Origin of the sequence: Gordonia alkanivorans NBRC 16433 (genome assembly GCF_000225505.1) — a bacterium.
GTDB lineage: Bacteria > Actinomycetota > Actinomycetes > Mycobacteriales > Mycobacteriaceae > Gordonia > Gordonia alkanivorans.
On the sequence record NZ_BACI01000033.1, the window covers coordinates 1 to 55820 of the forward strand.

Genomic DNA, 55820 nt, shown 5'->3' on the forward strand with positions numbered 1-55820 from the left:
CGGTGTGTCGCTCGCGGTGGCCAAGGGTGCAGCCGAGTCGGCCGGTCTGCCCCTGTTCCGCTACATCGGCGGCCCCAACGCCCACATCCTGCCGGTCCCGATGATGAACATCATCAACGGCGGTGAGCACGCGGACAACGGGATCGACTTCCAGGAGTTCATGATCGCTCCGGTCGGCGCTCCCACCTTCAAGGAAGCCCTCCGCTGCGGCGCCGAGGTCTACCACGCGCTCAAGTCGGTGCTGCACAAGCAGGGCCTGAACACCGCGCTCGGCGACGAGGGCGGCTTCGCCCCCGACCTGCCGAACACCGAGGCCGCCATCGCCGTGATCGGTGAGGCCGTCGGAAAGGCCGGCTACAACTTCGGCCGTGACGTCGTCATCGCGCTCGACGCCGCATCGACCGAGTTCTACTCCAACGGCGTCTACAAGCTCGAGGGCAAGGAGTTCGACGCCGACGCCATGGTGTCGTTCTACGAGAAGCTCATCAGCGACTACCCGATCGTGTCGATCGAGGACGGCCTGTCCGAGGACGATTGGACCGGTTGGGCCAAGCTGACCGAGTCGATCGGCGACCGGGTGCAGCTGGTCGGCGACGACCTGTTCGTCACCAACCCCGAGCGCCTCGAAGAGGGCATCTCGAAGGGCATCGCCAACGCGCTGCTGGTCAAGGTCAACCAGATCGGCACGCTGACCGAGACCCTCGACGCCGTCGCTCTCGCGCACAACAACGGCTACAAGTCGATGATGAGCCACCGGTCCGGTGAGACCGAGGACACCACCATCGCCGACCTCGCCGTCGCCTGCAGCTGCGGCCAGATCAAGACCGGCGCGCCCGCTCGTTCCGAGCGTGTCGCCAAGTACAACCAGCTGCTGCGCATCGAAGAGGGTCTCGGCGATGCGGCACGCTACGCGGGGGACCTCGCCTTCCCGCGTTTCTCGTTTGGTTCGTGATTAGCTGTCTTCATGGGTTCGGAACGACGTCACCGCGGTGACGGGCGTCAGCGTGCGCGTGATCGGAAGGCCGATCCGCGCGTACGCGACGCCCGTCGCACGCGACGGCATGATCGCTCCGGACGTCCGGCTCGGCCTGTCGCATCGGTCTCGGTCGCCGAGACCGGTGAGCAGGAGCTGATCGACGACGCGACTGCGGACACCGCAGCCGAAGTCCAGGATGACGCGGCCGACACCGCCGAACCGTCCGCTGAGCGGATTCGTCGCCCCCGGCCGAGCGCGCCCCGGAACCGGATGCGGTCCGGTCTGAGTGCTCGTCTGCGCCGCTTCGAGATGACCCCGGCCACCGTGGCGACGCTCGTCATCACGGTCGTCGTGGTCTGCGTGGTCGCCCTGACGCTGGCGATGCCGCTGCGCACCTACTTCAGTCAGCGGTCGGAGTTCCGTCAGCTGACCGCGTCGAACGAACAGCTGCGGCGCGAGGTCGCCGACTACCAGCAGAAGGTCAACGAGCAGAACGATCCCGCCTACATCGAGGCCCAGGCGCGGACGCGTCTGCAGTTCGTCAAACCAGGAGAGATCCCGCTCGTGATGTTGTTCCCCGCCGACCAGGCCCGCCGCGAGGCTGCCGAACGTGCCGAGGAGCGTGCCCGCGCACCCTGGTACGGCAACCTCTGGGACACCCTGTCGACTCCGCCCGCCGCGCAGTGAGGTTCCAGACCGTGAGCGTGTCAGAAGAAGACCTCGCCACCGTCGCAGCCCAGCTGGGACGCGAGCCGCGGGGCGTCATCGAGATCAGTTATCGCACTCCGGACGGTCAGCCGGCCGTCGTCAAGACCGCGCCGCGGCTGCCCGACGGCACGCCGTTCCCGACCCTGTACTACCTGACCGATCCGCGGCTCACCGCCGAGGCCAGCCGTCAGGAATCGGCGGGCGTGATGCGGGGGATGACCGCGCGGTTGTCGACCGACACGGAGCTCGCGGCTGCCTATCGTCGTGCACACGAGGAGTACCTCGCCGAGCGCGACGCCATCGAATCGTTGGGCACCGACTTCACCGGGGGCGGCATGCCCGACCGGGTGAAGTGCCTGCATGTGCTGATCGCGCACTCGCTCGCCAAGGGGCCGGGCCTCAACCCGTTCGGCGACGAGGCGGTGGCACTCGCCGCCGCGAACGGCTTGCGGGGCACCGCGATCCCGGCCGATTGGCCGGACACTCTTCCGCCGACGGAGACCGCCGGGGACGACGCGTGACGATCGTCGGCGCCGTCGACTGCGGAACCAACTCGATACGTCTCCTCGTGGCCCGGGCCGGTGAGGGCGGCCGCCTCGTCGACCTGCATCGCGAGATGCGCGTCGTACGACTGGGTTACGGTGTCGACGCGACGGGGCAGTTCGCCCCGGAATCGATCGAACGCACCCGGGTCGCGCTCGCCGACTACGTCACGACGATGGAATCGCTGGGCGTCGAGAAGGTCCGCATGGTCGCGACTTCGGCGACACGGGATGCGTCGAACCGCGACGAGTTCTTCGCGATGACCGCCGACCTGCTGAGCTGTGTCTCCGACGGCGCCATCGCCGAGGTCATCTCGGGCGATGAGGAAGCCCGTCTGTCCTTCCGTGGGGCCGTCGGCGAATTGGACCCCGGCAGTGGACCTTTCGTGGTCACCGACCTCGGGGGCGGCTCGACCGAGGTGGTGCTCGGCGACACCGACGGTGTCCACGCCGCGTACTCGGCGGACATCGGATGTGTTCGCCTGACCGAACGCACCCTGCCGTCGGATCCGCCGACCGCCGAGGAGATCGCCGCCGCCCAGGCGTTTGCCGCCGACCGACTGGCCGAGGCCTTCGCGCGGGTGCCCGTCGAGCCTGCACGGACGTGGGTCGGCGTCGCCGGGACGATGACGACGCTCGCCGCGCTCGGCGCCGGGCTGACCGAGTACGACTCGGAGAAGATCCACCTGTCCCGTATCTCGCTGGCCGACCTGGACCGTGTGTGCTGGAGCCTCGTCCACATGACCCGCGCCGACCGCGCCGCCCTGGGGCCGATGCACCCCGGTCGCGTCGACGTCATCGGCGGGGGATCGCTGGTCACTCTGGAACTCGCAAAGGTGCTGGCCGAACGCGCTGGTATCACCGAACTCGTCGTCAGCGAGCACGACATCCTCGACGGGATCGCACTCGGCATCCTGGACTGACGGACCGGTCCCGATAGGATGTGACACATGGCATACAACCTGCGTTGCCCCTGTGGCGAGTCCATCACCGCCCTCGAAGACGACTTCGTTCCCAAGGTCCAGGCCCACCTCGCGTCCGAACACCCCGGCCGGGACTACAGCGAGACCGAGATCATGATGATGGCGATGACCGTGCCCGACCGCGCGGTGAAGGACTGACTCGCTGCAAACCCACCCTTTATCCGTAAAGCCACCACCCGCGCGGGTGGTGGCTTTACGGATAAAGGGTGGGTTTGCGGAGCTAGACGGCTGCGGGGTTGCGCAGCGAGATGTTGTTGCAGGCCTCGCACACGGACTCGGGGATGATGCCCGCGCGCTGAAGGAAGCCGAAGATGGTGCAGCCGAGGCAGAATCCGAAGACCGACTCGAGCGTCGCGGCGAAGATCAGGACGCCGGTGGTGATCTGCGCGGCCAGGCCGAAACCGAAGAGGCTGAGCACGAACGCCGTACCGCTGACCACCAGGCCGATGGTCTGGGCGAAGCGCTTCGGCGGACCCGGGACCAGCTTCTCCTTGCGAACGATCTTCGGGACGATGAACTTCACCGAGAGCTGCCCGAACGGGGAGAGGGTCGGGCCCGACGCCACGCGCAACGCGAACCCGAGCGCCAGCAGGCCGTACAAGATCGGACTGTTGACCGCGACCGCGATGATCGCGAGGGCGACAACCAGTCCCGCGGTCGTACGGGCCGCGTAGTCGTTCACGGGGTTGGGAAAGGTGAGGACCTCACGCACCGACATCGACAGAACCTCCATGAACTAGGAAAACCAGGACCAAGCTACGGGCGAGTCCGCCGTTTGGCAAAGGTTGTATCCACCCAGATCTCAAGAGGGTGAGCGCCGTCTCACAAGTGATCGGTGTCAGGTGCGATGCGGGGCTCCTCGGCGGCGATCTCCCGCGGGTCGTCCACGTCGGGCTCGTCCTGATCGGTCACACCGCCGTCGTTGGGGAGTTCGGCCTCCCGGGAGATCTCTCCTTCTTGGTCGATGCCGGCCTGCTCACCGACGTCGATGCGATCGGGGATCTCGTCCATGTCCACTCCTGTCACTTCTCGTGCCTGCTCGGACTCGGAAAACGGCTCCGACAGATCGGCATCGTGGATGGCTTCGGCGTAGGCGAACTCGGCATCGACGATGCCCCACTCGCCATCACGAGCGAGCTCGTCGGCCTTCGCCTTGCGCGCGGCCTCCCGCATCTCGAACCCGTCGGTGACGATCTCCCCGATCTCGCGGGTCACCCCGGCGACAGCGCCGGTGATGATTGTGGCGATGCGGCCCACGTGCGTGGCCGTGGACTCGATCAGCTCTTGCATCAGATCCTTGTTCCGTTCGATGCTGTCGACCATGTGTGACCCCCTGGGTTCTTAAAGGGTGATGTCCCCCGCGTGCAAGTGTGCGAGTGCGCCGGTAGAGCGCGACTGGTCCCGAGGTTACCCCCGGGACCAGTCGGTGAAACGATTCCCAAATGTGCTGTTCAAGCCGCCGAAGCGGGCTTCTCGCGTTCGACGATGACGGTGAGGTCGTCGTCGTCGCGGGTCATCCAGTTCGGCAGCGACAGCTTCGCGATCTTCTTCCAGGTCGACGTCAGCTGGTGACTGAGCGAGCCGGTGTTGTAAGGCAGGCCGTAGCGCTCGCAGATCTCCTGCACCTCAGCGGAGATCGTCGGGTAGCGGCTCGCCGGGATGTCCGGGAACAGATGGTGCTCGATCTGGTGGGACAGGTTGCCGCTCATGATGTGGAACAGCGGGCTGCCGGTGATGTTGGCCGAGCCGAGCATCTGGCGCAGGTACCACTGGCCGCGCGTCTCGTTCTGGCACTCCTCCGGGGTGAAGGTCTGTGCACCGGTGGGGAAGTGGCCGCAGAAGATGATCGAGTACGTCCACACGTTGCGCACCAGGTTGGCGGTGGCGTTGCCGATGAGGGTCGGGACGAACAGCGGGCCGGTCAGCGCGGGGAAGACGACGTAGTCCTTGAGGACCTGTCGACCGGCTTTGCGCCACATGCCCTTCACCAGGCCCTTGATGTCGCTCCACTTGCGCTTGCCCTGGATCACGTTCTCCGCCTCCAGGTCGTGGAGCATGACACCCCACTCGAACAGAAGCATGAGGGCGGTTGCATAGCCGAGATTGCCCAGGTAGTAGGGATTCCACTTCTGGTCACGCGCCATCCGCAGGATGCCGTAACCGATGTCGCGGTCCTCGCCGAGGATGTTGGTGAACGTGTGGTGCAGGTAGTTGTGGCTGTGCTTCCACTGGTCGGCCGGGCACACGGTGTCCCACTCGAATTCCCGTGAGTTGTAGGTGTCCTCGCGCATCCAGTCGTACTGGCCGTGCATCACGTTGTGGCCGATCTCCATGTTGTCGAGGATCTTCGACACGGAGAGTGCGCCCACGGCGGCGATCCAGGCCGGCGGGAAGAACCCGAGGTACATGAGTGCGCGGCCGGCGATCTCGAACCCGCGCTGGGCACGGATGACCGAGTACAGGTAGTCGCGGTCCTTCTGACCGAGATCGTCGACGATCCGGGAGCGCAGCTCGTCCAGGTCACGTCCCAGCGCCTCGACCTGTTCATAGGACAGGACGACGGTGTTGGGGTCGCTGTTCTCGGCGGTGATGTTCTCGGCCTCGACGACGGCGGGCAGGTTCTCGGTGGGTGCGGGACGGGTGTCCTTGGCGATGTCGATGGTCATGGTGTGCCTCCTGCTGGGTAGGAGTGGAATAGGTGGAGGTCGGCGCGCGGTGGCCGACCGTCAGATCTCGATGTCGACGGAACCGACCGGGGCGTTGATGCACAGCTGGATCTGCGTGTCGGACTCGGTGTCGGTCTCGCCGGTGAGCACGTTGCGGGTGCAGCCCGACTTCTTCACGGCGGTGCAGGAGAAGCAGATTCCCATGCGGCAACCGGATTCCGGGGTGAGCCCGGCGGCCTCGGCCTGGTCGAGGATCGGACGACCGTCGTTGGTCGCCGTTGCCCCGGACCGTGAGAACGTCAGTTCACCCTCGACCGAATCGGGGTCGACGACCGTCGGTGCGGCCAGGGTGAACGCCTCGCTGTGCAACGGCTGCGAGATGCCGAGCTCGGCGTGCGCCTCGGCGACGGCATCCATCAGGGCCAGGGGTCCGCAGACGAAGACATCGGCGTCGGCGAGACCGGGGATGTCGTCGAGATGCGCGGGGGTGAAGTGGCCGTCGTCGGCCTCGCGGGTGTGGTGCATCCGAAGGTCGAGGTTGGGATGCTCGGCCGCCAGTGCGGCGAGCTCGGTGCGGTACGCGACCTCGGACGCCGTGCGCGCGTAGTGCACGAAGGTGATCGGTCCGGCGTACCCTCGGGACACGAGTGTCCGCAACATTGAGAGCACAGGTGTAACGCCGCTGCCCCCGCTGATGAAGACAGCTGACGTCGGGTCGGTCTCCGGCAACGCGAAGTCGCCGTCGGCCTGGGACAGTCCGACGACATCGCCGGTCCGGGCCTCGGCGGCGAGGTACTTGGAGACGAGGCCGTCGTCGTTGGCGGTGATGGTCAGCTCGATGTCGCCGTCCGGGCTGGCGGCAGCATTGGCCGGCGAGAAGCACCGGGCGTGCCGGACGCCGTCGATAACGACGCTGAGCTGCACGAACTGGCCTGCTTGGTGGCCACGCCACTGTCGCGTGGGACGGATGGTGAGACGCACTGTGCGAGGCGTCGGATGCTCGACCCGGACGATCTCACCGCGCAGGTCGCGCCAGGTGAGCATCGGGTCGAGCAGTTCGAGATAACGGTCGACCGGATGCGGGGACAATGCCGCCTCGACGATCGAACCGACCAGGCGGTTCCAGCGGCCGGGGCTGCCGGCGGCGGTACGCGGAGTCGGGTTATGGGAGGTGCGGATGCTCATGGATGGGCTCCGTTCACATGATTTGGGTGTACAGGTGTACACAAACGAGTGTGACATGTTGACGCCCGTACTCGTCAAGCGGAGAGTCATGTGACGGCCATCACGATCGTCGGGAGGTCGGGGCCGGGGTCGGAGGTCGGGGCGAATACACTCGGCTCTGTGACACGCACGCGGAGTTCGGACCAGCGCGATGCGCAGACGCGTGCGGACAAGAAGAACCAGACGCGCCAGGCGCTCCTCGACAGCACGAGATCCCTCGTCGGCGAACGGAGTTTCGGCAGCATCAGCCTGCGCGAGGTGGCCCGCGGTGCAGGCATCGTGCCCACGGCCTTCTACCGGCACTTCGCCTCGATGGAGGATCTCGGGGTCACCGTGGTCGAGGACTCGATGCGAGTCCTGCGTCGAGCTCTGCGCGAAGGTCGGCGTGATCTCGCCGCGCGTCAGGCGATGCCGACCGCGAAGAACTCTCTCGACATCCTCTTGCGCCACGTCCGCGAGAACGAATCGCAGTTCCGCTTCCTGATCCGCGAGCAGCACGGCGGTATCGCCGAGATCCGCCGTGCCATCGACACCGAACTCCGACTCTTCGCCAAGGAACTGACGATCGACCTCGCCCGGATTCCGGACCTCGCCTCGTGGCAGCCCGAAGACCTCGAGATCGCCGCCGAGCTCATCGTCACGATCATGCTGACCGCGGTGGCCGATCTGCTCGACGGCGAGTACCGCGGACGCGGCGCCGAGAAGGAGATCGTCGAGCGCACCGAACGGCAGCTGGTGATGGTCTTTCTCGGAATGGGGCAGTGGCGACCATCGGAGTGAGGCCCTGCTGAGCTGGTCCTGACCGGACCCCTCCGAAGAGTGCGCGGTGTTCCCCGTATTCGGGACCTGGTTGTCGACTTCGTCGGCGACTGGTGTTGTCGGCCGCCGTGCCCTTGTCTCTCACGTGTCGCTGACCTGCGGAAATGCGGCTTCTACCGAACCGTGCGGGCCGTTGTCCACTTGGCGTCACGGCGATTTCAATGGTGGCCTCGCGTCTCACCGGTGCCCGACACTTGGGGTCGACATGTGTGGCGCAGTGCCGATCCCGGTCAGTGCTGCCGGTCACGCCTGCCGCTCCACCCCCGACGCTCTACGACGAAAGGTGCCCTCGCGGTGTCTCTGCATTTCCACTGGTTCCTGCCCACCTACGGTGACTCCCGCAATCTGATCGCGGGCGGGCACGGCAGCCAGATGAACGGGGACCGGCCGGCCGACCTTCGTTACCTCAAGCAGCTCGCGGGTGCGGCCGAGGTCAACGGCTTCGAAGCCGTCCTGACCCCGGCCGGACTCTGGTGTGAGGACGCGTGGCTGACCACCGCGGCGCTCATCGACTCGACCGAGACCCTCAAGTTCCTGATCGCCTTCCGCCCCGGCCTCATCTCGCCGCTGCTCGCAGCGCAGATGTCGGCGACCTTCCAGTGGCATTCCGAGGGCCGCCTGCTGATCAACGTCGTCACCGGCGGCGAGTCGAGCGAACAGCGCGCCTTCGGTGACTTCCTGGCCAAGAACGCCCGCTACGAGCGCTGCAGCGAATACCTGGAGATCATCCGCCGTCTGTGGACCCAGGACGAGCCCGTCGACTTCGTCGGCAAGCACCTGCGCGTGGAGAACGCCCTTCTCGGCCGTCGCCCCACTCCGACCCCGCCGGTCTTCTTCGGTGGATCGTCGCCTGCCGCCGGTGACGTGGCCGCGAAGTACGCCGACACCTACCTCACCTGGGGTGAGCGTCCCGAGGCGGTCGCCCAGAAGATCGCCTGGATCAACGGCCTCGCCGCCCCACAGGGCCGCACCCTCGACCACGGCATCCGGTTCCACGTCATCGCCCGCGAGACCTCCGGGCAGGCCTGGGCCGAGGCCGAGCGCCTCCTCGACAACCTCGATCCCGAGCAGGTCGCCGCCGCCCAACGGAACCTCGCCCAGTCGGAGTCCGAGGGGCAGCGTCGTATGTCCGAATTGCACGGCCGCGGAGCCGCTTTCGAGGGTTCGCCCGACCCGCGTTCGCTGGAGATCCACCCGGGCGTCTGGTCCGGCGTCGGTCTGGTGCGCGGCGGTGCCGGTACCGCGCTCGTCGGTTCCTACGACGAGGTCGCGGAGCTCATCGGTGAGTACGCCGCCCTCGGTCTCGATCACTTCATCCTGTCCGGCTACCCGCACCTCGAGGAGGCCTACCACTTCGGTGAGGGAGTCCGACCGGCGCTCGCTCGACGCGGCCTGCTCGACGCGGCAGATGCGCGTCCGAGCGAAGAGGTCCGCACCGCGTTCCTGCCGCGACTCCAAGCCGCCTCGTCGTGATCGCACCGTCCTGATCGATCCACTCTCCACCTGAGAGCCCACCTCCGGAGGTAACACCATGTCCACCGACTCCATCGCGGACCAGATCAAGTTCGCCTACTGGGTGCCCAACGTCAGCGGCGGCCTGGTCACCAGCACCATCGAGCAGCGCACCGACTGGGGCTACGACTACAACATCAAGCTCGCCCAGACCGCCGAGAACAACGGCTTCGAATACGCGCTCTCGCAGGTGCGTTACGAGGCCAGCTACGGCGCCGAATACCAGCACGAGTCGACGAGTTTCAGCCTGGCGCTGCTCCTCGCGACGCAGCGGCTGAAGGTCATCGCCGCGGTGCACCCCGGCCTGTGGCACCCGGCCGTCCTGGCCAAGCTCGGTGCCACCGCCGACCACCTGTCCAAGGGTCGTTTCGCCATCAACGTGGTCAGCGGCTGGTTCAAGGACGAGTTCACCCACCTCGGTGAGCCGTGGCTCGAGCACGACGAGCGCTACCGCCGCAGCGGCGAGTTCCTCGAGGTCATCCGCAAGATCTGGACCGAAGACAATGTCGACTACCGCGGCGACTTCTACCGCATCCACGACTTCACCCTGAAGCCGAAGCCGCTCAACACTCCCGAGCGTCCGAACCCGGAGCTCTTCCAGGGCGGCAACTCGACCGCGGCGCGCAACAACGCCGGCCGCTTTGCCGACTGGTACTTCTCCAACGGCAAGGACTTCGACGGTGTCACCGAGCAGATCGACGACCTGCGTGCCGTCGCCCAGGCGCACAACCGTTCGGTGAAGTTCGGCCTGAACGGCTTCATCATCGCCCGCGACACCGAGAAGGAAGCCCGCGACACCCTGCGCGAGATCGTCGAGAAGGCGAATCGTCCTGCGGTGGAAGGATTCCGTGATGCTGTGCAGCAGGCCGGCAACTCGACGGGTGACAAGAAGGGCATGTGGGCGGACTCGACGTTCGAGGATCTCGTCCAGTACAACGACGGCTTCAAGACGCAGCTGATCGGAACCCCGGAGCAGATCGCCGAGCGCATCGTGGCCTACAAGCGCCTCGGTGTCGACCTCATCCTCGGTGGCTTCCTGCATTTCCAGGAGGAGATCGAGTACTTCGGCGAGAAGGTGCTCCCGCTCGTGCGCGAACTCGAGGCATCGCAGACTCCCGCAGCAGTGCTGTGACAGCTGTCAGTCAGGTCCGACCCGATTCGGCGAGCCGGATCGGGTCGACCGCCGAAGCACTGTCCGTGGCACGGGAACTGGCCGCGACATTCGCGACCGACGCCGCCGAGCGTGACCGCGACCGTCGGCTGCCGTACGCCGAGATCGACCGCCTGTCGGAGTCGGGTCTCCTCGCTCTGACGGTGCCTGCACGGTTCGGTGGACTCGACGTCGCGCCGAGCGTTCTGTCCGAAGTCGTCTCGATCATCGCCGCCGCCGATCCGAGCATCGCGCAGATCCCGCACAGCCACTTCGTCTACCTCAACCTGGTACGCCTCTCCGCGGGAGAAGCGTTGCAGGAGAGAATCTTCACCGACGTCCTGGCCGGTGGCCGAGTGGCCAACGCCCAGTCGGAGCGCGGTGGCAAGACCATCGCCGACATCTCGACCCGGCTGACCCCGGCCGACGGCGACGCCGGCCGGTTCGTCCTCGACGGTGAGAAGTTCTACTGCACGGGTTCGCTGTTCGCGCACACTCTTGCCGTCCTGGCGAAGCTGGATGCGCCTGCCGGCGACCTCGCACCGGGCGAGTACGTGGCGTTCCTCCCGGCGGACTCGCCGGGTGTCGAGATCGTCGACGACTGGGATGCCGTGGGGCAGCGGACCACCGGCTCGGGAACCGTCCGCTTTTCGGGTGTCGAGGTGACCGCGGTCGACCTCGTGCTCCGCGCGTCGGCGACGTCGGCACCCACCGCCTACGGTGCGTACGCACAGCTGCTGCACGTCGCGATCGACGTCGGTATCGCTCGCGGTGCGCTGACCGAGGCAGTCGAGTTCGTGCGCACCAAGGCCCGTCCGTGGTTCGAGGCGGGCGTCGACCGTGCCGTCGACGATCCGCTGGTGGTCCAGCGTTTCGGTGAACTCGAGGTCGACGTCGCGACTGCCGAGGCGATGCTCGCCGCGGCCGGTCGGAAGGTCGACGAGGCGGTGGCCGGTTCGGCCGGTGCGCCGCGTCGGGAACTCGTCGCCGAGGCGTCGATCGCGGTGGCGCGGGCGAAGGCCGTCGCCGACCGGGTCGCGACGCCGGTGGCGTCCGCGCTGTTCGAGGTCAGCGGAACCCGCAGTGCCGCGGCCGGAACCAGGCTCGATCGGTTCTGGCGTGACGCGCGGACGCACACGCTGCACGACCCGGTCCGATGGAAGTACCAGCACATCGGTCGCTGGCTTCTCCGCGGAGAGGACCCGCCGCTGCACGGCGTGATCTGAATCCTTCTGAAAGGCAATCGCGTTGCGTTCGCTCCCGTCTTCGGGGCCGAACGCAACGCGATGCGCGTTCTACAGGTACCTGCCCACGTGGGGTAGCGCCTTCTTGGGGGTCTTGGCGTTGAAGCCGTCACCGATGGCGCGCAGCTTCCATTCGCCGCCCTCGCGGCTGATGACGGCCATCGCGACGGCAGTGAACGGCATGCCGCCCTTGAGGGTGTAGCGCGCCAACTCGGCCGAGGTCGTGTTGTCGACGAGCCGGCAGAAGGCGTTGTCGATCTCCTCGAAGGTCTGCCCGCGGTACGACGTCACAATGAACATCAGCGCGTCGACGGAGGGCGAAACCGATTGCAGCGCAACGTTGATGACCTCATCGTCGCCCTCGCCCGCGCCCGTGAGGTTGTCGCCGGAGTGCATGATCGACCGGTCGTCGCTCGTGAGGTGCCCGTAGTAGACCGTGTCGACGCACCGGCCTCCGGAGAACATCAGCACCGACGCGTCGAGGTCGATGGCGCTCGACCGGCCGAACCGGCGGGTCACCGGGTCCCAGCCGAGGCCCATCCGGATGTTGGTGAGCTTGACGCCGCCCTCCTTGCGGAGCGTGACCTTCTGACCCTTCGTCAGGCTGACCGGACGGTCCTTGCTCAGGCTGATCTCCGGTGCTCGTGGCGGGGGAGTCGGTGCAGGTCGGGGAGTCGGCGCAGGTGGGGGAGTGACCGGCGGCGAGTAGGCCGGCGCGGCCTGGACGGGGACCGGAGTGGGCTCCTCATCGACGCTCACTCCGTGGTCGCGGACGAGGTCGGCGAAGCCGCCGGCATAACCCTGCCCGACGGCGCGCACCTTCCAGTCCAGATTGCGGCGGTAGATCTCGAGGGCGATGACAACCGACTCGGAGGTGAGGCCGGTGACGGTGTAGTCGTAGAGTTCGCGGCCCCCTGCATCGGTGAGCCGCGCGACCGGCGGTGCGAACCGGCCGAAGGTCGAGTTCGTGTCGTCGAGCGTGATGACGGCCCGGACGGCGTCGATCTCTGCCGGGATCTGATTGGTCGAGATGTGCAGGCGCGCCGGGCCGCTGGGCGACTGTTGCAGCGAGACGCCAGGGCCGGTGGGCTGGTTGTAGAAGACGAAGTCGTTGTCACTGCGCACGACGCCGCGGTCGGTCACCAGTAGAGCCGATACGTCCGCGGCGGTCGCGAGGTCGACGGTGACGACGATCTGGGAGGTCGGCAGCGGGCCGTTTTGGCCTTTGGTCAGCGAGGGCATGGTGCTCAGCGTAGTCACCGGCTCCGACGGCCTCCGAACGCGATCGTCCGGGTGACAGATGCGATCGACCAGGCGACAGAGAAGTGTCAGTCGGGCTGCTTATGCTGCTGGTCATGACAGGAAGCAGGGTCGGTACGCAGTTCGGGCCATATCGTCTCGACGCGTTGCTCGGCCGGGGCGGCATGGGTGAGGTCTATCGCGCCTACGACACCACCAAGGAACGCGTCGTCGCGGTAAAGCTGCTCAATCCGGGTCTCGCCGACGACGCCATGTACCAGGAGCGATTCCGCCGGGAGTCGCATGCCGCCGCACGTCTCGGCGAACCGCATGTCATCCCCATCCACGACTGGGGCGAGATCGACGGCGTGCTCTTCATCGACATGCGCCTGGTCAACGGTGAAGACCTCCGTGCACTGCTCACCCGTGAGACGAGACTCGAACCGGCGCGCGCGGTCTCGATCGTCGAGCAGGTGGCGGCAGCGCTCGACGCCGCGCACGCCGACGGGCTGACACACCGGGACGTCAAGCCGGAGAACGTCCTCGTCGACGCGAACGACTTCGCCTATCTCGTCGACTTCGGCATCGCCTACGGCGCCGACGACACCCACCTGACGCAGACCGGTACCGCCGTCGGCTCGATCGCGTACATGGCGCCCGAGCTGTTCGACGCGGCATCACCGGGGCCCGGGACCGACATCTACGGCCTCACCTGTGTGCTGTTCGAGTGCCTCACCGGCCAGGTGCCCCACCCGGCGAAGACCGTGAGTGCCGCGATCAAGGCCGCGGTGCTGTCGCCCCCGCCCGCGCCGAGTTCGGTCAACGCCGACGTCCCCGCGGCGATGGACGCGGTGATCCGCAAAGGTCTCTCCGCCGAACCGTCCGAGCGTTTCCGGTCGGCGCGGGAACTGGCCGCGGCCGCCCGCGCGGCGCTGGCCGGTGTCTCGCTCGAGAAGACGCCGGCAGACCCGGCGACCAGCATCATCAAGGCACCCCACACCGTCATCGCACCCGTCGAATCGGCCCACGAACCGACGCAGGTCCGCCAGACGACCGGCCCCGAGAACGCCCCCGGAACCCGGCAGATGTCCGGTCCGCAGACCTTCTGCGAGTCGCAGCAGATCGCGGCTCCGCCGTATTATTCAGGGCCCCAGCCGTATTCAGGGCCCCAGCAGTATTCGGGACCCCAGCAGTATCCGTCCGCCTACGGGCCACCGCCCGGTTATCCGCCTTATCCGCAACCGGGGCGCCGGCGTTCGGCCGCCATACCGATCCTCCTCGGGCTGATCGCGATCGTCCTCGTGGGCATCGCCGTCGTCGTGGGAATCCTGCTCGCGGGCTCGGGTGGCGACAGTTCGGAGCAAGCCGTCGACCCGACCACCCCGACGGTCACCGAGACGGTCGCCCCGCCGACCGTCGAGAACGCACCCCAGGGGCCCCGTGCCCCGGCGGCGCCACCGCCTGGGTCCGCGCCGTGCGACGGGACGGTCGGAGTGGGGACGTCGGTGACCAGCTGCCCGTTCGCCTTCGCGGTCCGGGACGCGTACTTCCTCGCGGGACAGGACCGGTCCCCGCGGGTGGTGACCGCGGCGAGTCCGGTCACCGGTCAGTCGTATTCGATGAGCTGCGTCCCCGAGGGTGCGATCGTCACGTGCCGCGGCGGGAACGACGCGGTGGTGCACATCTACTGATGACGACTTCACAGCGGATGAAGTTCGTGGCGATGGCCCTCGGTTGTGTCGTGGCCGTGGCCGCCGGGTGCACGACCCCCGCCGATCCGGCTCCGATCAGTCCGGTCACCGTGACCGTGACCTCTACACCGTCGGTGCCGCAGACACCGTCGACCTCCGTCGGGGCGCCGTCGGGTTCTGCGTCGTACGGCGCGCTCGCCGCGAGCTTCCGGAAGGTCGCGTCGTCGACCGGGCTGACCGTCGGCATCGCGGTCGCGCCGGTAGGTGGCGATGCGGTCCCCGCGCTGACCCTGGGGGACACCACCCCTCGGGTTGCGTGGTCGACCATCAAGGTGCCGCTTGCGGTCGCCGCCGAACGTCAGAACGGGCCGATCCCCGCCGCCTCTGCAGCGATCATCAACTCCGACAACGGCTCCGCCGAGGCGCTGTGGTCCTCGCTGGGCGGCGGCCAGGCGGCAGCCGACGCGGTCACCGCTGTTCTGCGGGACGGTGGTGACACCACCACGGTCGTCCCCGCGACGCCACGCCGGCCGGGATACACGATCTTCGGGCAGACGATCTGGGCACTGCCCGACGCCGCGACCTTCACCGCACACCTCCCATGCCTCGGCGGTGCGCGGTCGGTGGTCACCCTCATGGGGGAGGTCGCCGGAAACCAGCAATGGGGTGTCGAGGTCATGCAGGCGCCTCGGGCCACCGCCGTGAAGGGCGGCTGGGGCCCGGGGATGTCGGAGGGTTACCTCGTGCGACAGATCGGCCTGTTCACCTACCGCGACGGTCAGCGGACCGCGGTGGCGATGAGCGCGGTCGGCGGATCGATGACCGCGGGGATCGCGGCACTGGATGCGGTGGCCGGCTGGCTCGACGCCAACATGACCCGGTTGCCGCGCGGCCGCTGCAGCGCCTGACGGAGGTTCCCGGTCGCGACAAGGTCCCGATTGGGTATACGAGCTGGTCACCCGTCCAACGGTCGCAGTAGTCTTCTGTTTCTAAAGTGACTCAGGAGAATATTGTGAACGTTGTGACTCGGTGCGCGTTGGTCATCGGAGCCTTGATGATGTCCGTCGTCGTCGGAACCGGGAGCGTGAACGCGGTCCCGCTCCCAGCGCTCCCGCCGCTGCCCGAACCGTTTGCATCCTGGTTCACCCCGCCGGAGCCGGTCGAGAAGAAGCTGGCCAAGAGCTACGCCGCACTCCAGAAGTCGATGAAGAAGTCGCTCCCCGGACAGCTCGGCGTCGCGATCGCGCCGATCGGCGGCGACCAGGTCATCTCGCTGGGATCGCTCAAGGCGGGGCGGGCGTGGTCGACGATGAAGGTGCCGGTCTCGCTGGCGGCCCAACGCAAGCGGGGGCCGGCCGTCGCGGTGATGGAGAGCAAGGCGATCACCTTCTCCGACAACGACGCCGCGGGTGAGCTGTGGGGTGCGCTCGGCGGTGGTCACGCCTCCGTCGACGCCGTGACCGCGGTGCTCCGCGAAGGGCATGACACCCGGACGCACGTCTCGTCGGAGGTCGACACCCCGGCGTCGTTCCCGGGTTACACCTCGTGGGCGCTGCGTGATCAAGCGCTGTTCGGTGCGCACCTGCCGTGTCTTTCCGATAGCGAGAACATCATCCGCCTCATGAGTGACGTCGCCCCGAATCAGCAGTGGGGCATCGCCAAGGTCGGCCGGAACAAGGGAGCGGTGACCGCAGTCAAGGGTGGCTGGGGACCGGCCACGTCGAAGTCCGGCGCCCACCTCGTGCGCCAACTCGGCGTCATCAGCACGGTCGATGGTCAGGTCGCGGTGTCGATGGCGGCGATCGCGCGCAGCGGATCGTTCACCGACGGCACCAAGATGCTCACTCGATTGGGCAACTGGCTCGGCAAGAACCTGACCGAGCTGCCCAAGGGACGGTGCTGAGCGGTCGGAGTTTCAGCTCGCGTGCGCGGGTGCGGCTGACGGTGTGCCCGCCGGCCGGCACAGGGCTGCGGCGATCGCGGTTGTCAGCGGCACCGACAGGGCGATGGCGATGCCGCCGACGAAGGATCGGGCCAGCTCGACGGCCACCACGTCGGTGGTGAGCAGACCGCCGAGCGGCTGCTGGGCCACCGAGAAGAGCAGCATCAGTGGCAGGGCGCTGCCGGCGTAGGCGAAGACCAGTGTGTAGACGGTGCTCGCGATGTGGTCGCGGCCGACGCGCATCGCGGCCTTGAACGTCGCGAGTCGGGTGGGTTCACCGGCGGCGGCCAGCTCGAATGCCGCCGACGCCTGCGTGATGGTGACGTCGTTGAGGACACCGAGGGTTCCGATGATGAACCCGGCCAGCAGGAGGCCGCTGACCGAGATGTTGCCTGAATAGACCTGCAGGTTGGTGGTCTGGTCGCCGGACAGTCCGGTCAGGTTCATCGTCTCGATGGCGAGCCAGCTCAGCAGGCCTGCCATCAGCAGCGAGGTCAGCGTGCCCAGCAGGGCCGAACTCGTGCGGAGGCTGACGCCGTGAGCGAGGTAGAGCACGACGAACAGGATCACCGCCGACGACACCACGGCGACCGCGACCGGGGAGGAACCGTCGAGGATGGCGGGCAGGGTGAACCCGCCGAGGACGATGAAGGCGAAGGCGAGACCGATGATCGACCGGAACCCACGCCACGCGGCGACCAGGACGATCGCCGCGATGAACAGGATCGCCCAGATGATCGTGGCGGTGCCGCGCTGGAAGTCGAAGAACGTGTACCGGTTGCCCTCCGGGCCGGGGACCGTGGACAGTCGGATCGCGTCGCCGACGTGCAGCGTGGGCTGACCGGCCTGGGGTTCGTCGAGAGAACCCGGTACGGGCGCGCCCTCGGGACCCGGTTCGGCGCCGGACTGCGCGCGCTTCGTCGGGATCTCCAGCACGGTGTACCGGCCCTCGACCTCGCCGGAGTCGAAGCGCACCGCATTGAGGATGCAGGGACCGCCGGCGACCGGGTTGACGGGGATGTCGGCGGTCTCGAGGACCGAGCCCGCCGCCGGGTTCAGGCAGTTGGCGCGGAACTGGTCGACGACCTCGCCGTTGACCGTCTGGATCGACCCGCCGTCGGCCGACCGGAACTGGGTGGGCACCGGATGTTCGGAATCCGACGGCCACAGGACGATCATGCCGATGGTCACGGCCACCGCGGTGACCGCCAGTGTCCCGATGACCAGCCACCGGGCGAACGGGGACAGCATGTGGGAGATGTCGGTCAGCGAGTGCGGGTGACCGTGATGTTTGCGCTCCACGCCGGTGAGCCTATGCGCAAGCGCCCGGATCGCGGTATGCGACCCGGGCGCCCGGCGGCGGTGCGGGGAAACCCGTCACAGATCGTGACCTACAGCGGCAGGAGGATGTTCTTCACCTGCGGATCGGTGGCCAGGAATTCCTGCACGGCGGGATCTTTGAACGCGGCGACGAGGTTCTTGATGTTGTCGGTGTTCTCCCACTCGGTGCCGATGGTCAGCTGTCCGGCGAACTCGTCGGGGGCCGGGGGAGCGTAGATCTGCTTCTCGATCGGGATGTTCGCGGCCAGGTAGTACTCGGTGTAACCGACGGTGGCGTCGAGGTCGGCCAGCGACCGGGACTGTGCGGCGAAGTCGAGCAGCACGAACTGCAGGTTGCGCGGGTTGGTGGCGATGTCCTTCTGGGTCGCCTTCCACTTGTCGATGCCGGGCTTGAGGGTGATCAGGCCGGCGCGCTCCAGCAGCCAGAGCCCCTGGGCCTCGTTCGCGGGATCGGAGTAGAGCGAGACCTTTGCGTTCTGCGGGAGGTCCTGGGGGGTCTTGTACTTGTCCGACCAGATACCGAAGCCCCAACGAAAGACCGGGGTGGCGGCGACTTCCTTGAAGTCGGGATTGGCCGCGAGGACCTGCGACAACCACAGCTTGTGCTGGTAGATGGTGCCGGCAACCTCTCCGTCGCTGACCGCGCGGTTCAGGGTCGTCGAGTCGGCGAGGCCCCTGAACGCGACCTTGATGTCGTATTTCGGTGCGACCTTCTCGGCGATGAACTCGACGAGGGCCTGCTCGGCGGCGTTGCCCTCGGCGGTGACCACGGTCAGCGTCGCGCCGGGGGTCTCGTTGGGGGAGGCCTCATCCGATCCGAGGAAGCGCCACCCGAGCACACCGGCCAGTACGGCGACGACGACCAGGGCGCCGGCGATCAGCGGCCAGCGCCGCCGCTGGGAGATCTCGATGTCGGAATTGCCTGCGGGAGACGGTGTTTCGGACGATGTGCCCGACACGCCGGTGGCGGAACCGGTGTCTTGAGACATGGTTGGACCTTTCAAGTGTGTGGTGAGGGTGATGCGAGGGGTGTACGTGCGGTGACCCGGAAAGACCTGGGGTCAGTGGTTGACGCGCTTGGAGGTCGCCGGGTTGAGGCTGCGTGCGAGTGCGTCGCCGGCCAGCTGAATGAGCGCCACGGTGATCACCAGCACGATGATCGTGGCGACCATGACGCCCTGGTCGAAGCGCTGGTAGCCGTAGGTGACCGCCACGTAGCCGAGGCCGCCGGCGCCGATCGTGCCGGCGATGGTCGAGTACTCGATCATCGCGATGGTGTTGATGGTCAGGCCGCCCACGATGCTCGGCAGTGCCTCGGGAACCTGTGCCTTCCAGATGATCTGGGCGTTCGAGCCGCCCGAGGCCCGGGCGACGTCGATGGTCGACGCAGGCACCGACCGCAGCGAGTTCTCCACGATGCGGGTGAAGAAGGCGATACCGGCGATCGACATCGGGACCACCGCCGCGGCGATGCCGATGTTGGTGCCGGTGACGAGGCGGGTGAACGGGATGATCGCCGTCATCAGGACCAGGAACGGCAACGATCGGCCGATGCTGATGATCCACGACAGCGGCGTGTGCAGCGCCCGGTTCTCGAAAAGTCCACCGGGAGCCAGATTGTGGACCAGCGCACCGAGCGGGACGCCGACGACGAGGACGACGACCATCACGATGCTGACCATGAGGACTGTGTCGATGAACGCCGGCCACAGCAGATCGGGAATCTCGTCGAGCGGCACGGTGATGGCGGCCAGGTTGATCGTGCTCATGCTGCCACCCCCGCCTTCTTCTTCTCGAGCGCGTCGTTGTCGGCCTGGTTCTCGATACCGCCGACGGGATCGGTGTCCGGTGCGGGTGCCTCCCCGACGCGCGCGGCGAGTCCGAGCTCGCTCGCCGCACCGACGAATGCGGACGCATGGCCGGTCGGGACGGAGACGGTGAGATCGCCGAAGGCGGTGCCGTCGATGGTCTGGACGTTGGCTCCGAGGACCGAGATCGGGATGCCCAGGCTTCCGCCGATACGGGTGAGCCAGTCGGCCGGCACGGTCGTCGAGTTGTAGACGACGTTGACCGCGGTCTGGTCGCCGGACGCGGACGCACTGGGGCCACGGGGCCGAAGTGCACGTCCGAGAACGGAATCCGGGTCCAGCACGAGCTCTTCGAGGCGTCCGTGTTCGACGATCCGGCCGTGGTCGAGTCGGCCGACGGTGTCGGCGACCCGCACGATGGTGTCCATCTCATGCGTGATGAAGACGACCGCGAGGCCCAACTCGTCCCGAACCTCGGTCAGCAGCCGGAGGAAGGTGTCGGTGGCGGCCGGGTCGAGTCCGGAGGTGGCCTCGTCCGACAGCAGCACCGACGGCTTCAGCGCCAGAGCACGTGCGATGCCCACACGCTGACGCTGCCCGCCCGAGAGCTGATGGGGGTACAGGTCGGCCTTGTCGGCCAGGCCGACCAGGTCGAGCAGGTCGGCGACCCGTGACTTCGTGGATGCCTTCGTCGCACCCAGGTATTCCAGCGGCAGGGCGACGTTCTGGGCGGCGGTCCGCCGCGAGAGGAGGCTCGCGGACTGGAAGACCGTGCCGATCCGACGCCGCGCTTCGCGCAGTCCGGAGGTGCCGAGGGCGGTGAGGTCCTCACCGTTGACGACGACCTTGCCCGACGTGGGGCGCTCCAGGAGGTTGAGGCAGCGCGCGAGCGTGCTCTTGCCCGCGCCGGACGGGCCGACGACGGCGAAGATCTCGCCGGAGTCGACGGTGAACTCCACTTCGTCGAGAACAGTGGCCGGGTTCGGCGAACCGACCCCGAAAACCTTGGTGAGCCCAACGACTTCGATCATCGTGCGGCCCCGATCACTTCGTTCCGGCGGCGGCGAGGCGGTTGCGCTCACGGATCGAGTCGTCGACCGTCGAGTTCACGCCGCCGACCCGGTAGGTCGAACCGCGGTGGTTCTCGGGCAGGTGGTCGCCACGGCCGAAAAGCTTGTGGCGCAACGTGCCCGGGACGTACCCGCGGTCGTAGACGCCGCGGCGCTCGAGGGCGGGGATCACGTGGGTGACGATGTCCTCGAAGGAACCCGGGGTGACGGCGTAGGCGACGTTGAAGCCGTCGACGTCGGTCTCGGCCACCCAGTCCTGCAGCTGCTCGGCGACCTCGTCGCCCGAGCCGATCAGGACGGGGCCCATACCGCCGATGCCGCCCCAGGCCGCGATGTCGCGGACGCGCCACTCCTCGCCGCTCTCCGAGGCCTGTTGGAACGCGGCGACCGCCGACTGGATGGCGTTGCTCTCCACGTTGCCGATCGGCTCGTCGATGTTGTAGCTCGCGAGGTCGATGCCCATCCAACCGGACATGAACACCAGCGCGCCCTCTTCGCTCGCATAGGACTGGTACTCGGCGGCTTTCGCGCGCGCGGCCTCGGGCGTCGAGTCGGTGATGATGGTGAGCAGTGTGTAGATCTTGGCGTCGTAGGGGTCTCGCCCGGCGAGGACGAGTTCCTCGCGGATCTTGCTCACGACGTCGCGCAGGATGGCCTTGGTGGGAGCGGCGACGAAGATGGCCTCGGCGTTATCCGCCGCGAACCGGCGTCCGCGCGGCGACGCGCCGGCCTGGTAGATGACCGGGGAGCCCTGCGGCGACGGTTCGGACAGATGGATGCCCGGGACCTTGAAGTGCTTGCCCTCGTGTCCGATGTGGTGCACCTTGGCCGGGTCGGCGAAGATGCCCGCCTCACGGTCGCGACGCACGGCGTCGCGTTCCCACGAACCCTCCCAGAGCTTGTAGAGCACGGTCAGGTACTCGTCGGCGTGGTCGTAGCGGTCGTCGTGTGCGAGCTGGTCGTCGTCGCCCATGTTGCGTGCACCCGACGGCAGGTAACCGGTCACGACGTTCCACCCGACGCGACCACGGGTCAGGTGGTCGAGCGTCGACATGCGGCGCGCGAACGGGTAGGGGTGCTCGAAACCGGTTGCGGTGGTGACGCCGAAGCCGAGGTTCTTGGTCGCGTGTGCCATCGCCGAGACCAGCAGCAGCGGGTCGTTGACGGGGATCTGGGCGCCCTGTCGGATCGCAGCCTCGTCGGTGCCGGACAGGACGTCGTAAGTCCCGAGGACGTCGGCGATGAACAGGCCGTCGAAGCCCCCGGTCTCCAACAGGCGGGCGAGATCGACCCAGTAGTCGATGGTGTTGTAGTTCCACGACCGGTCGCTCGGATGGCGCCACAGGCCGGGGGACTGGTGCGCAACGCAATTCATGTCGAACGCGTTGAAGCGGACCTTGCGGGTGGAGCGCGTGCCGTTGTCGGGGGTCACGGCAGGCTGGTTCTGTTCAGACACCGGAAGAATGATGCTGACGGATGTGCGGACCCGCCATCTTTGCGCGCACGGCGAACTAAAATTGCCGCATGCGTGCCACAGATGTGCTAATCGACGGTCTCGGTCGCGTCTCCGAGAATGTTCACGCAGTGCTCAGCGGCCTGGAACCCGAGGTCTTGAACCGGGCCCCGGCGCCGGGCGCCAACACGATCGCCTGGTTGGTCTGGCATCTGACACGCGTTCAGGATGCGCAGGTCGCCGACGTCGCCGGCGCCGACGAGGTGTGGGTGAGCGCCGGCTGGGCCGAGCGATTCGATCTGCCGTTCTCGCCGGCCGACACCGGCTATGGTCATTCGACCGATGAGGTGGCCCGGGTCGTCGTCGACGATGCGGGCCTGCTCCGCGACTATTACGACGCCACGCACGCTGTCAGCGTGGACTACATTGCGGCGCTGACCGATTCGGATCTGGACCGGATCGTCGACACCAACTGGGATCCGCCGGTGACGCTCGGCGTCCGGTTGGTCAGCGTCGTCGACGACGACGCGCAACACGTCGGACAGGCCGCATATCTGCGAGGCCTGTTCTCCTGAACGACTTCGGCGTCAGTCGCGAAGGGTCTGTGACGGCAGTCTTCCGTAGCGTCCGCGGTACATCTGGGAGAAGCGGCCGAGGTTGCCGAAACCCCACGAGTGGGCGATCTCCGCGACGGTGACGGTGGACGGGTTCTCCCGGAGAAGCTGGTGGTGGGCGCGTTCGAGACGCGTCTGCCGTAGATACTCCGTCGGGCTCATCTGCAGATGCTGCCGGAATCCCTGCTGCAGTGCTCGGACGCCGACCCCTGCGGCGACGGCGAGCCGTGTGACGGTGAGGTCCTCGTCCGGCGAGCGTTCGATCAGTTCGACGGCCTTGCGGATCTGGCGCGGCACAGCCGGCCGGTCGTCGCCGGGGATGGCCAGTAACGGATGGGTTGCCACGAGTGTGGTCGCGATCATTCGCGACATCTGTTCGCTCAGTAGTGGTGAACGGCTCAGTTCGCCGGCCATCCGGGCATCCCGTTCAGCGAGTGCGACGACGGACTGCCAGCTGCGCGCCGAGGCCGTTGTCGCGGGGTCGCCGAGTCCGAATCGCACCGGGCGAGTGGTGCCGGCGCCCGCGAGTTGGGCGGCCTCGACGACGGAGGTGAGAGGTAGTCGGAGAGTTCGGAGTTGGCAGTTCTGCCGCCAGGTGAGTTCGAACGCGCGATAGGAGTCGATGGCGACGGATTCGCCCGGCCCGAGGGTGCGCGATTCGGCGCCCGATCGGATCGTGAGCCGGCCCCGCATCGGTGTGGACACGAGCACCCAGGCCCCCAGCGGGTCCGGGTCGATGCGTACGTCCGTGCCGTAACGGAGAGTGTGGATGGCGACGTCGGATACCGTGACCTCGGTTTGGATGGCTCGAAAATCCCGTGAGGAGCCTTCGACGTGAACACGGTGAGGGCAGTAGCTGCTGCCGAGGAGTTCGGCGGCCTCAACCGGGTCTGCGGTGTCCACCAGGACCGGTGGCGGCGGCGTGCGCATCGCCAGTTCTGCTCGCTTTCCGGACATCTCATGCGTTGTGCGGGTAGAGCGTCACTATATGCCGTCCATACGTTGTCCGTATGACTACGTTTGTTCTCATCCACGGTTCCTGGCACGACGGTCCGCTGTGGGAGCCGGTGATCACCGAACTCGAGGCTCTCGGCCACACCGCATACGGTCCCACCGTTGCGGGTCACGGGAGGGGGGTCGACAAGAACGTGACCCACGATGACTGTGTGAAATCGATCGTCGATTATGTGGAGAGCATTGTGGCGGGAGGCCTTCATCCAGGACGCCGATCTGGAGACCGCGACGCGGACCTACGAGCTGTTGTCGCCGGAACCGCTGCAGCCGATGGCCGACGAACTCGACCTCACGCGGTTCTACCAGAGTGAGATCCCGAAGAGTTACATCAACGCGACGGAGGACATCGCGCTGCCGCCGGGTGAGTGGGGCTGGCACCCGCGGATGTCGTCGCGGCTGGGTATGTACCGGCTCGTGCAGCTGCCGGGTTCGCATGAGGTGATGTTCACCAATCCGAAGCTGCTGGCAGCGAAGATCGTGGAAGCGGGCCGACCCTAGGGCTCCAGGCCGGTCGCCTCATTCGCACCCGTGGGTGCGAAGGATCAGGACCTGCAACCCTTGAAGGTCTGGAAATCGCCGGCAAACGCGGGGCCGCCCTTGCAGGTCGGGGCGTTCTTGCCGTCGACGACGACCTCGGCGCCCGGTCCGGCGATGCCGATGGCCAGGCCGCCGCGCACACCGGTCATGGTCACGGTCGCACCGGGGCCGAGTGCGATGGCCGCGGGGCCGGCGAAGTTGTCCGCAGTCGAGGTGGCCTTGCCGCCGTTGTCGGTGATGGCGAGCGCGAGACCGTTGGGGCCCGACTCGGCGCTGCAGGAGGTCGTGGAGGAGCTCTGACCGGGCAGGGCCGGACACACCGACGGTGCTGCACCGGCCGACGGGGCGGCGGCGAGCGATACCGCGGTGGCACCTGCCGCCGCGACGACAAAACCGAGGGCTGTACGCGCAACTGTCTTCATTTTCGGACTCCTTTGTCGAGTACTCGGCCAGTACCGGGTTGGGGTGTCGTGCATATGCGATTCGGATTCGCCGCGGGGCCGGATGGGCGGCCGGGGAAATCGTCCCGCACGAGGTGGATGCCCATTGCGCGTAAGTTGAAACTGTGCAATTGCGAATTTTCACCGAACCCCAGCAAGGTGCGACCTACGATCAGCTGCTCGCCGTGGCGAAGGCGACCGAGGATCTCGGCTACGACGCCTTCTTCCGTTCCGACCACTACAGCGGCATGGGTGGCGACGGGTTGCCGGGCCCGTCCGACGCGTGGATCACGCTGGCGGGTCTCGCGCGTGAGACCTCGCGCATCCGCCTGGGCACGCTGGTCTCGTCGGCCACCTTCCGTCTCCCGGGCCCGTTCGCGATCGCGGTCGCCAACGTCGACCAGATGAGTGGCGGCCGAATCGAACTGGGGCTCGGGGCCGGCTGGTACGAGCCCGAGCACAAGGCCTACGGGATCCCGTTCCCGTCGATCAAGGAACGGTTCGATCGTCTCGAGGAGAGCTTCGAGATCATCACCGGCCTGTGGGGCACGCCTGAGGGCAGTCAGTTCGATTACCGCGGTGAGCATTTCCAGATCAGCAACTCCCCGGCACTCCCGAAGCCGGTGCAGAACCCGCGTCCGCCGATCATCGTCGGTGGCAGCGGAAAGAAGCGCACGCCGGCGTTGGCGGCGCGGTTCGCCGATGAGTTCAACGTGGTGTTCCAGCCCGTCGACGTCGCTCGCGAGTTGATCGGCAACGTGCGCGCGGCCTGTGCCACGGCAGGGCGTCGTCCCGAGACGATGACGTACTCGGGAGCTCTCGTCTTGTGTTGCGGCAGTACCGAAGCCGAGTTCCGGCGTCGCGCCGAGGCGATCGGCCGGGAACCGGACGAACTGCGCGAGAACGGCGCCGCGGGCACGCCGGACGAGGTCGCGGCCAAGATCGAGAGCTACCGCGAACTCGGTATCACCCGGATGTATCTCCAGACACTGGATCTCGACGACCTCGACCACCTCGACCTGGTGGCGTCGAAGGTGGCACCGCAGCTCGCCTGACAAGGTGGAACGGTCCCGCGCCAAGACCGTGATGGCAGCTTCACGCGGAGGCCGGGCTCAGATCAGCGCGGCAGCGCGCTCCTGATGTGCAGCGAGTGTGAACTCGCGGGGGCACAGTGCACTGGCGCCGTCCACGGCGAGATCGCGCGCGATCCGGCCGAACGTGGGTGCCAGCTTGAAGCCGTGGCCGGACAGTCCTGCGACGGCCACGATGCTGCCCGTCGGGTCCCGGTCGACGATCGGGACCCGATCGACGGTGAACATCTCGTGGTGCGCGGTGAGGCGGACCGGCTCGGGGTTCATGTCCGGGAAGAAGTCGGTCACCTGCGCGGCGAGGTGGGCGCCGAAATCGTCGGGCAGATCGGGCAGTTCGGCGAGCGTCGGGGCGGACGGCAGGTCGAGGTGGCCGGGGCTGACCTTGACGCTGTATCCGTCGAGCGACGGCGCACCGAAGAAGTGCACGTCGCCGATGTCGCGCATGAACACCGGGAACCGCTCGGGCAGGTACCGGCCGATGTCGGTGGGCATGAACCACGAGAGCGCGAGGCGCTGCACGTGGACCAGGTCGCGGACGCCGGGCAACAGCTCCGTCGCCCACGACCCGGTCGTCACGATGGCGGTCCGGGCCCGCACGACGCCCTGGGCCGTGCGGATGGTGACGCCGTTGTCACCGGGTTCGACCGCCTCGACCGCACAGTGGTAACGCATGCGGACTCCGTTGGCCTCGGCGAGCCGCAGTGCGCTCAACACCGCGACCTCGGGACGCAGCCCTGCGCCCTGGGGATCGAGGATGCCCACGTCCGAGTCGTGGACGTCGTGCTGCGGGTACTCTTTTCGCAGTTCCTCGGTGTCGAGGTATCGGTGGGGGAGTCCGAAGGTGTCGATCGTCTCCCTGGTCGCGACCATCTCCGGCTGCGTCTCGGGGCCGATGCTCAACGCACCGACCTGCAGCAGGATCTCGGTGCCGGCCTCCTGTTCGAGCTCGAGCCACTGGTGACGGGCGTCGGTCAGCAGCGGGAGGTAGAGGCCGCCCTCCTTGTAGGCCATCCGGAACAGCCGGGACTCGCCGGCGAAGGAGCCGAGTCCGTGTGCGCGGCCGTACTGTTCGATGCCGAGGACCGACAGCCCGGGCACCTTCGAGAGGTGCCACAGGGCCATCGCGCCGACGCTGCCGGCGCCGATGACGGCGACGTCGACGAGTTCTTCGGGGGTCGATGCCGAGGTCATGCCAGCACCGGGGTGTTCCAGAGGTTCAGCGAAGTGCCGATACCGAGGGTGCGGGCACGCTCGTACACGCGGGTCGCCCACGCGACGTCCTCGACCGGCATGCCGCCGATGGAGAAGATGACGATCTGATCGGGGTCGCGCTCGGTGCCGCCCGAGGCGAGGATGCGGCCGATGTCCTCAATGCGTTCCTCGGCGAGCTTGCCCTCGTGCACGCGGTCGGTGAAGAAGCAGCCCACGATCGGGATCGAGGCGTAGGTGGGGTAGGGGAACTCGTCGGCCCAGGCCTCGTAGAGCCCGAGGTTGTCGACGACGAGGCGCACGTCGTCGGAGATCAGGTCGTCGTCGAGGCTGACCGACGACGGCATGGCGAGGTAGGCGCCGGGCTTGACCCATTCGCGCTTGAGAACGGGGTAGTTCTCCGGCGACCCGCCACTGGTGGTGCAGTAGGTCACGATGTCGGAGTCGCGCACCGCGGCCTCGTTGGTGTCGACGAATTCCACACGGATCTGCGGGAATTCGCGCTCCATCCACTCGCGGAAGATGTTGAGTCCGCGCTCGCTGCGGCCCTTCACCTTCACCAGTTCGATCCCCGGCCGGGCGACGACGAACGACTGCAGCGCGGTGCGCGCCATCACGCCCGGGCCGACGATGCCGACGACCTTGGAGTCCTCGGGGGCGAAGAGGCGGGCTCCGACGCCGGGGATCGCGCCGGTGCGCATGGCCGACAGCAGGTTGGCCGACATCACCGCACGCGGGGCACCGGTCTCCACGTCGTTGAGGACGAACAGGTGGATCGAGCGGGGGAGGCCGGAGAGCTTGTTCTCGATGTTCGATCCGTACCACTTGACGCCCGCGGAGTGGAAGGCCCCGCCCAGGTAGGCGGGCATGGCCATGAAGCGGCGGTCCTCGGTGTGGCGGGGCATGCCCGGGAACTCGGGCTCCTCCGGGAAGGAGATCATCGATCCGTGGGAGTCGCTGTTCTTGCCGGCCATGCGGTAGTCGCCACGGCCGAGGAGGGCGAACATCTCCTCCATGGTGTCCACACAGGCGGCCATGTCGGTGACGCCGGCGGCCACCATGTCGGGCTCGGAGAGGTAGAGGAAGTCGATGGCGGTGTCGGTGGTGGTGGTCTCGACCGTGGTCTCAGTCATCGGGTGATCCCTTCGCGTGTCGTGGTGTGTGTGGTGTGGGTCAGGCGGACTGGACGACCACCGGGGTGCCGACCATCCAGCCGCCGTCGACGGTGAGGATCTCGCCGCAGATGTGGTCGGACAGCGGCGAGGCGAGGAACAGCACCGAGTCGGCGATCTGCTCCGAGGTCGCCCACCTGCCGTTGGGCGTCTGCCCCTCGAGCGCGGCCCGGATCTCCGGGGAGTAGAGGGAGGTCATGTCGGTCTCGACGAAGCCCGGCGCGACGCCGTTGACGTTGATTCCGTCTGCGGCGTAGTCGATCCCGGCCTGGCGGGTGAAGTTCACCATCGCCGCCTTGCTGGCGCAGTACGCGGCGAAGCCGGGGTTGGCGCGCAGCCCGCTGATCGAGGCGACGTTGACGATCTTGCCGCCGTTGCCGGCGTCGAGCATGGCCCGCAACGCCGCCCGGGTGCAGAAGAACGTCCCGTCGACGTTCACCGCGAACTGCTGCCGCCACACCTCGTCGGTGGTCTCGGTGGCGCTCCCGGCGAAGAGGACGCCGGCGTTGTTGACGAGGATGTCGATGCCGTGCTCGGCGGCGATCTCGCCGAACACCCGGTCCACCGCGGCGGAATCGGCGACGTCGAGCTCACGCGACTCCGCGGCGCCGCCCGCGCGGCGGATCTCGGCCGAACAGGACTCGTCGCCGGCCTTGAGATCGGAACGGTCGCAGATGATCACCGAGGCGCCGGCCTCGGCGAGGCGCAGCGCGCTGGCGCGTCCGATGCCGCGCGAACCGCCGGTGACGACGGCGGTCTTGCCGGTCAGGTCGATCACTTGGACTCTCCTTCGGTGACGTTGGACTCGTAGCGGTCCGCCCACGGCCGGACGGTGGAGAAGGCCTTGGCCGCCGCCAGGACGTCGGCATCCGCGCGGTGGCGGGCCGCGATCTGCAGGCCGACCGGGCGTCCGTCTTCGGTGAAGCCGGCGGGGACGGTGATGGCCGGCGAGGTGAGCATGTTGTACGGGTAGGTCAGCAGCCAGCCCAGGAGCTGGGTCTGCAGTGGCTCGTCGGCCAGCCACTCCGGGGCGAACTGGTCGAGCGGGAAGGCCGCTGACGCCAGCGTCGGCGAGACGAGCAGGTCGTAGTGCTCCATGAACTCGGTGAAGGTGTCGTACATCCGCGAGCGGAAGGCCTGGGCGCGGCCGACCTCCTCGGCGGTGAGGGTCTTGGACAGCTCGTGGATCTCGATCAGCTGGTCGTCGAGTTGACCGCTCAGCTCCTTCCAGTCCGGGAACAGGTCGTTGTCGGCGGCGAAGCCGGGCACCCAGATGCCTTCCCACATGGCCTGTTCCGGGTTGCCCCAGTTGGGGGTGGCCTCGGTGACCGTGGCGCCCAGCGTCTCGAATGCGGTGACCGCCTCGCGGCAGATCGCGGCGACCTCCGGGTCGACGTGGCCGACGTTGAGGTCCGGGGAGTACGCGACCCGCAGGCCGGACAGCGGCTTCTCGCCCTCGGTCCCGTCGAGTTCGGCGGCGTACGACTCGACCTCGCGGGGCAGGCTCATCGGATCGCTCGGATCGAATCCGGTCATGACGTCGAACATGAGCGCGGCGTCCTCGACGGTGCGGGTGATGGGGCCGTGGAATACCCAGGTCTCGAACTTGGTCTGCAGCAGGGCATGCGGGATGCGCCCGAGCGAGGGCTTGAGGCCCACGACCCCGCACATCGCCGACGGGATGCGGACAGAGCCGGCACCGTCGGCGCCCTCGGCGATCGGCACCAGGCCCGCGGCGACCGCGGCCGCCGAGCCCCCGGACGAACCGCCCGCGGTGTGACCGTGCTTGAACGGGTTGTGGGTGGGGCCGTAGAGGTGGCTGTCGGTGCCGCCGTAGTAACCGCCCTCGGGCGCGTTGGTCAGGCCGGTGAACAGGCCGCCCGCGGCCTTGAGTCGCGCGACGACGACGGCGTCCTCCTTGCCGATCTCGTCGGCGAACGGCGTCATCGAATGCGTGTTGGGCAGGCCGGCGACCTCGGTGAGGCACTTGATCGCGAACGGCGCGCCGTGGAGCGGTCCGAGCGGCTCGCCGGCGGCCTGCTTGGCGTCGAGTTCCCGGGCGTCGGCCAGGACCTGTTCCCGGTCGTAGTGGACGTATGCGTTGATCAGCGGGTTGATCGCCTCGATCCGCGCACAGGCGGCCTCGGCGACCTCGAGCGCGGTGAGCTCGCCGGCGGCGATCTTGGCCGCGATCTTGGTCGCGGACATCCATGCGTACTGGTCGGCGTCCATGGACTACTCCTGAATGGGTGAGGGGGAGGTGGGAATGGTTCGGCGCGAGTGTTTTTCGGCGCCCAACAAATGTCCGTCGAAACCATTACTGGTCCCCGATACCGTCGTAACGCGCAGGTTACGGAATGGAATGGTCTGCAACACAACTAAAGTGGGCACGACCGGAAAGGTCGTGCCCACTTGTCGTGTCGAGCAGGAGACGAGGAGGTCGGTGTCTCCTACTCGGCCGGGGACTGAGCAGTTGCGGCGGTGCTCACCCCGTCGCCGGTGGCGACGACCTCGATGTCGTCGGTCCGGCTGGCCCGCAGTGCGGCGAGGGCGGACTCGCCCTTGGCTGCCGCGAACATCTCCTCGACGTGTGCGCGGTCCTCCTCGGAGTGACCGGTGACCGCCGAGACGATCAGGAAGACCGCGAGGTTGACGGCGAGGCCGACGATGCCCGAGGTCAGGCTGCCCAGGGCGCGGATGTCGTCGTTGTAGACGCCGGTCAGCGCCGCGGCGATGACGAAGCCGCTGACCATGCCCCAGATCGCGCCGTACTTGTTGCCGCCCTTCCAGAAGATGCCGAGGAACAGCGGCACCGACAACTGGATGATGCCCTGGTAGGAGATCTGGGCGAGCAGCTGGAGACGGTCGAAGTTGAACGTCGCGAAGGCGATGACGCCGGCCAGGAGCATGTAGACCACCATGCTCGCCTTGGCGATCACGGTCAGCTGGTGGTCGGACAGCGGACGCCGGACCAGGGTGGCGACGATGTCGTTGGAGACCTGCAGGCCGGCCACCTGGACGCTGGCGTCGGTGTGACCCATCTGCGCGGCGAAGACGATGACCACCGCAAGCCCCAGCATCCACGTGCCGCCCCACTGGTCCAGCAGGGTGAACCAGGCGCCCTGCGGGTTCTCCATGACCTCGGGGATGTTGACCGCGGCGAGACCGACCAGCATCAGGATGGTGTAGAAGGTCGCCGAGATGAGAATCGTTGCGAGCGTGCCCTTCTTAACCGTGCGCACGCTCGAGGCGGTGTAGATGCGCTGGAAGCTGGTGGGCCAGCTCAGCGATCCGATGACGCCGGTGAAGACGAGTGCGAAGATGTACCACGGTCCGTACTTGTCGCCGCCGCCCGGGAGCACCAGGAATTTGTCGCCGATCGCCTGCAGGTCGCCCCAGCTGATCGGGCTGCCCATCGCGCCGGTCAGCATGATGACGCCGACGAGACCTGCGACGATGTAGGCGACGAATCCCTGGAACATGTCGGTCATTATCAGGCCGCGCATACCCATCTGGACGGTCCAAAACTGGCGGATGAGGATTACCCCGAGGCCCACGCACAGGGACGCGATGACCGACCAGGCGCCGCCACTCGCGATCTCGAACAGGGTTCCCAGTGCTTGCATACCCAGGACGACCCATGGGAACAGTGAGATCACGCCGATGGCGCTGGCGATGACGCGGACAGCGTCGGAACGGTAGCGGACACGCATCAAGTCGGGCTGGGTGCGCAGGTCGTAGACCTTTCCCCAGCGCCATGCGCGGGTCGCCATGAGGTACATGAACGCGACGCCGAGTGTGGAGTACGCCAGTGCGTACATGCCGAAGACGCCGGCGCCTGCGGCGAGGCCGAAGAACGCGATGAAGGTCGAACCGGGCCACCACGAATTCACATATGACATCGCGACGAACCAGGTGCCGTATGCGCGGCCACCGACCGAGTACTCCTCGAAGGTCGGATTCGATTTCTGTTTGGTGGCGTAGAGAATTCCCACCACAATCGCGTAGAAGACTAGAAGCATTCCGAGCATGATCACCATCAGTCGTCGCCCTCCCCGCGGATGTTCTCCACGATGTACAACGCGGTCAGGCTGGCGCCGACCAGGGCAGCGTTGACGATCCAGTACATGACCGCCCACGGGATACCGAAGATCACTGGGCTCTTGACGCCGCTGGCGCTCAGGTATAGCGGGGGGAACAGTGCCATCAACAGAGCGAATCCGTAGATGACGCCGAATGTGGTGTTGATTACCTTGCGATCCAGGCTCTTTATGAACTGAGTCAAGGAATCGGCTCCTTTCCTTGAGGTCGATCGCCCAGCGGCAGACCGGGGTCGGGCGCGGCGACGAGTGTCGAAGTGGCTCGGTTGCACCAAGAAGGTTCAGTCCGAACTTGATACGTAGGGAAGTGATCTGCGTACCGCTGTCGGTGTGTGCAGCCAAAGCATGCGAGTGGACCATTACTGGTCACGTTTCGGGTCGTAACGGACCTGTTACGCGTCGGCCGTGACCTCGCGCTGGGTGTCGTGATGGCCCATTTCCAGGCGGTGCTGCAATCTATGGGCGCCCGGCTCCTGACCATCGCCCGGGTGTGCCGGCACGTGCAGGACCGTCCGGTCTGCGCGAAAGTAGTCGACGGACATCTCCACCGGCTCGCCGAACTGGTCGTAGGTGTTGCGGGTGACCTTGAGCAGGGGCGTACCCACTTCGACGGCCAGCGCCGCTGCGACACGCGGTGACGCACACACGACGCGGATCTGCTCGTCGGCCGTGGTGGGGCGTACGCCGTAGTGTTCGACCAGCAGTTCGTAAAGTGATCCGATCAGGGAGCGTTCGAGCAGTTGGGGAAAACGCGTGGCCGAGACCCGGAACGACTCGAGAGACAACGAATCCCCGTCGGCGAAGCGAATTCGTACGATGGCCGCGATCAGATCGTCGGAGTCGATGTCGAAGTAGTGCCGCTCTTCCTCTGTGGGGTGTTCGTAGGACGCGGAGAGCAGGCGGGTGCCCGACTCGAAACCCTGGGAACGCAGCATCTGCGGCACGCCGACGACGGTCCCGAGTGGGCGCTCGACACGCCGGCCCTCGGCCGGGTCGACCTCGTCGACGAATGTGTTGTCGGGCTGTGACTGTGCCGCGGTGAGATACGCGCCACCGGTACGGCCGCGCTTGCGGTGGACGATGCCTTCATCCTCGAGTTCGGCGAGAGCGCGACGCACCGACGACCGAGACACGTTCAGCCGTTCTGCGAGTTCACGTTCAGCGGGCAGCTTGGTGAACCCGCGGCGTGCCAGGTCGTCGGCAAGGCGGGAAATGGTGGCAAAGGTCTCTTCGTAGGTCACTGCTCACCGTGCTCTATAGATCGGGGAATGGTTGCTCCGCGCGCTGGCCCCGCAGACTCGTGACCCGCGCGAGCGGCGTGTCTTGTCAAGACTCGCACCGAATCTCGCGTCATGCGAACCCAGGAAATGCAGAATTTACGTTTGGGCCAGGGACCAGAAATGGTTCGGATGCAACCTTTACGCATGCCTCAGCAGACGCAGGTTCCCGTTCTGGGATCGACAATTGAGCAGCTCCGCGGCGGATTCGCCGATGGAAGCACCACACCGTCCGACGCGCTGGAACTGACAATCGCGCACCTGGAAACGGTCCATCCGGCGATCAACGCCATTGCCGCCACCGACTTCGACGTAGCACGGGAGGCCGCTGAGGCGGCAACCCGACGGTGGGAGGACGGCCGGTCACTGGGCCCATTGGACGGGGTCCCGGTCACGGTCAAGGACAGCGTGAACGCGGTCGGACTGCCGTGGCGACATGGCACAAAGCCGAACGATGGACGCCCGGGCGCGGACGTCGACGCCCCGCCGTCGGCACGCCTGCGAGAGGCCGGGGCGGTGATCGTGGGCAAGACAACGATGCCCGATTTCGGCATGCTCGCCTCCGGTGTGTCCTCGCTTTACGGCATCGTGCGCAATCCCTGGGATCTCTCCATGACGCCCGGCGGGTCGAGCTCGGGTGCCGGGGCGTCGCTCGCCGCGGGCCTCACCTGGGGTGCGATCGGCACCGACATCGCGGGCTCGGTGCGTCTGCCCGCGGCCCATTGCGGCATCGTCGCCATCAAACCCACCCAGGGCCGTATCCCGCATCTCGCGCCGAGCACTGTGCGCAGCGCGGGTCCGATGGGCCGGACGGTCGCCGACGTCACCGAGCTGTTCGGTGTGGTCGGACGGTTCGACGCGCGGGACTCTTTGGCACTCGCCGACGAAACCGATTGTGACGAGTCGGTTCTGCCATTGGATGCGGTCAACGGACTGCGGGTCGGCGTCCTGTCGGACATGGGATATGGATTCCCGGCCGACGAGCCGACGTTACGGACGCTACGGGCGGCCGCCCAGACGCTGGCCGAGGGTGGTTGCGAGATCATCGAGCTGCCGGCGCCCTTCGCGCCGGGCGTCTACGACGCCCTCGACACGTTGTACGTGGTGCGTGCCCGCGCCGAGCTGGAATCACATGGCGATCGCGGTGGGTACGTACTACCCGGACTGGTGCGCTGGATCGAGGCCGCGGGCCCGCTCAGCGCGACCGATTACGAACGCGCCTTGGGTCGCGTGACGACTGACCAAATGGCTTTCGCGGCCTTGCAGCGCGACGTCGACGTCGTGCTGTCGCCGGTGCTGCCGTCGGCGGCATTCCCGGCCGAGCACCTCGGCATGAACCAGGACCGACCGCTGGAGCACTGCAGCTTCACCGCGTGGTTCAACCAGACCGGGCAGCCGGCGGTGTCGATGCCGTTCGGCGAGGACAACGGGCACCCGGTCGCGATCCAGATCGCCGGACCGCGGTACGCGGACCGTCGCGTCCTCGCGCTGGCCGGCTGGCTCGAGGCCCGTCGTGGCAAGGAGCCCGATTGGCCGCTGGAACCGCGCGCGACGCCGGGAACCGTGTGGAAGGAGGCGAAATGACCACGAAGCTCGAACTCTCCGGAGGGCGGGTTCTGTCCGACCGGATGGATGGGACACCGACCATGGCCAGCCCCAGCTGGTGGGGTGCGGACACGTTGCGAATCCGCGGTCGGCTCGATGACGTGGCGGTCCACGTCCGCCGTTACACCGACGCCGCGCGGTCCTATGTGAACGTGCCCGCGGCGGTGGCCGCCACCGAGACCGCGGGCGCCGCCGGGCTGGGGCCGGCGGTCGTGTCCTCAGATGTCGCATCCGGCGAGCTTGTGCTGGCCGACCTGACCGAGACACATCGCACGGCAACCCTCGCCGACGGCAACACGGCGGAGTTCGTCCACAGCTATTTCGAGATCCGTTCTCGCGTCGGTGACCTCAAGCCCACTGTGGTCCGAGAGGCCACCGTCTTCGACGACATCCGCGAACTCGGCTTCCGGCTCGGCGAAGCGGGCGCCCCCGTCCCTGCCGAACTGACCTACTTCCGGCGTGTCCTCGACGACGCCGAGAAGCGCATCAAAGCAACCGATTTCGATCGCGAGCTCCGACACGGCGACGGGAACCTGTCGAACGTGATGGTTTCTCGAACCGACGGTTCGCTGCTTCTGCTCGACTGGGACCTCGCCGCGATGATCGATCCGTTCCAGGACTTGGGTGTTGCACTGGTCGAGCTCGCCGAGGATGAAACGCACGCACGTGAGCTCTTCGAGGTCGCGTACGGCAGCTTCGACGAGGCGCTGTTGGCCCGGTGCCTGTTCTACGGGTACGCCGACCACGTGCGTCAGGGCATGTTGGGGATGCTGGTCGACGCCCTCGACCCAGGCTCCTTCGAGTATTCGAAATTCGGTGACTGGCAGTTGCTGCGAGCACGGTTGGCGTTGTCGGGTACCCGATCTGGTGAACTGCTGAGGAGGATTGACCAATGAAGACGCTATCCGACGAGCACGAAGCCGCCGGGGTGTTGCGGGGCGGGGCACGAACCTCGGCCGAACGCGCGGTGGAGTCCGCACTGGACCCGGTGGCGGCTTGGGTCGGCCGTACGATCCGGTATCAGCCCGTACACGGCGGGCTGCAGAACGAGAACTGGCGCCTTGACGTGGAGGGGGAGGACACGCCGTACTTCCTAAAGATTCCGGGCGCCGGCTCAGATGCATTCATCGACCGCGGAAACGCCCATCACGCGGCTGAACAGGCCAGTGCCCTTGGGATCAGTCCGAAGATCGCCCACTTCGACCCGTCGACGGGTATCGAGATCATCGAGTTCCTCGAAGACTACCGCGCGTGCACCAACGGCGACATGAAGCGTCCGGAGATCGCCAGTGAGATCATTCGGTTGTACCGGGCCTTCAACAGCATCGAACCGTTGCCTTGTACCAAGACGATCCTCGACATGATTGTCGAACACCACGATCAGGCACTGGAACTCGGAACTCGGTTACCGCACTTCTGGCCCCAGCTGAAGATCGAGTACTTCTCGGCACGGGACGCGTTGCTGGCCGGTGGGATCGACATGGCGCCGTGCCACAACGATCCGATGCCCGGCAACTTTCTGATCGCCGAAGGCAAACCGATGCGCCTGATCGACTTCGAGTTCTCGTCGAACAACGAACGGGCTTACGAACTCGCCGTCATGACCACCGAGTTCTTCTTCGATGACGTCCGAACCGCCGAGTGCGTCGAGGAATTCTATGGCTCCGCGACGACCGAAACCATTGCACGCGTACAAGTGTGCGGATTCCTCGCCGACATAAAGTGGGGGCTGTGGGCGATTGTTTACGCCCAGCTCAACGAGTCCTGGGACTACGACTACCAGAAGTACGGCGTGTGGAAACTCCGGCGCGCGCTCTCACGCACAGCTGATCAACGGTGGGGTGCCTGGATCGGCAACATCTGACGAATCCTCGTCGTCTCACCGCACACCTGGTCGATCCGCAACGCAGTCGGTCCGGTGTTCTACCAAGAAAGGCCGCTCAATGGGCACCTCTTCGATCCTGGACGGAAACCGTTTCGACACCGAGAGTCTCGGTGCACTGGCCCCTGCTGCGCGGGCGCTCGTCGAGCGTAGGATAAACACCCTGGGTACCAGCTACCGCCTCTTCTACCGGAACCCCGTACAGGCCGTTCGCGGACTCGGCACGCGGCTCTACGATGCCGAGGGACGTGAGTACCTCGATGCCTACAACAACGTCGCCAGTGTCGGCCACTGCAATCCCGCGGTTGTGGAGGCCGTGACCAAGCAGCTGAGCACGCTCGCGACACACTCCCGTTATCTGCAGGACGGCATCGTCGAATACTCCGAACGGTTGTTGCAGACCTTGCCGGAGTCCCTGAACAGGGTCATGTACACCAACTCCGGCTCGGAGGCGAACGACCTCGCGCTACGGGTGGCCCGCCACTACACCGGCGGCACCGGGATCGTCGTCACCTCTGAGGCCTACCACGGCACCACGGCGTCATGCGCCGAGGTGTCACCCTCGGACGGCAGTGGGGGCCTGCCCGCCCACGTCATCGCCGTCGATCCACCGAATTCGTACCGGCACGAGGAGAATTCTTCGGTCGCCGAGGCGTTCGCCGCCCGGGTGACCAGAGCGTTCGAGACCCTTCGCGAGCGCGGCCACGAGCCGGCGGCACTACTCGTCGACAGCATCTTCTCCTCGGACGGGGTCTTTCCCGTCGACGGCGCGCTGCAGGCCGCATTCGCTGCAGCGCGTGCCTTCGGAGCACTGGTGATCGCCGACGAGGTGCAACCGGGGTTCGCCCGGGTCGGGACATCGTTCTGGGGATTTGCCCGTGACAACGCAGTCCCCGATCTGGTCACACTCGGCAAGCCGATGGGCAACGGTGTCCCGGTGGCCGGCATGGTGGCCAACACCGAGATACTCGACGCTTTCGGGCGGGATGTTCCGTATTTCAACACCTTCGGCGGATCAAGTGTGCCGGTGGCGGCGGCCGCCGCGGTTCTGAGGGAGATCCGGGAACGCCGTTTGTTCGAGAACGCCGAGAGCATCGGTGCGATCGTACGGGCCGGATTGGAGGAGCTGGCCTCTGACTTTCCGCAGGTCGGTGACATCCGCAGTGCTGGACTCTATTTTGGTGTAGAGCTGGTGGCAGATCCGGAGACCAGGGAACCGGGCACGGCGTTCGCCGCGGACCTGATCAACGCATGTCGCGAAGGTGGTCTGCTCATCTCCGTGTGCGGCCCGACGAGCAGCACGCTGAAGATCCGTCCCATGCTGACGTACACGGTTGCAGACGCCGAGCTTCTCGTCGAGCGGCTCGGTGCCGCGCTGAACGTGGCCACACGCTTGGCGAAGGCGGGCGTCGCATGAGCCGGAAACCCGCAGCCGTCCTGTGGGACATGGACGGAACGATCCTGGACACCGAGGAGTACTACAACGATTCGGCGAGGGGTATTCTCCACGCCCATGACGTCGCCTGGACCGACGAGATCGAGTTGGCACTCAACGGAGGCAGTCTTCCCGATATGGCACAGGTCCTCATCGACGCGGGCGCCGAACTGACGGTCGACGAGATCGTGCGCCGGTTCATCCTCGATGTGTCGGCCCGACTCCGGGGAAAGTTGCCGTGGAAGCCGGGCGCAGAGTCGATGCTCCGCGGATTGAGGGCCGAGGGTACCCCGACCGCGTTGGTGACGATGTCACCCCGGGTGCTGGCCGAGATGGTCGTGTCCGCGATGTCCTTCGACGCGTTCGATATCGTCGTGACCGCGGACGACGTCGAACGGGCCAAGCCGGCCCCAGACGCGTATGAACTCGCGGCAGCGAAGCTGGGCGTCGACATCCGTGAGTGCATCGCGGTGGAAGACTCGCGCCCCGGGATCGCTGCTGCCGTGGCCTCGGGAGCGCGCGTGGTCGGCGTGCCGCTGGAACACCTTGTTCTCGAGGATTACGAATTCACCCGGTGGGACGGCCTCGCCGGCCGCACTGTCCAGCAGATGTTCCGTGTCTGAGATTGCGACCCGCTCAACCTGACGACCAGCGCACGCCGGCGTGCATCTCCCAGAACAGGATCTCGGCTCCGCCGGGACTGTGCACGGAGATCTCGCCGGCGGTTCGCGTGCGAACGGCATCACCCTCGCCGAGGGTCGTGCCGTCGAGTTCGACGCTCCCTCGTGCGACGTACAGGTGACCGTAGGGTGCGTCGGGCAGCGTCACCGTCTTTCCGGCGGGCATCCGTGCCACATGTAGGGCGGCGGCGGAGTTGTTGATCGTCACCGGCGTCGTCGTCGCGTCGCGGGACAGTCCGGAGGCGACCACCACGAGTTCGCCGGTCGCCAGCGCACCGGAGACGTCGGCCTCGGCGTATCCGGGTTCGAGGTCGGCCTCGTCGGGTGCGACCCACATCTGGACGACGCGCAGGTCGGTGCCGTCGAGGCGGCCGGTGGCGTTGCCCTCGCTGTGGGCGATCCCGCGACCGGCCGTCATGCGTTGCACCACTCCGGGTTTCAGGATTCCGTCGTTGCCCGTGGAATCGCGGTGGCGCAGTGCTCCTTCGAGAACCCATGTGACGATCTCGGCATCGCGGTGCTGATGGCGGTCGAGCCCCTCGCCCGCGTCGACCCGATCGTCGTTGTGCACGAGCAGGACTCCGTGGGCGTTGGCGGCGAGGTCGAAGTTGCCCGTCGCCGGGAAGGACTGCCAGGACTCGAGCCACTCGTTGCGCCAGTGGTGACGCTCGTCAGCCCGGATGATGGTGAGCGGCATCAGGTCTCCTGATCTCTCGGGTGGGTGGCGTCGAGATGGGTGGCGAGTTTTTCCATCACCGCACGCAGTTCGCGTCCATCGGAGGGTCGCAATGCGGAGAAGAACAACCCGTCGACGCACCGACCGTGGTCGTGGGCGGCTTCGCGGAAAGCGGCACGCCCGGCGTCGGTGAGGACCGCGTAGCTACCACGCCGGTCCTCGGCGGCGCGTTCGCGCTGCAGCCAACCGCGTTTGACCATCGCGTCGACCTGGTAGGACAGACGCGACGTGGAGAACACCATGCGGTGCGACAGGTCTCGCATCCGCAGTCGGCCGCCCTCGCTCTCGTGCAGGATGAGCAGCATGCTGTAGTCGGCGAGACTCATCCCGGCGGTGGCACGTAGGTCGTCGTCGAGCATGGTCTGCAGCCGCGCGGCGGTCTCGATGAAGACGCGCCACGCGGCCTGCAGATCGTCGGACCCGGCGGGGGAGTGTCGGGCCATGGATCAGCGAACGGTGTGCGGCATCAGCGCATCCGGCGGGATGACACCGAGTCGGCCGGCTTGATAGTCCTCGATCGCCTCGACGAGTTGCTGCTTGGTGTTCATGACGAACGGACCGTACTGGAACACACGCTCGCGGATCGGACGGCCGCCGAGCAGCAGGACCTCCAGCGCGGGACGGTTGCTGTCCTGCGAACCGTCGGCGGCCACGGTGATCCGGTCACCCTTGCCGAGGACCGCGAGCGATCCCTGTTCGATCGGGCGACCCTCCGCGCCGACCCGCCCACGCCCGGACAGCACGTAGACCAGCGCGTTGAACTCGGGATTCCACGGAATCGACACCCCCGCACCCGGTTGCACCGTGGCGTGGGCCAGGGTGATAGGTGTGTGCGTCGATCCCGGCCCGCGGTGGCCGTCGATCTCGCCGGCGATGATCCGGATCAGCGACCCGGCGTCCGGGGAGGTCACCAGGCCCACCTGACCGCCCTCGAGATTCTGGTAGTTGGGCGGGAGGAACTTGTCCTTGGCGGGCAGGTTCACCCACAGCTGGATGCCGTGGAACAGCCCGCCCGACTCGACCAGCTCGGCCGGTGGGGTCTCGATGTGGAGGATGCCGGACCCGGCCGTCATCCATTGCGTCGCACCGTCTTCGATGAGGCCGCCGCCCCCGGCGGAGTCCTGGTGGGCGAAGCGGCCGTCGATCATGTAGGTCACGGTCTCGAAGCCGCGATGCGGGTGCCAGGAGGTGCCCCGCGGTTCGCCGGGTTCGTAGTCGACCTCGCCCATCTGGTCCATGTGGATGAAGGGATCGAGGTCGGCGGCGGAGACGCCGGCGAAGGCGCGCACCACCGGGAACCCTTCTCCTTCGTATCCGCGCGGTCCGCGCGTGACCGAGCGGACGGGTCGTTCGATGGCGTCGACCCCGGGCGAGGACAGGCGCGCCAGAGTCAAGGTGTCGGCGGAGACGGCAGGCATCAGGTGCTCCTTCGTTCGTTAGTCGCTCAAATTTGAGCAACTCTGTGTGCCTCAACCGTCGAGGGCGCCGGACTATTCCTCACGCGTTCGCTCGCCCGGTGGGCGACCGGTGGGCGATAATCCAGCCCATGGTCGACACCTCGTCATCGAAGCCGCCCGAGCGTCAGCGCATCAAGAAGCTGGCCCAGGCCGCATTCAATGCCGACGTGACGGTCGAGCAGCTGGAGGGGATTCTCGCCGATATGGGCGAGACCCTGGAGGGCCTCGGCCCGACGATGGGGAATCTCGACGCGACGATCGAGAAGCTGGATGCGACTCTCGTGCGGATGTCGGGAACACTCGACAAGGTGGATACCACCGTCGGCCGGATGTCCGATGTCGTGGCGCGTCTCGAGCGGGTCGTCGCCCGGGTCGAGGTGCTGGTGGGGATCGGCGAGGCCGCGCTTCGTCCGCTCGGAGTGCTCGAGTCAGCGGGCAAGTCGGTCGCGGCGCGATTGGGCCTCCACTGATCCGCGTTCGTGTGAGCAGGGCGCCAGAGCAGGAAACGAGAGAGCAGGGAATGACACCGAAAGAGCACAGTTTCCGCGGACCGCACGGCCAGACCATCGTCTACGACGTGCACCGGCCCGAGGGCGATCCGCGCGGCGTCGTGGTGATCGCCCACGGACTCGCCGAACACGGTCGACGGTACGGTCACGTCGCCAAGCGCCTCGTGGCCGCGGGTTATCTGGTGGCGATTCCCGACCACATCGGTCACGGACGGTCCGGCGGCAAGCGGATGCGCCTGCGCCGTTTCGGCGAGTTCACCGGCGACCTCGACACCGTCATCGCCCACGTCTCCGACGACGCTCTCCCGACGTTCCTCATCGGCCACAGCATGGGCGGCTGTATCGCGCTCGACTACGCACTCGACCATCAGGAGAAGCTCGACGGTCTCATCCTGTCGGGTGCCGCGGTGCTGCCGGGGAACGACCTGTCTCCGCTCGCGGTCAAGGTCGCGCCGGTCCTCGGGCGGATCGCACCGGGACTGCCGACCACCGCGCTGAGTTCGTCGAGCATCTCCCGCGATCCGGCCGTCGTCGCGGCCTACGACGCCGATCCGCTCGTCTCGCGCGGAAAGATCCCGGCCGGGCTGGGCGGGGCGATGATCGCCACGATGCAGTCGTTCCCCGCGCGACTGCCGTCACTGCAGCTGCCGGTGCTCGTGATGCACGGCGGCGCCGACGCCCTCACCGATCCCAAGGGCAGCGAACTCGTCGAACGGCTCGCGGGTTCGGAGGACAAGACGCTGGTCATCTACGACGACCTGTTCCACGAGATCTTCAACGAACCCGAGCAGGACGTGGTCCTCGACGAGGTCGTGAGCTGGTTGGAGCGGCACTCGCCCGCTGCGTCGTAGAGCTTCCACCGGTCAGGTCAGGCGGACGACGACGCCGGCGAGAAGCACCAGCACGCCGCCGATCTCACCCACGATCAGCGCGAGCATGAACAGATACGTCCCCGGCATCGGCTTCTCGAACTGATTCGTGGTGTCGCGCAGAGCGCCGCGGATGCAGTACGCGGCGATCGCGGCGACGAAGAACACGATCGGCACCGCGGCGGCCACGAGGTTGACCACCACTCCGAACGCGCTCAGCTCAACGAGTGCGGCGAGGACGAGGGTCGCGAACGAATACATCAGCGCCGCACGATGAGCGATGTCGACGTAGATGTGCGCGGCGTGCTCGGGCGACGTGCGGATTCCGTGGTACTTCCACACGCCCAGCGCCAGACCCCAGACCAGGATCAGCCCGGACGCGATCACCACGGCGATGGTGTCGGTGCCGACGAGGTCGGCGAGATCGGAGGAGTTCACCTCGTAAACCTAACCGCTGCGGTCGGTATCGACGCGGACTGACAGATGAGTCAGCAATAGGTATCGCTCAGCGATACCTATTGCTAGCGATACCTATTGCTGATTCTCTTGCCGGAGCAGGCTTACCGAACCTGCGTGGTGGTGGTCGTCGTCGACGATGCGGGCTGCTCCGAGACCGGCGGCGCCGACGGTGCGAGCTGCGGTCCGGAGGGGCCCGTCGTGGCGGCGGATTCCTCTGCAGGGGCGGCGGATTCGGCCGCTGCCGACTCGGGTGCAGCGGGCACGGAGGCCGACACGTCATCGCTCGACGGCGCAGCAGACTCCGATGCCTCGGACGGGGCAGCCGATTCCGACGACGACGGGGTCTCCGACGACGCGGAGGCGGCGTCGGTCGATTCCATGGCGGCCAGGATCGAGGCGTCGAGGGCGGGGGAGGCCGCGGCGGCCTGCTTCACGGCCATGGTGACCTTCGCGGGTGCCTCGGGATCGGGGCTGCCCGACGCCGACACGACCGTCGTCTTCGCGGTGACCGGCGGGTTGTTGCGCAGCGCCTCGAGGACGTGACCCTTTCCGTCGCCGAGAGCACGACCCCAGTTCTCCCAGGTGTGGCCGCCGTAGTTGGGCAGCGAGATCACCGACGCGCCGGACTGCTTGGCCTGCAGCTGCATCAGCACGGTCGACACCGCCGACAGGATCTCCAGCGCGATCGCCGAGATCTGATCCTGCGGGGCGAGCTTCGCCAGCTCGGACGGGGTGAGGAAACCGTTGCCCGACGAGATGACCAGCACCTGACCGTTCTCCGCGAGCTTGCCGACGTTCTTCGACGGGTCGTTGTCGGTCCAGCGGGTGCCGCCCGGCTTGCCCCACATGTTGACGATGCCGCTGACGTAGTTCGACACCAGGCTCTGCGTCGCGAAGACGCCGAGGGCGCCGATCGGGTTGTCGGTCTGGTAGTAACCCGACATCGCCTGGACGACCTTGAACTGCTCGGGGTGCCGCTCGGCGAGCGTCACCGCGGGGCCGCCCGACATCGACAATCCGACGATCGCGTTGTTGTTGCGGGCGACGCCGAATTGCTCCTCCAGGTACGCGGGGAGCTCGGAGGTCAGGAAGGTCTCCTGCTTGATGATGGTGTTGTTGCTGCCTGCGCCACCGTCCCCGTCGGTGTAGAACGACGACGCGCCGCCGACCGGCATGACCAGCGTTGTGTCGGCCTTGGCGTCGTAGACACGGGCGGCCTGGACGTCGGTGGTCCACGCCGAGCGGGTCTCGCTGGCGCGCATGCCGTCGAGCAGGTAGACGCCGCTGTCGCTGCCGCTGGAGGCGCGGATCTGGACGATCACGTGACGTTGCTGGGATTCCGACCACACCTTGCAGTTCTGCACGAAATATCCGGAGGAGTCCCAGGTGCAGCCCGGGCGCAACTTCTCCGGATGCCCGCGCAGGGCGCTGGCGGTGTTCGACGAGTCGAACAGCGTGCTCGCCCCGAACAGGCCGAGCGTGAGGATGGCGACGACCGAGATACCGGTCAACACCCGCCGGCGCGGCGAGAGACGACGGGGCTTCGGGCTGGGGGCCTCGGAACCGGGGGCCTCGGAAGGGCTGGCCTGGGATGAGTGCGACATAGAGCTCCTGACATACGTGGCCACCCGAAGATCGCGTCGGTGCCGATGTCAAGAATGTCGTTCGACGACCCGACCGGCGTTACGCCGGCTCTGTTCAGCCTGCTGCCTTCGCTGTTCGGATGGCGACCTCGGCCGTCTGCTCGGGGCGTTCCCACCAGAACATGTGCCCGACGCCGGCCCACCTTTCGAGGGAGGCGTCGGGGATGGCCGCGGCGAGCCGTTCGCCCTCGGCGACGCCGATGACGTCGTCGACGTCGCCGTGGATGACGGTCGTGGGGACGTCGATGGCGGCCAGCCGATCGCGGGTGTCGTGGCCCGCACAGGCCGCTGCCTGGGCAGCGACCACCGCCGACGGCACCTTGCGCAGTGTGGAGAACTTCGTGAACTTCTCGAATGCGCCGTCATCGGAACAGAATCCGGGGGACAGGTTGACCTCGAACGCGGTGCGGGCGACGCGCGCGGCGTCGCGGGAGGCGATGGCCTCGACCAGGCGCAGCGCGCCTGAGGTGCCGATCGCGCCCGGACCGCCCGCGGTGGTGCAGCCGAGGACCAGGCTGCGCACACGGTCGGCGTGGCCGAGGGTCAGCTCTTGGGCGATCATGCCGCCCATCGACGTGCCCAGGACGTGCGCGGTGTCCCAGCCGAGGCCGTCGAGGACACCACGCGCGTCGTCGGCGAGGTCGGCGATGGTGAACGAACCCTCCGCGCGGCTGCTCCCGCCGATGCCGCGATGGTCGTAGACGGCGACCTGGAAATGCGGGGTCAGTCGGTCGAGGAGTTCGGCGGTCCACATCTCCCGGTGTGCGGACATGCCCGCGATGAGCAGAAGCGGCTCGCCGGTGCCGGTCACCTCGACGTCGAGGACGGTGGTCGAGTCGGGGTGGGTGGGGATCAGCATGAAGGCCGATCGTACTCACGGCGCCTGCGACGCGTGGGCGTCGTGCGATAAACACACGCGATCAATCCCGGGAATCTGTGTCCTTGTCCTCGCCGGATACGGAGCTAGCCTCGCCCACATGTACGCAACCGGCTTCGAGCGGCCCACCGGTACCCGGCCGAGCCCGTCGTCGATGCTGCGCGATGCAGGCGGGACCTACCTGGCGAACGGCCTGATCGGACTGATCTTTGCCGCGTCGGGACCGGTGGCGGTGATCCTCGCGGCGGGTGCGGCGGGCGATCTCACCACAGCGCAGCTGTCGTCGTGGATCTTCGGGGTCTTCGTGCTCAACGGCATCCTGACGGTGGTTGCCAGCTGGGTGTATCAGATGCCGCTGGGGTTCGCGTGGACGATCCCCGGCACGGTGCTCGTCGGTTCGGCTTCGGCGCACCTGAGGTGGGCAGAGGTCGTCGGTGCGTTTCTCCTGACCGGCCTGCTGATCGTCCTGGTGGGTCTGACCGGGCGTGTGCGACAGGCGATGTCGGCGATACCGATGCCCATCGTGATGGGCATGGTCGCCGGAGTGTTCCTGCAGTTCGGCCTCGACGTCGTGGGCGCGGTCGGGACCGACCCCTGGGTCGCGGTACCGATCGTGGTGGCCTTCTTCGCGCTCCAGTGCCATCAGACGGTGAGCCGGCGGGTCCCGCCGATCATCGGCGCGTTCGTGGTGGGTGCCATCGCGGTCGTCGCGACCGGGTCCTTTCACATCGACACCCCGGCGTCGTCGATCGTGGCGGTGCCGGTCTTCACGGTCCCGGAGTTCACCGTCCGGGCAGCGATGGAACTGGTGGTGCCGCTCGCCATCACCGTGATCGTCGTACAGAACGGACAAGGGGTCGCGGTGCTGCGCGGCGCCGGACACCGTCCGCCGGTCAACGTGATCACCGTGGCGAGCGGGTTGTGGTCGGCACTCGCGGCGTCTGTCGGGGCCATCTCGTCGTGCCTGACCGGCCCCACCAATGCCTTGCTGGTGGCGGGCGGCCGTCGCGACCGTCAGTACATCGCGGCACTGACCTTCGGTGTTCTCGCGATCGTGATCGGTGTGTTCGCGCCGGTGTTCGTCACGCTCATGCAGGCGATGCCGGCCGCGTTCATCGCGACGGTTGGCGGTCTGGCGCTCCTCGGTGCGCTGCAGGGAGCGTTCCGCGGGGCATTCGGCTCTCGGTTCACGATGGGCGCGCTGTTGACCTTCCTGGTCTCGGTGTCGGACCTGACGGTCCTGAACATCGGTTCGGCCTTCTGGGGGCTCGTCGCCGGGATGGCGGTGTCCTGGGTCGTGGAGCGCAACGACTTCCGCGCCGAGGACCCGGTCTGAGCACCGACGGACGCGGCACCGACAGACGGAAACCGGCGGGCACATGTGGATGTGCCCGCCGGACCTGAGAGAGGATGTGGCGTCAGGCGCCGTAGCCGAGTAGCGACTTGACCTCGAGGAACTCGTCGAAGGCGTAGTCGCCCCATTCGCGGCCGTTGCCACTCTTCTTGTAGCCACCGAATGGTGCGACCGGGTCGACCGTGGCACCGTTGAGACCGATCGAACCCGCGCGGATGCGCGAACCGATGCGGCGGACCTCGTCGATGTCCTTGCCGGAGACGTAACCGGCGAGGCCGTATTCGGTGTCGTTGCCGATCTTGATCGCCTCGTCGATCGAGTCGTAGGCGATGACGACGAGGACCGGACCGAAGACCTCGGTGCGGGCGATCTCCATGTCGTTGGTGACGTTGGTGAACACCGTCGGCTTCACGTAGTAGCCGGTCTCGAGACCTTCCGGGCGTCCCGCGCCGCCGATGACCGGGGTGGCGCCGTCGGCGATCGCACGCTCGATGAGGCCCTGGATCTTCTCGAACTGTGCCTCGGAGACCACCGGGCCGAGCTGCACATCGGTCGTCGGATCGCCGACGGTGATGTTCGGCTCGACCGACTTGGCGATCTCGGCGACCTCGTCGAGACGGGAGGACGGCACGAGCATGCGGCTCGGGGCGTTGCACGACTGGCCGGAGTTCATCATCATCGCCGCGATGCCGCCGGCGACGTTCTTCGCGAAGTCCTCGTCGTCGAGGATGATGTTCGGGCTCTTGCCGCCGAGCTCCTGGGCGACGCGCTTGACCGACGGGGCCGCGGTCTTGGCTACCTCGATGCCCGCACGGGTGGACCCGGTGAACGAGATCATGTCGATGTCGGGGTGGGCGGCCAGCGCGGCGCCGACGCCCGGTCCGTCACCGTTGACGAGGTTGAACACACCGGCGGGAACGCCTGCGGCGTCGAAGATCTCGGCCACGATGGCGGCAGAGAACGGTGCCACCTCGGAGGGCTTGAGCACCATGGTGCAGCCGGTGGCCAGGGCCGGGGCGACCTTGCACATGACCTGGTTCAGCGGCCAGTTCCACGGCGTGATGAAACCGCAGACGCCGATCGGCTCCTTGACGATGCGGTGTCCGCCGCGGTCCTCGCTGAAGGAGAAGCCGGGTAGCTGGGCGGCGGCGGTCATCAGGTGGCCGAGGCCGATCGGAACCTGCGCGGCGTTGGTGAGGCCGACGGGGGAGCCCATCTCCTCGGTGACCGCGGCGGCGAGATCGCCCATGCGGTTCTGGTACTCGGCGATGATCCGGTTGATGACCTCGAGTCGCTCCTCGACGGTGGTCTGGCCCCAGGTCTCGAAGGCGCGACGGGCGGCTTCCACGGCGGCGTCGACATCGGCAGCGCTTCCGATCGCGACCTGGCCGGCGGCCTTCTCCGTGGCCGGGTTGATCACGTCGATGACGTTGAGCTCGGCGGGTTCCACCCACCGGCCGTCGATGTAGAACTTGGTGATGTCCGGCATATCGCCTCCGTTGTCGCACTGATGTGAGGACATTTGTTGTCGATTTCACACTCTATGCCTTGAGGCGGCGGAGGTCTCGCGATTCCGGTAGCCGGAAGAGGTCGACGGGTGGGACATTTTGGGACAGCCGTCCCAGTCGCATTTTGCGACAGTTCGTCCCGAGGTCGGGGACTAAGGTCGAGGCATGATTCTCATCGTCGTGAAATGGCCCATCAAGCCCGAGTATGCGGACGAATGGCCGGAGCTGTCGCGCGAGTTCACCGAGGCGACGCGCGCCGAACCGGGCAACAAGTGGTTCGACTGGTCGCGTTCGCTGGACGACCCGCACACCTACGTGCTGGTCGAGGCATTCGACGACGACGCGGCCGAGGCGCATGTGACCTCGCCGCACTTCAAGCAGGCGCAGCAGGAGCTGCCCAAGTACCTGCAGCGGACCCCGGACGTCATCAACACCACCATTGACGGGGACGAGTGGTCGAAACTGGGCGAGTTCGAGGTCGCCTGACCGACGCCGCCGTCAGGGCCCGGTGCGGACCGCCGCATCCGGGGCGGTGTCGGTCGACGGGCCCGAGTCGTCGAGCCGGAGTTTCTCTCCTTCGATGTCGACGTCGGGCAGGATGCGGTCGAGCCACCGCGGCAGCCACCATGCCTTGTCGCCGAGCACCGTGAGCACCGCGGGCATGAGTGTCATGCGGACGACGAAGGCGTCGAAGAACACCGCCGCGGCCAGCGCGAAGCCCATCACCTTGATGAAGACCATGTCCTGCAACATGAACGCCGCGAACACGGAGATCATGATCGCTGCAGCGGCGGCCACCACGCGAGCGCTGTGTCGGTAACCCTCGACGACGGCGGTTTTCGCATCGGCGCCGTGGACGTAGGCCTCCCGCATCCGCGTCACGAGGAACACCTGGTAGTCCATCGCGAGTCCGAACACGATGCCCACCAGCATGATCGGCAGGAATGACACCACCGGCTGGGGATTCCCGACGATGCCCAGGGCTCCGTCGGTGAACAGCGCAACCGTGACACCGAAAGTGGCGGCAACGCTGAGCAGGAATCCGAGCGCGGCGGTCAAGGGCACCAGGATCGACCGGAACACGATGATCAACAGGATGAACGCCAGCCCCACCACGACCAGCAGGTAGGGGATGAGCGAGTCGGACAACCGGTCGGAGATGTCGAGCTCGATCGCGGTCTGACCGGTCACGCCGTACGAGATGCCGGTGGCCGCGGCGACGCGGGGCTCCATGTCGCGCAGGGTCTGGACGAGTTGCGGGGTGGCCTCGTCCGACGGGGCGGTTGAGGGGATGATGGTGATCTTCGCGGTGTCGCGGGCCTCGTTCAGTCCGCCGGCGCCGATCTGCGCGATCTCCACCCCTTCGATCTGGGCGAAGTCGTCGACGAGGGTGCCGAACGTGCGGAGCCGGTCACCCGTGTCCTCGATACCGCGCCCATCGGCGACGACGACGAGCGGGCCGTTGAACCCGGGCCCGTAGCCGTCGGCGACCATGTCGTACGCCTGTCGCTGTGTCGTCGACGGCTCGGCGGTCCCGTCGTTGGGCAGAGCCAGCTTGAGGCCGGTCATCGGGACCGCGAGTACGACGAGGATGCCGACGATCGCAGCGGTGACGGCGCGCGGATGGGCGACGATGCGCTGGACCCAGCGCTGGCCGTTGTGCACGCGCTCGGCCTCGTGCGGTTCCACATCGGGCGCGTTGAGGCGAGGGAGTCGCCCGCCGAAGGCCTTGCCGCCGAACAGGCCGAGAATCGCTGGTAGCAAGGTCAGGGCCACCAGCACCGCGACGATCACGGTGGCCGCCGCCGCGACACCCATCGCGGTGAGGAACGGGATGTTGACGATCGCCAGCGCCGCGAGCGCGATCACGACGGTGCTACCCGCGAACACGACAGCCGAGCCTGCGGTGCCGACGGCCCGCCCGGCCGCGTCAGCTCGGTTCGACGATCGATGGACCTCGTGGCGATACCGCGACACGATGAACAAGGCGTAGTCGATGCCGACGGCGAGTCCGATCATCGTGGCGAGGATTGGGGTCTCTTTGCTCAGATCGAAGAAGTGCGTGCCCATCTGGATGCCGAGCATGCCGATCGCCACGCCCACGATCGCGGTGATGATCGGCACGCCCCACGCGACGAGTGAGGCGAAGGTGAGGATCAGGATCAGTGCGCCGACCCCGATCCCGATGAGTTCGGAGGTGATACCGAGCTCGAATTGCTGTGTGGCAGTGCCCTTCATCTCGACGGTGAGTCCAGCGGCTCGCCCGTCCTCCGCGACGGCGTCCATCTGCTCGCGGGACCTCTCGGTGATGTCCGACGACGCCTCCACGGCGAAGGACGTACCGAACTGCGCGACGGTGGCCGAGGAGTTGATGGGTGAGGTCGCCTGGGCATCGGCCGCCGCCTCGGCGGCACTCTTGCCGAAGGTCTGCTCCTGGAAGGCCTGGGACAGTTCCCGGAGTCGACCGGGGGACTGTTCGGTGCCGTAGGAGACGAACGGATTGACGATCGAGTCGGGACTCGACACCCCGTCGACGTTCTTGAGGTCGGCGACCATGTCGTCGATCGCCTGCTGGTACCGGGGCTCGGTGAGCGTCGATCCCTGGGGTGCGCGAACCACATAGGTGACGCCGACGTCCGAGCCGAACGAGGGTTCGTCGGGGAAGCGCTCGACCATCAGGTCCTGCGCCTTCTCCGACGGGATGCCCGGGATGGAGAACGATTCGGACGTGGGTTTGGCCAGCAGTGTTGCGCCGACACCCAATCCGATGAGGACGAGAACCCAGATCGTGATCGTCTTGAGGCGATTCTCGTACGTCCAGCGTCCGAGTCGGTACAGGTGTGTTGCCACGTCAGGGCTCCTTGTGGGATGCGTCGGCCGGGCGGCTCATGAGCGGAATGGAATGCTCCAGACCCGCCGACATCTGGTCGAAGGCGGACTCGAGCACGGTAGGCAGGTCGGGTCGGCCGCGAGCCACGAAGAACTCGAGGGCGACTCGCGCGGCGGTGATTGCGGTGTGGACGACCAGGTGGGGATACATCGCATCGGTCCGCTGGCCGCGGCGGGCGTAGAGCAGCGTGAGCCGGGATTCGACCGTCTGGTCGAGGTCCATGTCGCGGGATCGGGCGGTCAGGGCCGGGTCGGTGTCGAGAAGCCTCAGCAATGCAACGATCTCGGCCGGCTCGCCGACGTCGAGTGAGGTGGCGGTCTCGGTCACCGCGGTCCGGACCGAACACCAGAAGCTCTCCTCGGCCGGCCGGGCTTCAATCCGCTCGATGACCGAATCCAGTAGGAGGTCCACAAGGTGGAGGAGGGCGTCTTCTTTGCCGCGAAGTAGTTGTGGAAGGTGCGGACCGAGACGTTCGCCTCCGCGGCGACCGCGTCGATGGTCACGTGGTCGATCCCGTCGCGCGTCGACAGGCGGAGCACGGCACGGGCGAGCGCCTTACGCGTTGCGGCCTTCTTCGCCTCACGGAGTCCTGACGGGTGCACTCCTCCACGGTACGGAAGTTGCAGAGCCATGCAAACTTGCAGACGTGTGCAAAATTGAGTGTGTTCTCTCACTCGACGCCGGGAGTGGTGGGGCTCACGCTGGATCAGGCCGCCGGGGCGGCGTTCGGGCTAACCTCCGTGCACGCTGCTGAGGATCGCGATGATCACGCCCGCGACCGTCAGCACGCCGACCACCCACGCCATGGTGATCGCAAGCCGACGGCGACGGAACCGTGCGGCGTTGATCGCGACGCCGAGGCACACGAGAATCGCGATCGAGTAGAGCGAGATGCCGAGGGTGAGCAGCGCGGCCGAGGAATCGGCGGCTACAGCGTCGGCGGCTGGGGAGTCGACGGCCAGAACCCGGGTGGACATGTCCCCGAGTACATCACCACCGCAGCATCACCCCGCCGCTGACCCGGGCGGCTTACGTGTACGACCACCGGACAGACAGGGCAACCAAGCGCTTGCTAGGGTTCCCGCATCGGCTCGGTCGAGGAGGATGCGTGGACGTCGACGGCAAGGGACTGACGGGCAAGGTCTTCGTGGTGACCGGTGCGGGCAACGGTATCGGCCGGTGCGTCGCACTGGAACTGATCTCCCGCGGTGCGAGGGTGGTCGGCGCGGACATCAACGAGGTCGGTCTCGCGGAGACCGGACGGCTGGTGGGCGACTCCCGGTTCCACGGGCACAAGCTGGACATCAGTGATCGCGAAGCGGTGCAACGGTTTCCGGAGGTCGTGCTCGCTGACGTCGAGCAGGTCGACGGACTGTTCAACATGGCCGGCATCCCGCAGGACACCCAACCCATCGCCGAGGTCGACGACGACCGCATCGACCTGCTCATGCGTGTCAACTACTACGGCACCGTGTGGCTCACCCGGGCCTTCCTGCCGCATCTGGAACAGCGTCCCGACGGTGGACTGGTCCTCATCACGTCGAGCCTGTCCGGGCTCGCACCGTTCCCGGGCGCGGCGTTCTACGGAGCCAGCAAGGCGGCGGTTGCGTTCTTCGGATACGGCCTCGCACAGGATCTGCGGGGGAAGAAATCGAAGGTCACCGCCACCACGGTCCTCCCCGGAACCATCTGGACCGACCTCGTCCGCAACACCTCCAAGGCCCTCGGCACCCCCGAAGCCCTGGCGAAGAACTTCGCGATGGCCCCGGAAAAGGCTGCACGCCTGATCATCGACGCCGCGCTCGCCGGCTGGGTGCGCGCGGTGGTCGGCAAGGACGCCCACGTGTTCAACGGAGCACGCAGGCTGAGTTCACGACTAAGCGAGCGGATGGCGTATGCACAGGTGGGCCGATTCGTCTATCGGCCGGTGCGTCGTCGGAACGGATGACATCGAGCCGGGAGCCGAGGCTACTGGTTGAATTCGACCATGCGATCTTCCCGGTCATCTGCTGCACGCATCATCGTGACCCGTGTGGTTACCGCTGCGATTGCCATGTCCGTCGTCGTGGGGCTCGGTGCCGCTCCGGCGCTCGCCGCTCCGTCGGCCGGGGAGCGGAGGTCGCTCAGCTACGTCGCCCTGGGTGATTCGCGGGCGGCCAGCCCGACCACGCTCACCCAGTTCCAGGGATGCTCACGGTCGGAGACGGCCTACCCGAACCTGCTCGCGAAGACCATCGCTGCGACGTCGTTCCGCACGGTGGCCTGTGTCGGCGCCCGCGGGGAGAACATCACCACGGCGCCGCAGCTGCGGTTCGACGGATTCCATCCACCGCAGATCGAGGCGGTGCGTCCCGACACGGACCTGATCACGATCTCGATCGGCGCCAACGACGCCAACTGGGGCAACCTCTCGCGCTGGTGTATCGCGCCGATCCAGGGCATGGACTCGCGCTGCCGGACCAATCCCTTCTACGTCACCGGGATCAACGACGGGCTGCGCGCGCTCGAGGCCTCGGTCGACTCGTCGCTCGAGGCCGTCCGGAAGCGGGCGCCCAAGGCGGTCATCGCTGTGATCGGACAGGGCGGGTACTTCGGCGACCGCGGATGCTATCCGGCCAACCCGGCAAGCGACGCCGACATCAGGTTCATCCGGAACGGCTTCCTGGCCCGGTACAACACGATTCTGGAGAAGGTGTCCGGACGTCACGGCGCCGTCTTCGTCGACATCCAGAACCGGGTCGTCGGGCATGACGCCTGCTCCGGGGACAAGTGGTTCGAGGGCTTCGTGCCGACCAGCATCTACCTCGGATTCCACCAGAACCTCAAGGGGAATGAGGCCATGGCTCGCCTGATCGCCGAGGCGCTGCCGGAGGACCTCGGCACCTCGCGCTGAGTTCGACAACCCGGTGCCCCCAGTCGGACTCGAACCGACACTGTGCCGATTTTAAGTCGGCTGCCTCTGCCATTTGGGCTATGGGGGCTTCGGAGTGAGCATAGTCAGGCTCCGTGACCTGCTTGTTCCTCGACCCGTCTTTCCTTGACCCGCTCACCTGAGCGGGTGATCATCGGAGGATGGACGCGGCAGCGGTGACCGGCGCACGGAACTGGGAGGCTGTCCGCACGCGGCATCCCGAACTCGTCGACCGTCTGGAGGTCGGCCTGTTGCAGGGCGATCCGCTTGCCGACGCGGTGGTCGTCGAGGCCCGCGAACGGGGCATGTCGTTCTCGACACTCGTCGATCTCCTGGAGTCCCATGCGGATTCGGAGGCGGGTGATCCCGACCGGATCGAGATGCCGGCGTCGATGCGTCGCCTGCTGCAGGTGACGAGCGCCCCGCCACCCTGGTTCGACGCGGCATTCGCGGCGTCGGGGGCCCGTGCGTGGTGGCGATTCGGCACGCTTCAGTCGTCGACGCTCTACCAATCGCTGATCTACGGATACAAGGCGCAGGGCTTCGTCCGGCCGTTGGTCGCGACCGGGCGCCTCGGGTTGGGAACCCGCGATCGGGGGCAGTCGACCGCGCGCTGGGTCGCCGAGGCCACCACACCGGGCGCGATGCTTCCAGGGAACCCGGGTTGGGTTGGGACACTGCGCATTCGGTTGCTTCACGCCTACATCCGAGATGTCCTTCGCCACCCACATGACGAGGGTGCGCCGGGCTGGGATGAAGCCGAGTGGGGCGTACCGATCAACCAGACGTATTCGGTCATGACCATCTCCTGCGGTTTCCTCGCGCTGCCGCTGCTGGTCGCACGTGACTTCGGTATCCACTACAGCAGCGCCGAACGCGAGGCGATCACGCATCTGTGGCGGTGGATCGGTTGGGTCATCGGCGTCGACGACGACCTGCTCCCGGCCAGCCACGCCGAGGCAGCCGACCTGTTCCGGGTGGCCGCCGAATTCGAACTCCAGCCCGACGACTCGTCGAAGGTGCTCATCAAGGCATTGCTGCACGAGGGCTACGACCTGCCCGGCGTCGTACACGGTGCCGCGCCGATCCCGGTGCCCTCGATCCTGGTCTCCGCGCTCGATGCGGTGACCGGTCCCGTTCTCCGATCGTCGTTCTCCGCCATCTCGACGCGGTGGGTGGAACG

General features: G+C 67.1%; 57 protein-coding genes and 1 tRNA gene (1 of these 58 running past the window's edge). 27 read left to right on the top strand and 31 right to left on the bottom strand.

Features of this window, described 5'->3' with window-relative positions:
* From eno to GOALK_RS24015, 5 genes are all read left to right on the top strand, one after another.
* Nucleotides 1-952: phosphopyruvate hydratase (gene eno / locus GOALK_RS04580; protein ID WP_006357636.1), on the top strand; the 952-nt coding region annotated here is incomplete at its 5' end.
* 12 nt (nt 953-964) lie between these two features.
* Entirely contained in the window at nt 965-1663 is a 699-nt protein-coding gene (locus tag GOALK_RS04585) for a septum formation initiator family protein (protein WP_006357637.1), read from the top strand.
* Nucleotides 1664-1674: 11 nt separating this feature from the next.
* Complete coding sequence (locus GOALK_RS04590) at nt 1675-2205, top strand: DUF501 domain-containing protein (protein WP_006357638.1); 531 nt, start codon at nt 1675-1677, stop codon at nt 2203-2205.
* Nucleotides 2202-3149, top strand: a complete 948-nt coding sequence (locus GOALK_RS04595) for a Ppx/GppA phosphatase family protein (RefSeq protein ID WP_006357639.1) — start codon at nt 2202-2204, stop codon at nt 3147-3149. The genes GOALK_RS04590 and GOALK_RS04595 overlap by 4 nt, the downstream gene beginning before the upstream one ends.
* Nucleotides 3150-3176: 27 nt before the next feature.
* Nucleotides 3177-3347, top strand: a complete 171-nt coding sequence (locus tag GOALK_RS24015; RefSeq protein ID WP_005195588.1) for a hypothetical protein — start codon at nt 3177-3179, stop codon at nt 3345-3347.
* Between the two features lie 82 nt (nt 3348-3429).
* Here GOALK_RS24015 and GOALK_RS04600 read toward each other — a convergent pair whose 3' ends face one another.
* From GOALK_RS04600 to GOALK_RS04615, 4 genes are all read right to left on the bottom strand, one after another.
* On the bottom strand, nt 3430-3927 hold the full coding sequence (locus GOALK_RS04600) for a DUF4395 domain-containing protein (protein ID WP_040004008.1): 498 nt from the start codon (nt 3925-3927) through the stop codon (nt 3430-3432).
* Between the two features lie 104 nt (nt 3928-4031).
* On the bottom strand, nt 4032-4532 hold the full coding sequence (locus tag GOALK_RS04605) for a hypothetical protein (protein WP_006357641.1): 501 nt from the start codon (nt 4530-4532) through the stop codon (nt 4032-4034).
* 128 nt (nt 4533-4660) lie between these two features.
* A complete protein-coding gene (locus GOALK_RS04610) occupies nt 4661-5875 on the bottom strand; it encodes a fatty acid desaturase family protein (RefSeq protein WP_006357642.1) in 1215 nt (404 codons plus the stop codon).
* A gap of 60 nt (nt 5876-5935) precedes the next feature.
* The gene (locus GOALK_RS04615; RefSeq protein WP_006357643.1) at nt 5936-7060 is read right to left on the bottom strand and encodes a ferredoxin reductase; all 1125 of its coding nucleotides are present in this window, start codon (nt 7058-7060) and stop codon (nt 5936-5938) included.
* 159 nt (nt 7061-7219) lie between these two features.
* On the opposite strand from GOALK_RS04615, the gene GOALK_RS04620 reads away from it, so the two are divergent.
* From GOALK_RS04620 to GOALK_RS04635, 4 genes are all read left to right on the top strand, one after another.
* On the top strand, nt 7220-7879 hold the full coding sequence (locus GOALK_RS04620) for a TetR family transcriptional regulator (RefSeq protein ID WP_040004009.1): 660 nt from the start codon (nt 7220-7222) through the stop codon (nt 7877-7879).
* A gap of 333 nt (nt 7880-8212) precedes the next feature.
* Complete coding sequence (locus GOALK_RS04625; RefSeq protein WP_006357645.1) at nt 8213-9391, top strand: LLM class flavin-dependent oxidoreductase; 1179 nt, start codon at nt 8213-8215, stop codon at nt 9389-9391.
* Between the two features lie 58 nt (nt 9392-9449).
* Nucleotides 9450-10562, top strand: a complete 1113-nt coding sequence (sfnG, locus tag GOALK_RS04630) for a dimethylsulfone monooxygenase SfnG (RefSeq protein ID WP_006357646.1) — start codon at nt 9450-9452, stop codon at nt 10560-10562.
* Nucleotides 10559-11806 (top strand): SfnB family sulfur acquisition oxidoreductase, encoded by a 1248-nt coding sequence (locus GOALK_RS04635; protein WP_006357647.1) that lies wholly within the window; start codon nt 10559-10561, stop codon nt 11804-11806. Before sfnG ends, GOALK_RS04635 begins: the two co-directional genes overlap by 4 nt.
* A 69-nt stretch (nt 11807-11875) precedes the next feature.
* Here the strand turns inward: GOALK_RS04635 and GOALK_RS04640 are convergent, their stop codons facing one another.
* Nucleotides 11876-13066, bottom strand: coding sequence for a TerD family protein (locus tag GOALK_RS04640; RefSeq protein ID WP_006357648.1), 1191 nt, complete (start codon nt 13064-13066; stop codon nt 11876-11878).
* Between the two features lie 101 nt (nt 13067-13167).
* Between GOALK_RS04640 and GOALK_RS04645 the strand changes: the two genes are divergently transcribed.
* From GOALK_RS04645 to GOALK_RS04655, 3 genes are all read left to right on the top strand, one after another.
* Entirely contained in the window at nt 13168-14754 is a 1587-nt protein-coding gene (locus GOALK_RS04645) for a serine/threonine-protein kinase (RefSeq protein ID WP_006357649.1), read from the top strand.
* Nucleotides 14754-15662 carry a serine hydrolase gene (locus GOALK_RS04650; RefSeq protein ID WP_040004006.1) on the top strand — a complete coding sequence of 303 codons (909 nt, stop codon included), beginning with the start codon at nt 14754-14756 and terminating at the stop codon, nt 15660-15662. Before GOALK_RS04645 ends, GOALK_RS04650 begins: the two co-directional genes overlap by 1 nt.
* Before the next feature lie 149 nt (nt 15663-15811).
* The gene (locus tag GOALK_RS04655) at nt 15812-16657 is read left to right on the top strand and encodes a serine hydrolase (RefSeq protein WP_006357651.1); all 846 of its coding nucleotides are present in this window, start codon (nt 15812-15814) and stop codon (nt 16655-16657) included.
* A 12-nt stretch (nt 16658-16669) separates the two neighbouring features.
* Here GOALK_RS04655 and GOALK_RS04660 read toward each other — a convergent pair whose 3' ends face one another.
* The 5 genes from GOALK_RS04660 to GOALK_RS04680 form a co-directional block, all read right to left on the bottom strand.
* Nucleotides 16670-17998 carry a YibE/F family protein gene (locus tag GOALK_RS04660; protein WP_006357652.1) on the bottom strand — a complete coding sequence of 443 codons (1329 nt, stop codon included), beginning with the start codon at nt 17996-17998 and terminating at the stop codon, nt 16670-16672.
* An 89-nt stretch (nt 17999-18087) separates the two neighbouring features.
* Nucleotides 18088-19026, bottom strand: a complete 939-nt coding sequence (locus tag GOALK_RS04665; RefSeq protein WP_006357653.1) for a MetQ/NlpA family ABC transporter substrate-binding protein — start codon at nt 19024-19026, stop codon at nt 18088-18090.
* 72 nt (nt 19027-19098) lie between these two features.
* Entirely contained in the window at nt 19099-19806 is a 708-nt protein-coding gene (locus GOALK_RS04670) for a methionine ABC transporter permease (RefSeq protein ID WP_005195605.1), read from the bottom strand.
* Nucleotides 19803-20876 carry a methionine ABC transporter ATP-binding protein gene (locus tag GOALK_RS04675; RefSeq protein ID WP_005195607.1) on the bottom strand — a complete coding sequence of 358 codons (1074 nt, stop codon included), beginning with the start codon at nt 20874-20876 and terminating at the stop codon, nt 19803-19805. The genes GOALK_RS04670 and GOALK_RS04675 overlap by 4 nt, the downstream gene beginning before the upstream one ends.
* Nucleotides 20877-20889: 13 nt before the next feature.
* Nucleotides 20890-22347, bottom strand: a complete 1458-nt coding sequence (locus GOALK_RS04680) for an LLM class flavin-dependent oxidoreductase (protein WP_006357654.1) — start codon at nt 22345-22347, stop codon at nt 20890-20892.
* 92 nt (nt 22348-22439) lie between these two features.
* On the opposite strand from GOALK_RS04680, the gene GOALK_RS04685 reads away from it, so the two are divergent.
* The gene (locus GOALK_RS04685) at nt 22440-22943 is read left to right on the top strand and encodes a mycothiol transferase (protein WP_006357655.1); all 504 of its coding nucleotides are present in this window, start codon (nt 22440-22442) and stop codon (nt 22941-22943) included.
* A gap of 12 nt (nt 22944-22955) precedes the next feature.
* Here GOALK_RS04685 and GOALK_RS04690 read toward each other — a convergent pair whose 3' ends face one another.
* A complete protein-coding gene (locus GOALK_RS04690) occupies nt 22956-23939 on the bottom strand; it encodes an AraC family transcriptional regulator (protein ID WP_006357656.1) in 984 nt (327 codons plus the stop codon).
* 228 nt (nt 23940-24167) lie between these two features.
* Here GOALK_RS04690 and GOALK_RS23335 point away from each other — a divergent pair, with 228 nt between their 5' ends.
* A complete protein-coding gene (locus tag GOALK_RS23335) occupies nt 24168-24494 on the top strand; it encodes a salicylate esterase (RefSeq protein WP_232283146.1) in 327 nt (108 codons plus the stop codon).
* Between the two features lie 44 nt (nt 24495-24538).
* Here GOALK_RS23335 and GOALK_RS04700 read toward each other — a convergent pair whose 3' ends face one another.
* Nucleotides 24539-24955 carry a DUF6764 family protein gene (locus tag GOALK_RS04700; protein ID WP_006357658.1) on the bottom strand — a complete coding sequence of 139 codons (417 nt, stop codon included), beginning with the start codon at nt 24953-24955 and terminating at the stop codon, nt 24539-24541.
* Nucleotides 24956-25098: 143 nt separating this feature from the next.
* Here GOALK_RS04700 and GOALK_RS04705 point away from each other — a divergent pair, with 143 nt between their 5' ends.
* On the top strand, nt 25099-26028 hold the full coding sequence (locus tag GOALK_RS04705) for an LLM class F420-dependent oxidoreductase (protein WP_006357659.1): 930 nt from the start codon (nt 25099-25101) through the stop codon (nt 26026-26028).
* Between the two features lie 57 nt (nt 26029-26085).
* On the opposite strand, the gene solA is transcribed toward GOALK_RS04705, so the two are convergent.
* From solA to GOALK_RS04740, 7 genes are all read right to left on the bottom strand, one after another.
* Nucleotides 26086-27255 (bottom strand): N-methyl-L-tryptophan oxidase, encoded by a 1170-nt coding sequence (gene solA, locus GOALK_RS04710; protein ID WP_006357660.1) that lies wholly within the window; start codon nt 27253-27255, stop codon nt 26086-26088.
* A complete protein-coding gene (locus tag GOALK_RS04715; protein ID WP_006357661.1) occupies nt 27252-28406 on the bottom strand; it encodes a tyramine oxidase subunit B in 1155 nt (384 codons plus the stop codon). The genes solA and GOALK_RS04715 overlap by 4 nt, the downstream gene beginning before the upstream one ends.
* A 40-nt stretch (nt 28407-28446) precedes the next feature.
* Nucleotides 28447-29223, bottom strand: coding sequence for an SDR family NAD(P)-dependent oxidoreductase (locus GOALK_RS04720; RefSeq protein WP_006357662.1), 777 nt, complete (start codon nt 29221-29223; stop codon nt 28447-28449).
* Nucleotides 29220-30677 carry an amidase gene (locus tag GOALK_RS04725; protein WP_006357663.1) on the bottom strand — a complete coding sequence of 486 codons (1458 nt, stop codon included), beginning with the start codon at nt 30675-30677 and terminating at the stop codon, nt 29220-29222. The genes GOALK_RS04720 and GOALK_RS04725 overlap by 4 nt, the downstream gene beginning before the upstream one ends.
* Nucleotides 30678-30895: 218 nt before the next feature.
* Entirely contained in the window at nt 30896-32485 is a 1590-nt protein-coding gene (locus GOALK_RS04730) for a sodium:solute symporter family protein (RefSeq protein ID WP_006357664.1), read from the bottom strand.
* Nucleotides 32485-32730 (bottom strand): hypothetical protein, encoded by a 246-nt coding sequence (locus tag GOALK_RS04735; RefSeq protein WP_006357665.1) that lies wholly within the window; start codon nt 32728-32730, stop codon nt 32485-32487. Before GOALK_RS04735 ends, GOALK_RS04730 begins: the two co-directional genes overlap by 1 nt.
* A gap of 207 nt (nt 32731-32937) precedes the next feature.
* Nucleotides 32938-33786 carry a GntR family transcriptional regulator gene (locus tag GOALK_RS04740; RefSeq protein WP_006357666.1) on the bottom strand — a complete coding sequence of 283 codons (849 nt, stop codon included), beginning with the start codon at nt 33784-33786 and terminating at the stop codon, nt 32938-32940.
* A 183-nt stretch (nt 33787-33969) separates the two neighbouring features.
* Between GOALK_RS04740 and GOALK_RS04745 the strand changes: the two genes are divergently transcribed.
* From GOALK_RS04745 to GOALK_RS04765, 5 genes are all read left to right on the top strand, one after another.
* Complete coding sequence (locus GOALK_RS04745) at nt 33970-35406, top strand: amidase family protein (RefSeq protein ID WP_006357667.1); 1437 nt, start codon at nt 33970-33972, stop codon at nt 35404-35406.
* Complete coding sequence (locus tag GOALK_RS04750; RefSeq protein WP_006357668.1) at nt 35403-36323, top strand: phosphotransferase; 921 nt, start codon at nt 35403-35405, stop codon at nt 36321-36323. The genes GOALK_RS04745 and GOALK_RS04750 overlap by 4 nt, the downstream gene beginning before the upstream one ends.
* Nucleotides 36320-37291, top strand: coding sequence for a choline kinase family protein (locus GOALK_RS04755; RefSeq protein WP_006357669.1), 972 nt, complete (start codon nt 36320-36322; stop codon nt 37289-37291). The genes GOALK_RS04750 and GOALK_RS04755 overlap by 4 nt, the downstream gene beginning before the upstream one ends.
* A gap of 79 nt (nt 37292-37370) precedes the next feature.
* Nucleotides 37371-38726 (top strand): aspartate aminotransferase family protein, encoded by a 1356-nt coding sequence (locus GOALK_RS04760; RefSeq protein ID WP_006357670.1) that lies wholly within the window; start codon nt 37371-37373, stop codon nt 38724-38726.
* Nucleotides 38723-39367 carry an HAD family hydrolase gene (locus tag GOALK_RS04765; RefSeq protein ID WP_006357671.1) on the top strand — a complete coding sequence of 215 codons (645 nt, stop codon included), beginning with the start codon at nt 38723-38725 and terminating at the stop codon, nt 39365-39367. The genes GOALK_RS04760 and GOALK_RS04765 overlap by 4 nt, the downstream gene beginning before the upstream one ends.
* 13 nt (nt 39368-39380) lie before the next feature.
* Here GOALK_RS04765 and GOALK_RS04770 read toward each other — a convergent pair whose 3' ends face one another.
* The 3 genes from GOALK_RS04770 to GOALK_RS04780 are packed head-to-tail and all read right to left on the bottom strand — an operon-like array spanning nt 39381 to nt 41578.
* Nucleotides 39381-40121 carry a pirin family protein gene (locus GOALK_RS04770; protein ID WP_006357672.1) on the bottom strand — a complete coding sequence of 247 codons (741 nt, stop codon included), beginning with the start codon at nt 40119-40121 and terminating at the stop codon, nt 39381-39383.
* The gene (locus tag GOALK_RS04775) at nt 40121-40603 is read right to left on the bottom strand and encodes a MarR family winged helix-turn-helix transcriptional regulator (protein ID WP_006357673.1); all 483 of its coding nucleotides are present in this window, start codon (nt 40601-40603) and stop codon (nt 40121-40123) included. The genes GOALK_RS04770 and GOALK_RS04775 overlap by 1 nt, the downstream gene beginning before the upstream one ends.
* 3 nt (nt 40604-40606) lie before the next feature.
* The gene (locus tag GOALK_RS04780; protein WP_005195624.1) at nt 40607-41578 is read right to left on the bottom strand and encodes a pirin family protein; all 972 of its coding nucleotides are present in this window, start codon (nt 41576-41578) and stop codon (nt 40607-40609) included.
* A 128-nt stretch (nt 41579-41706) separates the two neighbouring features.
* Between GOALK_RS04780 and GOALK_RS04785 the strand changes: the two genes are divergently transcribed.
* Entirely contained in the window at nt 41707-42087 is a 381-nt protein-coding gene (locus tag GOALK_RS04785) for a hypothetical protein (protein WP_005195626.1), read from the top strand.
* A gap of 50 nt (nt 42088-42137) precedes the next feature.
* Nucleotides 42138-42977 carry an alpha/beta hydrolase gene (locus tag GOALK_RS04790; protein WP_006357674.1) on the top strand — a complete coding sequence of 280 codons (840 nt, stop codon included), beginning with the start codon at nt 42138-42140 and terminating at the stop codon, nt 42975-42977.
* A 12-nt stretch (nt 42978-42989) separates the two neighbouring features.
* Here GOALK_RS04790 and GOALK_RS04795 read toward each other — a convergent pair whose 3' ends face one another.
* The 3 genes from GOALK_RS04795 to GOALK_RS04805 form a co-directional block, all read right to left on the bottom strand.
* Entirely contained in the window at nt 42990-43433 is a 444-nt protein-coding gene (locus tag GOALK_RS04795; protein ID WP_006357675.1) for a hypothetical protein, read from the bottom strand.
* A gap of 122 nt (nt 43434-43555) precedes the next feature.
* The gene (locus GOALK_RS04800; RefSeq protein WP_006357676.1) at nt 43556-45058 is read right to left on the bottom strand and encodes an alpha/beta hydrolase; all 1503 of its coding nucleotides are present in this window, start codon (nt 45056-45058) and stop codon (nt 43556-43558) included.
* 94 nt (nt 45059-45152) lie between these two features.
* Nucleotides 45153-45956 (bottom strand): alpha/beta fold hydrolase, encoded by an 804-nt coding sequence (locus GOALK_RS04805; RefSeq protein WP_006357677.1) that lies wholly within the window; start codon nt 45954-45956, stop codon nt 45153-45155.
* Between the two features lie 118 nt (nt 45957-46074).
* On the opposite strand from GOALK_RS04805, the gene GOALK_RS04810 reads away from it, so the two are divergent.
* Nucleotides 46075-47310 (top strand): benzoate/H(+) symporter BenE family transporter, encoded by a 1236-nt coding sequence (locus tag GOALK_RS04810; protein ID WP_006357678.1) that lies wholly within the window; start codon nt 46075-46077, stop codon nt 47308-47310.
* A gap of 82 nt (nt 47311-47392) precedes the next feature.
* Here the strand turns inward: GOALK_RS04810 and GOALK_RS04815 are convergent, their stop codons facing one another.
* Nucleotides 47393-48817 (bottom strand): aldehyde dehydrogenase family protein, encoded by a 1425-nt coding sequence (locus GOALK_RS04815; protein ID WP_006357679.1) that lies wholly within the window; start codon nt 48815-48817, stop codon nt 47393-47395.
* 184 nt (nt 48818-49001) lie between these two features.
* Between GOALK_RS04815 and GOALK_RS04820 the strand changes: the two genes are divergently transcribed.
* Nucleotides 49002-49322, top strand: a complete 321-nt coding sequence (locus GOALK_RS04820) for a putative quinol monooxygenase (RefSeq protein WP_006357680.1) — start codon at nt 49002-49004, stop codon at nt 49320-49322.
* 12 nt (nt 49323-49334) lie between these two features.
* Here GOALK_RS04820 and GOALK_RS04825 read toward each other — a convergent pair whose 3' ends face one another.
* The 4 genes from GOALK_RS04825 to GOALK_RS04835 form a co-directional block, all read right to left on the bottom strand.
* Complete coding sequence (locus GOALK_RS04825) at nt 49335-51686, bottom strand: MMPL family transporter (protein WP_006357681.1); 2352 nt, start codon at nt 51684-51686, stop codon at nt 49335-49337.
* A 1-nt stretch (nt 51687) separates the two neighbouring features.
* Nucleotides 51688-52053 (bottom strand): acyl-CoA-like ligand-binding transcription factor, encoded by a 366-nt coding sequence (locus GOALK_RS24545; protein WP_006357682.1) that lies wholly within the window; start codon nt 52051-52053, stop codon nt 51688-51690.
* Nucleotides 52050-52328 carry a TetR/AcrR family transcriptional regulator gene (locus tag GOALK_RS24550; protein WP_006357683.1) on the bottom strand — a complete coding sequence of 93 codons (279 nt, stop codon included), beginning with the start codon at nt 52326-52328 and terminating at the stop codon, nt 52050-52052. Before GOALK_RS24550 ends, GOALK_RS24545 begins: the two co-directional genes overlap by 4 nt.
* Before the next feature lie 129 nt (nt 52329-52457).
* A complete protein-coding gene (locus GOALK_RS04835; protein ID WP_006357684.1) occupies nt 52458-52703 on the bottom strand; it encodes a hypothetical protein in 246 nt (81 codons plus the stop codon).
* 131 nt (nt 52704-52834) lie between these two features.
* Between GOALK_RS04835 and GOALK_RS04840 the strand changes: the two genes are divergently transcribed.
* Together GOALK_RS04840 and GOALK_RS04845 are read left to right on the top strand one after the other, a co-directional pair.
* Complete coding sequence (locus GOALK_RS04840; protein WP_006357685.1) at nt 52835-53674, top strand: SDR family NAD(P)-dependent oxidoreductase; 840 nt, start codon at nt 52835-52837, stop codon at nt 53672-53674.
* A 105-nt stretch (nt 53675-53779) separates the two neighbouring features.
* Nucleotides 53780-54619 carry an SGNH/GDSL hydrolase family protein gene (locus GOALK_RS04845; protein WP_006357686.1) on the top strand — a complete coding sequence of 280 codons (840 nt, stop codon included), beginning with the start codon at nt 53780-53782 and terminating at the stop codon, nt 54617-54619.
* A gap of 14 nt (nt 54620-54633) precedes the next feature.
* Here GOALK_RS04845 and GOALK_RS04850 read toward each other — a convergent pair.
* Nucleotides 54634-54707: transfer RNA gene (locus GOALK_RS04850), tRNA-Leu, on the bottom strand.
* A gap of 91 nt (nt 54708-54798) precedes the next feature.
* Between GOALK_RS04850 and GOALK_RS04855 the strand changes: the two genes are divergently transcribed.
* A protein-coding gene (locus GOALK_RS04855) for an oxygenase MpaB family protein (protein ID WP_006357687.1) crosses the window boundary here: on the top strand, nt 54799-55820 show its 5' portion. It continues 196 nt past the right edge of the window; only the first 1022 of its 1218 coding nucleotides appear in the window; the start codon lies at nt 54799-54801; the stop codon falls past the right edge of the window.

Excerpts from the sequence above, each read along its gene's own strand:
- GOALK_RS04585 (WP_006357637.1), top strand. The coding sequence starts at position 965 with ATGGGTTCGGAACGACGTCACCGCGGTGACGGGCGTCAGCGTGCGCGT.
- GOALK_RS24015 (WP_005195588.1), top strand. The coding sequence starts at position 3,177 with ATGGCATACAACCTGCGTTGCCCCTGTGGCGAGTCCATCACCGCCCTC.
- GOALK_RS04600 (WP_040004008.1), bottom strand. The coding sequence starts at position 3,927 with ATGTCGGTGCGTGAGGTCCTCACCTTTCCCAACCCCGTGAACGACTAC.
- GOALK_RS04605 (WP_006357641.1), bottom strand. The coding sequence starts at position 4,532 with ATGGTCGACAGCATCGAACGGAACAAGGATCTGATGCAAGAGCTGATC.
- GOALK_RS04610 (WP_006357642.1), bottom strand. The coding sequence starts at position 5,875 with ATGACCATCGACATCGCCAAGGACACCCGTCCCGCACCCACCGAGAAC.
- GOALK_RS04615 (WP_006357643.1), bottom strand. The coding sequence starts at position 7,060 with ATGAGCATCCGCACCTCCCATAACCCGACTCCGCGTACCGCCGCCGGC.
- sfnG (WP_006357646.1), top strand. The coding sequence starts at position 9,450 with ATGTCCACCGACTCCATCGCGGACCAGATCAAGTTCGCCTACTGGGTG.
- GOALK_RS04640 (WP_006357648.1), bottom strand. The coding sequence starts at position 13,066 with ATGCCCTCGCTGACCAAAGGCCAAAACGGCCCGCTGCCGACCTCCCAG.
- GOALK_RS04645 (WP_006357649.1), top strand. The coding sequence starts at position 13,168 with ATGCTGCTGGTCATGACAGGAAGCAGGGTCGGTACGCAGTTCGGGCCA.
- GOALK_RS04650 (WP_040004006.1), top strand. The coding sequence starts at position 14,754 with ATGACGACTTCACAGCGGATGAAGTTCGTGGCGATGGCCCTCGGTTGT.
- GOALK_RS04655 (WP_006357651.1), top strand. The coding sequence starts at position 15,812 with ATGTCCGTCGTCGTCGGAACCGGGAGCGTGAACGCGGTCCCGCTCCCA.
- GOALK_RS04665 (WP_006357653.1), bottom strand. The coding sequence starts at position 19,026 with ATGTCTCAAGACACCGGTTCCGCCACCGGCGTGTCGGGCACATCGTCC.
- GOALK_RS04670 (WP_005195605.1), bottom strand. The coding sequence starts at position 19,806 with ATGAGCACGATCAACCTGGCCGCCATCACCGTGCCGCTCGACGAGATT.
- GOALK_RS04675 (WP_005195607.1), bottom strand. The coding sequence starts at position 20,876 with ATGATCGAAGTCGTTGGGCTCACCAAGGTTTTCGGGGTCGGTTCGCCG.
- GOALK_RS04685 (WP_006357655.1), top strand. The coding sequence starts at position 22,440 with ATGCGTGCCACAGATGTGCTAATCGACGGTCTCGGTCGCGTCTCCGAG.
- GOALK_RS04690 (WP_006357656.1), bottom strand. The coding sequence starts at position 23,939 with ATGTCCGGAAAGCGAGCAGAACTGGCGATGCGCACGCCGCCGCCACCG.
- GOALK_RS23335 (WP_232283146.1), top strand. The coding sequence starts at position 24,168 with ATGTGGAGAGCATTGTGGCGGGAGGCCTTCATCCAGGACGCCGATCTG.
- GOALK_RS04700 (WP_006357658.1), bottom strand. The coding sequence starts at position 24,955 with ATGAAGACAGTTGCGCGTACAGCCCTCGGTTTTGTCGTCGCGGCGGCA.
- solA (WP_006357660.1), bottom strand. The coding sequence starts at position 27,255 with ATGACCTCGGCATCGACCCCCGAAGAACTCGTCGACGTCGCCGTCATC.
- GOALK_RS04715 (WP_006357661.1), bottom strand. The coding sequence starts at position 28,406 with ATGACTGAGACCACGGTCGAGACCACCACCACCGACACCGCCATCGAC.
- GOALK_RS04725 (WP_006357663.1), bottom strand. The coding sequence starts at position 30,677 with ATGGACGCCGACCAGTACGCATGGATGTCCGCGACCAAGATCGCGGCC.
- GOALK_RS04730 (WP_006357664.1), bottom strand. The coding sequence starts at position 32,485 with ATGGTGATCATGCTCGGAATGCTTCTAGTCTTCTACGCGATTGTGGTG.
- GOALK_RS04745 (WP_006357667.1), top strand. The coding sequence starts at position 33,970 with ATGCCTCAGCAGACGCAGGTTCCCGTTCTGGGATCGACAATTGAGCAG.
- GOALK_RS04750 (WP_006357668.1), top strand. The coding sequence starts at position 35,403 with ATGACCACGAAGCTCGAACTCTCCGGAGGGCGGGTTCTGTCCGACCGG.
- GOALK_RS04755 (WP_006357669.1), top strand. The coding sequence starts at position 36,320 with ATGAAGACGCTATCCGACGAGCACGAAGCCGCCGGGGTGTTGCGGGGC.
- GOALK_RS04760 (WP_006357670.1), top strand. The coding sequence starts at position 37,371 with ATGGGCACCTCTTCGATCCTGGACGGAAACCGTTTCGACACCGAGAGT.
- GOALK_RS04765 (WP_006357671.1), top strand. The coding sequence starts at position 38,723 with ATGAGCCGGAAACCCGCAGCCGTCCTGTGGGACATGGACGGAACGATC.
- GOALK_RS04770 (WP_006357672.1), bottom strand. The coding sequence starts at position 40,121 with ATGCCGCTCACCATCATCCGGGCTGACGAGCGTCACCACTGGCGCAAC.
- GOALK_RS04775 (WP_006357673.1), bottom strand. The coding sequence starts at position 40,603 with ATGGCCCGACACTCCCCCGCCGGGTCCGACGATCTGCAGGCCGCGTGG.
- GOALK_RS04780 (WP_005195624.1), bottom strand. The coding sequence starts at position 41,578 with ATGCCTGCCGTCTCCGCCGACACCTTGACTCTGGCGCGCCTGTCCTCG.
- GOALK_RS04785 (WP_005195626.1), top strand. The coding sequence starts at position 41,707 with ATGGTCGACACCTCGTCATCGAAGCCGCCCGAGCGTCAGCGCATCAAG.
- GOALK_RS04790 (WP_006357674.1), top strand. The coding sequence starts at position 42,138 with ATGACACCGAAAGAGCACAGTTTCCGCGGACCGCACGGCCAGACCATC.
- GOALK_RS04800 (WP_006357676.1), bottom strand. The coding sequence starts at position 45,058 with ATGTCGCACTCATCCCAGGCCAGCCCTTCCGAGGCCCCCGGTTCCGAG.
- GOALK_RS04805 (WP_006357677.1), bottom strand. The coding sequence starts at position 45,956 with ATGCTGATCCCCACCCACCCCGACTCGACCACCGTCCTCGACGTCGAG.
- GOALK_RS04810 (WP_006357678.1), top strand. The coding sequence starts at position 46,075 with ATGTACGCAACCGGCTTCGAGCGGCCCACCGGTACCCGGCCGAGCCCG.
- GOALK_RS04815 (WP_006357679.1), bottom strand. The coding sequence starts at position 48,817 with ATGCCGGACATCACCAAGTTCTACATCGACGGCCGGTGGGTGGAACCC.
- GOALK_RS04820 (WP_006357680.1), top strand. The coding sequence starts at position 49,002 with ATGATTCTCATCGTCGTGAAATGGCCCATCAAGCCCGAGTATGCGGAC.
- GOALK_RS04835 (WP_006357684.1), bottom strand. The coding sequence starts at position 52,703 with ATGTCCACCCGGGTTCTGGCCGTCGACTCCCCAGCCGCCGACGCTGTA.
- GOALK_RS04845 (WP_006357686.1), top strand. The coding sequence starts at position 53,780 with ATGTCCGTCGTCGTGGGGCTCGGTGCCGCTCCGGCGCTCGCCGCTCCG.